The sequence below is a fragment of the Microbacterium mangrovi genome (assembly GCF_000802305.1).
GTDB classification, from domain to species: domain Bacteria; phylum Actinomycetota; class Actinomycetes; order Actinomycetales; family Microbacteriaceae; genus Microbacterium; species Microbacterium mangrovi.
Genome location: NZ_JTDK01000016.1, coordinates 57,229 through 112,980, shown reverse-complemented (window position 1 = coordinate 112,980; position 55,752 = coordinate 57,229). Strand labels below are relative to the sequence as shown.

The following is a 55,752-nucleotide window of genomic DNA, read 5'->3' as shown; positions in this document are numbered from 1 at the left end:
AGCCCATCGTGCGACGTGTCGGCCATGGCATCCCCCTCCGGATTCGTTGGAATCTTCGAACTGATACCTCCACACTATCGAACACGCATCAAGAATGCAAGCGGGTTGCAGGACATCTTGATGCCGAACCCGGGGCGAGCGTTTCGTCTCGCTACGTTCGCTCAACGACCGGGGGTGTGTGCGGGTCGCGGGGACGGGAGGCGGTGATCCGAACGACTGGCGGCATCCCGGCGGCGTGTCGTCCCGCCATCCGGACGTATCACCGCCATGCGTACCCGCCCAACCCGGAGGTGTGATCCGACCCCCCACGAGCGGGACCCATCTGGGCCAGGATGTGGGGCATGGGACGCTTCCTGCTCACGGCGATGCCGTTCGTCGGGCACGTCGGCCCGCTGACCGCGGTCGCGCGCGCCCTCGTCGAGCGCGGCCATGACGTGCGGTTCTATACCGGCCCGCGGTTCCGTGAACGCGTCGAGGCATCCGGCGCGCGGCTCGTGCCCTGGAACGCCGCACCCGACTTCGACGAGAACGACATGGCCGCCACCTTCCCTCGGCTCGTCGGCAAGAAGGGGATGCGGCAAATGCTCATCAACGTGGCGGACTGCTTCATCGCCACCGCGCCCGCGCAGGTGGTCGACCTGACGGCGGAGTGGGAGCGCGAACCGTGGGATGTGCTTGCCGCGGACGAGGTCTCGATCGGGGCCGTGCTCTTCTGCGAGAAGCGCGGGATGCCGCGGGCGACCGTGTGCATTCTGCCGCTGAACCTGCCCGGACCGGCCGGTCCGCCGAGCGGGATGGGCATCCGTCCCGGCACCAATGCGCTCACGCGCGCGCGGGATGCCGCGCTTCGCGGGCTGGTCCCGGTCATCTCGAAGCCTCTCGCGAAGCCGATCGCCGATGCCGAACGCGGTGCGGGTCTGACGCCGACGGGGCGCACGATGGACCGGATCGTGTTCTCCGACACCCTGATCGCCGCGAGCGGCTCCCCTCTGCTCGACTACGGCCGCGCCGATCGTCCCGCCCACCTGCGCTTCGTGGGGGAGCTCGCCGCTGCACCCCGGACCTCCGCCCTGCCTGCCTGGTGGAGCGACCTCGACGACCGCCGCGTGGTGCTCGTCACGCAGGGGACCCAGAACATCGATCCGCACGACCTCGTCCGCCCGGCGCTTGAGGCGATGGCCGGGCGCGACCTGATCGTGGTGGCGACGACGGGGGTGCCGGGCCAGGACGCCTTTCCGTTCCCGGTTCCGGCCAATGCGCGCGTGGCGGGCTACGTCCCGTTCAGCGAACTGCTCCCACGCGTGGACCTCGCGATCACGAACGGCGGGTGGGGCGGCACCATCGCCGCGCTCGCGCACGGCATCCCGCTCGTGGTCGCCGGCGGCGACCTGGACAAGCCCGAGGTCGCCGCGCGGGTGGCCTGGTCGGGCGCCGGCGTGAACCTGCGCACCGGCACGCCGAAGGCCGCGGACGTGGGCGGTGCGGTCGACCGCGTGCTGCGCGACCCGTCGTTCCGGCGGGCGGCGGCTGCCGTCGGGGCGCAGCTGCGCGGGCTCGGCGGAGCCGCCCGCACCGCCGACCTCCTGGCCGGGATGCTCTGAGCCCGCGTCCCGTGCCGTTCACCGCCGGGCCACCTCGCGGTGGCAGGCTGGGCACATGATCGACGACGAAGAGTTCGACCGGCTGATCGCGGATGCCGGCATCACCGGGAACCGGGCCCTCATCCGCCGGATCCTCCGCGCCGGCATCGAACTCGGCACCGACCGCACCACCCGCCTCGACCTGAAGATAACGGCCGCCGCGATCGAGGAGATGCGGGATGCCTTCCGCCTGTACGCCCCCTACGCCGACGTGTCGAAGGTCACGGTCTTCGGGTCGGCACGGACGCGCCCGGGCACCCCGCTGTACGCGCAGGCGCGGGATGTCGCGGCATCCCTCGCCGCCCAGGGATGGATGGTCGTGACCGGCGCCGGACCGGGCATCATGCAGGCGGCGACCGAGGGCGCAGGCCCCGGCCGCTCGGTGGGAGTGTCGATCCGCCTCCCGTTCGAGGAGAAGCCGAACGAGGCCGTCGCCGACGAACGCCACGTGTCGATGAAGTACTTCTTCACGCGCAAGCTCATGCTCATGAAGGAGTCCCGCGGCTTCGTGAGCCTGCCGGGCGGATTCGGCACGCTCGACGAGACGTTCGAGCTGCTGACCCTGCAGCAGACGGGTAAGGCCGAGCCGATGCCGATCGTGCTGCTGGACCGCCCGGACGGAACCTTCTGGACGGCCCTGGCCGACTACATCGAGGACGAGCTCGCGGCGTCCGGCACGATCGCCCCGGACGACATGGATCGCGTGCTCATCACCGATTCCGTCGAGGCGGCGTCCGCCCACATCGAGGGCTTCTGGCGCAACTACGACTCGCTGCGCTGGGTGGGGGACCTGCTCGTGCTGCGGCTCAAGCACGCGCCGACCGAGGCCGAGGTCGCCTCGCTCAACCGCGAGTTCGCCGGACTCCTCGCCACGGGCACGATCGCGGCATCCGACGCCCTGCCCATCGAGGTCGCCGACCACGACCGGGCCGACCTGCCCCGGCTCGTGCTGCACCTCAACCAGTACAAGGTCGGGGAGCTCTACCAGCTGATCCGGGCCGTCAACGCCCTCGGCTCCGCCGCCTGATCCGGCCTCGCTCAGAGCCTGGCGTAGCGGGCGCGGGCGAAGAGGAACAGGGAGTACGCGATGAGGCCCAGGCCGATCGCGCCGAGCAGCCAGGATCCGAACGGCAGCTGCCGCAGCGACGCGAGCGCCTTGTCGAGGCCGCCGGCCTGTGCCGGGTCGACCTTGACCGCGGCGACCAGAAGCAGCACGCCGAACGCCACGAGCGCGAGGCCCTTCGCGATGTACCCGACGACGCCGAGAGTCGTCACGGTCCGGTCCACGGCTCCGGCGGGCAGGGTGACCCGCTTGTCGAATCGCCGGGTGATCCCGCTGACGACGAACCCGACTCCGATGGCCGCGATCAGGAGGCCGACCAGCCCGAGAAGGAACGGACCCCCGGGCAGCCGCAGGATCGCGTCGCCGGCCCGCGACGACGACTTCTCGGAGTTCGGGTGCCCGCCCGATGCCACGGTGGCGGCGATGATCCCCACCGCGATGTAGGCCAGCGCCTTGCCCCAGGACTCCAGACGGTGCACCCACTCCTTGGTGTCGTCGGGCGCCTGGACGAGGAAGCCTTCCAGGATGTACCAGACGCCGAGTGCCCACAGGGTCACCGCGATCAGCCACAGCAGCACGAATCCGGCGGGCACCGCGGCGATGGCCCGGAGTGCCCCGCTCTGATCGGCTTGCCCGTGACCGCCCCGGGCGAGCACGATCGCCAGCAGGCCGATCCCCGCGTGCACCACGCCGCTGGCGGCGAAGCCGCCGCGGACGAGGAGGTGGATCGCCGGTGTGTTCGCCGCACCGCGTGCAGCGCTTCTCGTGGTCGATGTCATAGCGCGACGGTAGGCGGGACGCCCCGTGCGGCACACGGTGATGCGGCGGCGTGCGGCATCCGGTAATGTTGTCTGAATGCCGGGACGCCGGTGACATCTGAAGAGGGAGGACCCCACGTGGACATCGATCTGGGACTTTTGCGGACAGTCGAGCGTGAGCGGGAGATTCCCTTCGACGAGCTCGTGCACATCATCGAGCAGGCGATCCTGACCGCCTACGCCAAGCACACGTCGCCGACCGGCACCCTTCCCGAGGGGACCCGCGCGCACCTCGACCGCAAGACGGGCCACGTCTCGATCTACATTCCGCTCGTGGATGACGAGGGCGCCGTCATCGGCGAAGAGGAGAGCACGCCCGAGGGCTTCGGACGGATCGCCGCCTACGCCGCCAAGCAGGTCATCAGCCAGCGCCTGCGCGACATCGCCGACGACGCGGTGCTGGGCGAGTTCCGCGGCAAGGAGGGCGACATCGTCGCCGGCGTCATCCAGCAGGGCCCCAATCCGCGCATGGTGCACGTCGACCTCGGCACCGTCGAGGCGATCCTTCCCCCGGAGGAGCAGGTTCCGGGCGAGGAGTACACCCACGGCAGCCGCATCCGCGTCTACGTGACCTCCGTCGCGAAGGGCACCAAGGGGCCCGCGATCACCGTGTCGCGCACGCACCCGGGCCTCGTGCGCAAGCTCTTCGCGCTCGAGGTGCCGGAGATCGCGTCGGGGCTCGTGGAGATCGTGTCGCTGGCGCGTGAAGCGGGCCACCGCACCAAGATCGCGGTGAAGGCGAACGACCCCTCGATCAATGCCAAGGGCGCCTGCATCGGCGAGCTCGGCCGCCGTGTGCGCGCCGTCACCGAGGAGCTCGCCGGTGAAAAGGTCGACATCGTCGACTACGACCCGGAACTGCCGAAGTTCGTCGCGAACGCGCTGTCGCCGGCCAAGGTCACCTCGGCCTTCGTCCTCGACCCGGCCAGCAAGGCCGTGCGCGCGCTCGTCCCCGACTACCAGCTGTCGCTCGCGATCGGCAAGGAGGGGCAGAACGCGCGCCTCGCCGCCAAGCTCACCGGCGCGAAGATCGACATCCAGCCCGACTCGATCCTCGAGTCGTGAGCGCGAAGGCCGGCCACGGTCGGCTGGCTGACAGGTGGTCTGTGTAGAATGGATCCCGTACGGACGTGCGTCGGATGCCGCACGCGTGCTTCCCGTTCCACCCTCCTCCGAGTGGTGGCCGTCGATTCCACCCTCGTTCTCGATGAGGGTGCGTCGATGCCCGGGAGGGGCGCGTGGGTGCACGACACACGTGAGTGCATGACCGCCGCTCTGCGGCGCCGTGCCTTCGTCCGTGCACTGCGGGTGTCGGGTTCGCTCGACACGCAGACCATCGAAGAACACCTCCAGCGAAAAGGCTGAACGGCTATGGACAAGAAGTGAACGGCTCGAAATGAGACCCGTCCGCATCTAATGGTCTGCCCTGTCCGGGGTGGGCCCTGAGACAGGAGAACTGTGGCAAACGCAAAACCACGCGTGCACGAGATCGCTTCCGAGCTCGGCGTCGACAGTAAGGTCGCGCTCGCGAAGCTGAAGGAGCTCGGCGAGTTCGTCAAGAGCACCTCATCCACCATCGAGCCCCCGGTGGCGCGGAAGCTCCGCGCCGCGCTGGAGGCCGACGGTGCCGGCAAGGACGCTGCGGCGCCCAAGCCTGCGGCGTCATCCGGCGCCCCCAAGCCCGGCCCCAAGCCGGCGCCGGCCCCGCGCCCGGGTCGCACCCCCGCGCCCAAGCCCGAGGCCGCCCCCGCGGCTGCGGCAGCCGCGCCCGCACCGGCCGCCGAGACGGCGGCTCCCGCTGCTCCCGCCGCTCCCGCTGCCCCGGCCGCTGCCGAGGCTCCCGCCGCGTCCGGTCCGAAGCCCGGCGCGCCCGCGCCGAAGGCCCCGGCCCCGAAGGCACCGAGCCCCGCGCCGCGTCCCGGTGGCGCTCCGCGCCCCGGCAACAACCCGTTCGCCTCCTCGCAGGGCATGGGCCAGCGGCCCGCCGCCCCGCGTCCGGGAGGCGCTCCGCGTCCGGGCAACAACCCGTTCGCCTCCTCGCAGGGCATGGGCCAGCGCCCGAGCCCCGGCAACATCCCGCGTCCGCAGCCCCCGCGCCCCGGTTCGCCGCGCCCCGGCGCTCCGCGTCCCGGCGGTGCCGGTCGTCCCGGCGGTGCCGGTCGTCCCGGTCGTCCGGGCGGCGGCGCGCCGTTCCAGCAGCGTCCCGGCGGCCCCGGTCGTCCGGGCGGTGCCGGCGGCGGCTTCCAGCGCCCCGGCGGCGGTGCCGGCACGGGCGCTCCCGGCGGCTTCGCCGGTCGTCCCGGTGGCGGCGGCGGCCGTGGCCGTGGCCCCGGCGGTGGCACCGCGGGTGCGTTCGGCAAGGGCGGCGGCAAGTCGCGTCAGCGCAAGTCGCGTCGGGCCAAGCGGCAAGAGTTCGAGATGCGGTCGGCGCCGGTCGTCGGCGGCGTCAACGTCCAGAAGGGCAACGGCGAGATCATCCGGATGCGCCGCGGCGCGTCGATCTCGGACTTCGCCGACAAGCTCGAGGCGCTGAAGGGCTACACCGTTCAGCCCGGCACGCTGGTCACGATCCTCTTCAACCTGGGTGAGATGGCCACCGCCACCGAGTCGCTCGACGAGGCCACCTTCGAGGTCCTCGGCGCCGAGCTCGGCTACAAGATCCAGATGGTCTCGCCGGAAGACGAGGACAAAGAGCTCCTCGAAGGCTTCGGTCTCGACCTCGAGCAGGAGCTGCTCGACGAAGAGGACGAAGATCTCGAGATCCGTCCCCCGGTGGTCACCGTCATGGGCCACGTCGACCACGGTAAGACGCGACTGCTGGATGCCATCCGGCAGACCAACGTCGTGGCGGGCGAGGCCGGCGGCATCACGCAGCACATCGGTGCCTACCAGGTGTGGACCGAGCACGAGGACATCGAGCGCGCCATCACCTTCATCGACACCCCTGGTCACGAGGCGTTCACCGCCATGCGTGCCCGTGGTGCGCAGGTGACCGACATCGCGATCCTCGTGGTCGCGGCCGACGACGGCATCATGCCGCAGACGGTCGAGGCGCTGAACCACGCCCAGGCGGCGAACGTGCCGATCGTGGTCGCGGTCAACAAGATCGACAAGCCCGAGGCCAACCCGGCCAAGGTCCGTCAGCAGCTCACCGAGTACGGTCTCGTGGCCGAGGAGTACGGCGGCGACGTGATGTTCGTCGACGTCTCGGCTCGCAACAACATCGGCATCCAGGACCTCCTCGACGCCGTGCTGCTGACCGCCGACGCCGGTCTCGACCTGCGCGCGAACCCGAACAAGGACGCCCGCGGCGTCGCGATCGAAGCCAAGCTCGACAAGGGCCGCGGTTCGGTCGCCACCGTGCTGATCCAGTCCGGAACCCTGCGCGTCGGCGACGCGATCGTCGCGGGCACCGCGTACGGCCGCGTCCGCGCGATGATCGACGAGAACGGCGAGCAGGTCGAAGAGGCCGCTCCGTCGCGTCCGGTGCAGGTGCAGGGTCTGAACTCGGTGCCGCGCGCCGGTGACACCTTCATCGTCACCGAGGAGGACCGCACCGCCCGGCAGATCGCCGAGAAGCGCGAGGCCGCCGAGCGCAACGCCCAGCTGGCCAAGGCCCGCAAGCGCATCTCGCTCGAGGACTTCACCCGCGCTCTCGAAGAGGGCAAGGTCGAGTCGCTCAACCTCATCATCAAGGGTGACGTCTCCGGTGCCGTCGAGGCGCTCGAGGAGTCGCTGCTCAAGATCGAGGTCGACGAGTCGGTGCAGCTGCGCATCATTCACCGCGGTGTGGGTGCGATCACCGAGTCCGACGTGAACCTGGCGACGATCGACAACGCGATCGTCATCGGCTTCAACGTGCGTCCCGATGCCAAGGCCCGCGAGCGCGCCGCCCGCGAGGGTGTCGACATCCGGTTCTACTCGGTCATCTACAACGCGATCGACGATGTCGAGCAGTCCCTCACGGGCATGCTCAAGCCGGAATACGAAGAGGTCCAGTCGGGCGTCGCGGAGATCCGCGAGGTCTTCCGGTCCTCGAAGTTCGGCAACATCGCCGGTGTCATCGTCCGGTCGGGCACGATCACCCGCAACGCGAAGGCGCGCGTCATCCGTGACGGCGTCGTCATCGCCGATGGCCTGGCCATCGAGTCGCTGCGCCGGTTCAAGGACGACGTCACCGAGGTGCGGACGGACTTCGAGGCCGGTATCGGCCTCGGCAAGTACAACGACATCCAGATCGGCGACGAGATCGAGACGACCGAAATGGTGGAGAAGCCGCGCGGCTGATCCGCGAACGGTTGTGGTGCGGGATGCTTCTTGAGGAGGCATCCCGCACTTCGGCTCAGGGGGAGTAGGAGAAGAAGATGGGTTCCGAACGACAGGCTCGACTGGCGGACCGCATCCGCGTGCTCATCGCGGAGCGGCTCGAGAAGGGGCTGCGCGACCCGCGGCTCGGTTTCGTGACGATCACGGACGTCCGGGTGACCGGCGATCTGCAGCACGCGTCGGTGTTCTACACCGTGCTCGGCAGTGAGGAGGAGCGGCTCGCCTCGGGCGCCGCCCTGAAGTCGGCGACCGGCATGATCCGCAGCGAGATCGGACGCCAGCTCGGTGTTCGCCTCACTCCCACGCTCGAGTTCATCCCCGATGCGCTTCCCGACAACGCCGGGCACATCGAGGACCTGCTGCGCGAAGCGCACGAGCGCGACGCGCAGGTCGCGGGCCTGGCGGCCTCGGCATCCTTCGCCGGTGAGGCCGACCCGTACGTCAAGCCCCGCGAGCTGGAGCTCGAAGAGGACTGAGCGGCTTCCGCCGAGAGCCGCCGATTCAGTCGGATCCCTCGTGGATCCTGCTGAATCGGCGGCTTCTTGCCGAGGGCGTTCAGGCGGGGAGGCGCAGCATGCCGTCGTCGGCCTCGGCGAGTCCGTCGGCGATGAGCGAGTCGATCGCGCGGTCCCGCTGCGCCGGGTCGGGCCAATCGGCGATCACTTCGTCGAGCGGGACGGATGCCGCCGCCCGCAGTTCTCGCAGCACGGCTCCGCGCGCCTGCCGGTCGCTGCCCTCGTAGCGGGCCTGCCGGCGGGGTGCGTCCGCGTTGTCCGGGCTCCCCGCGAGCCGCCACGCGCACATATGCGCGAGTGGGCATACGTCGCAGTCCGGGGTGCGGGCCGTGCACACGAGAGCGCCGAGTTCCATCGCGGCCGCGTTCACCACCGCGGCATCCGGAACGCTCGCGGGCAGGATGCCGCTCATCCGGTCCAGGTCCCGGCGACCGGGGGCTCCCGGATGCGCCTGACCGAGCACGGCCCGCGCCAGCACTCTCCGGGTGTTGGTGTCCACGACCGGATGCCGGTCGCCGTACGCGAAGACCGCCACCGCGCGCGCGGTGTAGTCGCCGATGCCGGTGAGGGCGAGGAGCGCCCCGACATCGCGGGGGACGACGCCGTCGTGCCGGTCGCGGATCTCCACGGCCGCCTGGTGCAGCCACAGGGCGCGGCGGGGGTATCCGAGGGTCGACCACGCCCGCACCGCCTCGGCGGGGGCGTCGTCGGCGAGGGCGGTCGGAGTCGGCCAGCGCGTCAGCCAGGCATCCAGATGGGGGATGACGCGGTTCACCGGAGTCTGCTGAAGCATGAATTCGCTGACCAGCACGCCCCACCCGCCGTACCGCGCCCGGAACTCGGCGCGACGCCAGGGCAGATCGCGCGCGTTCTGCCGGTACCACCGGATCAGTGGCGGGGCGAGTTCGGGCATCCGTCCAGCCTAGGCTGGATGCATGCGCCTGCCATCCACCCCCGCCACCGAGCTGCAGCGCGCGCTGCGCGACGAGGCGCGGTCCCGTTTTCCCGGCGGCCGGGTCGTGATCGCCGTGCACGGACCCGACACCGCGGCCTTCGCCGCCGGCCTCGCCGACGTCTACCGCGAGGGCGACATCGCCGTGTTCCGGGCGCACATCGCCGACTTCCAGCGCCCCCGTGCCGACCGCGCCCGCGAGACGGGAGCGGGGCGCTACGACCTCGCGACGCTTCGTCGCGTGCTCATCGATCCGTTCCGGGATGCCGCCCACACCTCGGCGACCACGGGCTTCCAGCTCGCCGCGTTCGACGCCGTGCGCGACATGCCCGCCGCCGCCCGCTGGGTCACGGGGCCGGCCGATGCGACGCTGCTGGTCGACGGCTCCGACCTGCTCGACTTCCGTCTCGAGGGCTTCTGGGACTGGCGGATCGACCTCTCCGGCGATGCGGACAGCGTCGCCGAGGCGGTCGTCGACGTGACCGACCCCGCCGATCCGAAGCGGGTGCGCTGATGGGGCCGTCCGGCATCCTGCTCGTCGACAAGGCGGGCGGGATGACCAGCCACGATGTCGTCGCACGGGCGCGACGGGCTCTGAAGACCAAGAAGATCGGCCACGCCGGAACACTCGACCCGATGGCGACGGGGCTGCTCATCCTGGGAGTCGGCCCGGCCACGCGCCTGCTCACCTTCATCGTCGGCCTCGACAAGACGTACGAGGCGACGATCAGGCTGGGGGTCTCCACCGACTCCGACGACGCGGACGGCGAGGTCACGCGGACGACCGATGCCGCCCACGTCGCCGACGCGCAGATCGAAGCCGGCATCGCCCGCTTGCGCGGTCCCCTCAGCCAGGTCCCGAGCACGGTCTCCGCGATCAAGGTCGGCGGCCGTCGGGCCTACGACCTCGCGCGGCAGGGCGAGGAAGTGCAGCTGAAGGCGCGCGACGTCGTGATCTCGCGCTTCGAGGTGCTCGGCATTCGTCGCACAGACCACGCGGGCGAGACCGCGATCGACGTGGACGTCGTGGTGGACTGCTCCAGCGGCACCTACATCCGCGCCCTCGCCCGCGACCTCGGCGCCGACCTCGGTGCGGGCGGGCACCTGACAGCGCTGCGCCGCACGCACGTCGGGCCCTTCGCCGTCGCCGACGCGCAGCCCGTGCCCGATCGCGACCGACTCGAAGACAGCGACCTGGGCGACCACCTGCGTCCGCCCGCCGAGGTGGCGGCATCCGTCCTGGGCGGCGTGCAGGTCACGGCCGAGCAGGCCCGGGACCTCCGCCACGGAAAACGGATCGCGCTGCCGGATGCCCCGGCCCGCGCCGCCGCGATCGCGCCCGACGGCTCGCTCATCGGCGTCGTGGAACGGCGGGGCCCGGCGGTGAAGAGCGTCATGAACATGCCCGAACCCGAAAGCCCGGAGCAGCCCGCATGATCACCTGGTTCACCTACGTCGAGGTCGCCGTCGCCGCGCTCGGCGGTCTGCTGTGCGTCATCCTCGGACTCGCGGGGCGCCGCCCGAGCGACCTCACCGTCGGCATCCTGGCCTTGATCGAACTGCTGCTGATCGTGCAGGTCGTCATCGGGATCGTCGCGCCCCTCACCGGCAACCCGCCCACGGGGAGCCTGCTCGAGTTCTGGGTGTACGCGGTCTCGGCGGTGCTGATCCCGCCCGCCGCGGTGGTGTGGGCGCTGCTCGAGCGCAGCCGCTGGAGCACGGTGATCATGGGCGTCGCGGCGCTCGCGATCGCGGTGATGGTGTGGCGCATGCACGTCATCTGGACGGTGCAGGGCGCCTGAGGAGACGCGCGGCGCACGCCGGTAGAATTGGCGGAATCATGCCTTCCCCATCTCACGGTGCGGCCGAGACCGCGCCGCCCCGTCGCCGCCGGATGACCGGCATCGGTCGTGTCCTGGTCGTCGTCTACGCGATCCTCGCGCTGGGCGCGACCGGTCGCTCCTTCGTGCAGATCGCCGAGCGCTTCGATCAGGCGCCGCTGGCCTTCTCGCTGTCCGGCGTGTCCGCCGTGGTGTACATCGTCGCGACGCTGGCGCTCGTCCTCGGCGCCGGATCCCGCATCTGGTACCGGATCGCCTGGGTGACGATCAGCTTCGAACTGATCGGCGTGCTCGTCATCGGCACCCTCAGCCTGGTGCAGCCGACGCTGTTCCCCGAGGCGACCGTGTGGTCCTACTACGGGATCGGCTACCTCTTCGTCCCGCTGGTGCTGCCCTTCTTCGGAGTCTGGTGGCTGATCACGCACCCTCCGGTCGAGACGCCGAAGGATGCCGCGGCCGAACAGGTCGTGTCCGGCTGATGATCGTCTTCGACGCTCCGGAAGCCGTTCCGGCGGACTTCGGCCCGTCGGTGGTCGCGGTCGGCAAGTTCGACGGCGTGCACGCCGGGCACCGGGCTCTGCTGCAGCGGGCCCGGCAGGATGCCGAGCGGCTCGGCGCGAAGGTGGTCGCGGTCACGTTCGACCGCAATCCGCTGCGCACCGTGCGCCCTGAGATCTGCCCCGACGACGTCATCGGACCGAGCCAGAAGCTCGACCTGCTGGCCGAGGCCGGCGCCGATGCGACGCTGCTGCTGCGGTTCGACCAGCAGCGCGCCGCACAGGAGGCGTCCGAGTTCATCTCCGAGGTGCTCGTCGACGCCCTGCACGCGAAGGTGGTGCTGGTCGGCCGCGACTTCCGGTTCGGCCACCGTGGTGCCGGCGACGTCGCGCTGCTCGAGTCGGCCGGTGCCCAGGCGGGCTTCACCGTCGACGTCGTCGGCGACATCCGTCCGGACTCCGCCGAGCGCCGTGTCTCGTCCACCTGGGTGCGCGAACTCGTCGCCGCCGGCGACGTCGCCGGTGCGACGACGCTCCTCGGGCGCGCTCCGTCGGTGCGCGGCGACGTCGTCCACGGCCTCAAGCGCGGCCGCGAACTCGGCTACCCGACGGCGAACATCGGTGGCGAGGTGGAGGGACTGATCCCCGCCGACGGCGTGTACGCCGGGTGGCTCGTCGACGGTGCGGCGCGGTATCCCGCGGCGATCAGCGTCGGCACGAACCCGACGTTCGACGACGTCCACCACCGCCAGGTGGAGGCCTACGTCCTCGACCGGGACGACCTCGACCTGTACGACCACCGCGTCGACGTCGAGTTCACCGAGCGCATCCGCGGGATGGTGGCCTTCGACGGCATCGGCCCGCTGCTGGCGCAGATGGCCGACGACGTGCAGCGGGCCCGCGGCATCCTGGCCTGACCCGGCGCGGCTGAGCTGTTGACAGCCGGCATCCTGCCGGTCTACGCTGAACTGTAATCGATTACACTTCAGCGGGGCGGGAATGGCGACGATTCAGGACGTGGCGACGGCGGCGGGCGTGTCCACCGCGAGCGTCTCGCGGTACCTCGCCGGCCAGACGGTGCGCGCCGCCACCGACATCGCGCGCGCGGTCGACGAGCTCGGCTATCAGCCCAACGTCTCGGCGCGCAACCTCCGCACCGGCCGCCACGCCGCGATCGGCGTCATCGTGCCCGACGTCACCAACCCGTTCTTCGCCGCGCTCATCAAGGGAATCGAGCAGGAGGCGCGGACCGCAGGGCTGCAGATCCTCCTCGGCAACAGCGACGAAGACCTCGAGCAGGAGAACGCGCTGATCGGCGAGCTCTCGCAGCGCACCGACGGCATCATCATCGCCCCGCTCGTCGAAGACGGCCGCTCCGCCGAAGACGTGGCGAGGCTGCGGCTTCCGGTGGTGTTCGTCGACCGCGAGTCGCGCGAGCGTCGCGACGTCGACCGGGTGATGGTCGACAACCTCGAGGGCACCCGGCTCGCGGTGGCGCATCTGGCCGCCCTCGGGCACGAGCGCATCGCGTTCATCGGCGGCCCGCTGTCGTCCACGCCCGGGCGCGAGCGCCACGCCGGGTTCCGGGCGAGCATGGCGGCCCGCGGGATGCCCGTCGACGAGGCGCTTGTGGTGGTTGCGGATTTCCGCGAGTCGGGCGGCCACGATGCCATGCGCGCACTGTGGCGGTCGCGTCCGACGGCGGTGTTCGTCGCGAACAACCTCATGACCATCGGTGCTCTGCGCGCCCTCGACGAACTCCAGGTCCGCGTGCCCGCCGACATCTCCGTCGTCGGATTCGACGACCTGTCGTTCGCCCCGCTGCTGCGCCCGCCCCTGACGGTCGTGCGCCGGCCGGAGGTCGAGCAGGGCGCGACGGCGGCGCGGCTGCTCCTGGACCGCATCGGCGCAGAACCGGGTGCCGATCCGGTCATCCTGACCCTGCCCGTCGAGCTCGTCGTGCGCGGCTCGACGGCCGGCCCACCGCGAGAGAGGGCGGCCCACCATGGCTGAACGGGCCATGGCCGAACATGGGCGATTGAGACATCATGAGTCTGACGAGCTCGGACTCGACGAAGAGGAAAGAGGAACGATGACCTCCACCGACCTCGCGGTCACATCCGACCGCGCTCGGGAACTGATCGGCGGCGAGTCGGACGACGCGACGCTGCGGCGGTTCCTGCACGGCCTGCCCGGAGTGGATGCCGTGGGGCTGACGCAGCGGGCAGATGGCCTCGGCACCCGGTCGATCAAGACGACGTCCAAGGCGTGGGCGCTCGACAAGATCATCTCGCTGATCGACCTGACCACCCTCGAGGGTGCCGACACCCCCGGCAAGGTGCGCTCCCTGGTGTCCAAGGCCGTGCATCCCGATGCCTCCGACCCGTCCACCCCGCAGGTCGCCGCGGTCTGCGTGTACGGCGACATGGTGCCCGCCGCGGTCGAGGCGCTCGGCGCCCGCCACGGCGACCCCGACGACGGACTCGTGTCGGTGGCCGCGGTGGCCACGGCATTCCCGTCGGGGCGGGCCTCTCTCGCGGTGAAGCTCGCCGACACCGCCGACGCGGTCGCCGCCGGCGCGGACGAGATCGACATGGTCATCGACCGCGGCGCGTTCCTCGCGGGCAACTACGGCAAGGTGTTCGACGAGATCGTGCAGGTCAAGCAGGCCTGCGTCAGGCCCGACGGCACGGCGGCATCCCTGAAGGTCATCCTCGAGACCGGTGAGCTGAACACGTACGACAACGTGAAGCGCGCGTCGTGGCTGGCGATCCTCGCCGGCGGCGACTTCATCAAGACCTCCACCGGAAAGGTGGCGCCGGCCGCGACGCTGCCGGTGACACTGCTGATGCTCGAGGTGGTGCGCGACTGGCACCGCCTCACCGGCGAGAAGATCGGCGTCAAGCCCGCGGGCGGCATCCGCACCGCGAAGGATGCCGTCAAGTACCTCGTCACCGTCGCCGAGACGACGGGGGAGGAGTGGCTGCAGCCGCACCTGTTCCGCTACGGCGCGTCGAGCCTGCTCAACGACGTGCTGCGTCAGCGGCAGAAGCTGGCCTCCGGCCACTACACCGGCACCGACTACGTGACGATCGACTGAGGACCCGAACAATGAGTTTCCTGGAATACGCCCCCGCCCCCGAGTCGCGGTCGATCCTGAGCCTGCGCGACGAGTACGGACTGTTCATCGACGGCGAGTTCCGCCCCGGCACCGGCGGCACGTTCACCACCATCTCACCGGCCGACGAGTCCCACCTCGCCACGATCGCGCAGGCGAGCGAGGATGACGTGGATGCCGCCGTGCGGGCCGCCCGGCGCGCCTACGACAAGGTCTGGTCGAAGATGTCCGGGCGCGACCGCGGCAAGTACCTCTTCCGCATCGCGCGCCTCGTGCAGGAGCGGGCCCGCGAGCTCGCCGTCGCGGAGAGCCTCGACAACGGCAAGCCGATCAAGGAGTCCCGCGACGTCGACGTGCCGCTGGTCGCCGCGTGGTTCTTCTACTACGCCGGCTGGGCCGACAAGCTCGACTACGCCGGACTCGGCGCGAACCCGCGTGCGCTCGGGGTGGCCGGCCAGGTGATCCCGTGGAACTTCCCGCTGCTGATGCTGGCGTGGAAGCTCGCGCCGGCACTGGCCGCGGGCAACACGATCGTGCTGAAGCCGGCCGAGACGACGCCGCTCACGGCGCTCATCTTCGCGGAGATCCTGCAGCAGGCCGACCTTCCTGCCGGCGTCGTGAACATCGTCACCGGCGCAGGCGCCACGGGGGCCGCGGTCGTCGCGCACCCGGACGTCGACAAGGTGGCCTTCACCGGGTCCACGGCGGTCGGCCGCGCGATCGCACGCCAGGTCGCCGGCACCCCCAAGAAGGTCACGCTCGAGCTGGGCGGCAAGGCGGCGAACATCGTGTTCGACGACGCCCCGATCGATCAGGCTGTCGAGGGGATCGTCAACGGGATCTTCTTCAACCAGGGGCACGTGTGCTGCGCAGGCAGTCGCCTCCTCGTCCAGGAATCCGTCCACGACGAGGTCCTGGACCGCCTGAAGGATCGCCTGTCGACGCTGCGCCTGGGCGACCCGCTCGACAAGAACACCGATATCGGCGCGATCAATTCGGCCGAGCAGCTGGCGCGCATCCGCGAGCTGTCCGCGGTCGGCGAGGACGAGGGCGCCGATCGCTGGACGGCCGACTGCGTCATCCCCGACAAGGGATTCTGGTTCGCGCCGACCATCTTCGACAACGTGCAGACCTCGAGCCGCATCGCGCGCGAGGAGATCTTCGGCCCGGTGCTGTCGGTGCTGACCTTCCGCACCCCCGACGAGGCGATCGCGAAGGCGAACAACACGCCGTACGGCCTGTCGGCCGGCATCTGGAGCGACAAGGGCTCCCGCATCCTCGCCGTCGCCGACCGCCTGCGTGCCGGCGTCGTGTGGGCGAACACGTTCAACCGTTTCGATCCGTCGAGCCCGTTCGGCGGCTACAAGGAGTCCGGCTACGGCCGGGAGGGCGGCCGTCAGGGCCTGCTCGCGTACCTGAAGGGGGCAGGCGCATGAGCAAGCGGCTGACGATTCCGAAGACCTACAAGCTGTTCGTCGGCGGCGCCTTCCCGCGCTCCGAGTCCGGTCGGGTGTACGCGGTCGAGGGTCCCAAGGGCGCGTTCCTCGCGAATGCGGCCAAGGCGTCGCGCAAGGATGCCCGCGACGCCGTCGAGAAGGCGCGTGCCGCGGTCAAGGGCTGGTCGGGTGCCACCGCGTACAACCGCGGACAGGTGCTCTACCGCGTCGCAGAGGTGCTGGAGGGCCGTCGCGCCCAGTTCATCGACGAGATCGTCGCGCAGACCGGCGTGAGCGCCGCGGCCGCCGGCGCCGAGGTCGACGAGGCGATCGACCGCTGGGTCTGGTACGCCGGATGGTGCGACAAGTACGTCCAGGTCACCGGAGCGCTGAACCCGGTCGCCGGCCCCTACTTCGACATCTCGGTGCCCGAGCCCACCGGCGTCGTCGCTGTGATCGCTCCGCAGGAGAGCGCGCTGGTCGGCTTCGTCTCGGCGGTCGCCCCGGCGCTCGTCGCCGGGAACACCGTCGTGGTCGTGGCGTCCGAGCGGCATCCGCTCTCGGCCATCAGCCTCGCCGAGGTGCTCGCCACCAGCGATGTGCCGGGCGGAGTGGTGAACGTGCTGACCGGTTCCGCGGCCGAGATCGCGCCGTGGCTGGCATCCCACCCCGACGTGAACGCGCTCGACCTCGTCGGCGCCGGTCACATCGACTGGGTCGACCTGCAGATCCGGGCGGCCGAGACCCTCATGCGCGTGCTCCCGCCCGAGCCGGGAGCGGATGCCGCGACCCCGAGCCTGGAGCGCATCACCGCGTTCACCGAGGTCAAGACGGTGTGGCATCCGAAGAGTCTGATCTGATCACCGGGGAGTCCGTTCCGGACTGAGCACCGCCGCCCTCGCCAACCGCGGGGGCGGCTGTGCGCGGCGGGTTGCGGATGCCGAGCAGCGAGCAGACACCGCCCACCGCGAACATGGCCGCGGTCACGATGATCGAGCGGTGCAGGCCGATGACGGTGATCGCGCCGCCCGCGATGACGCCGAGCATCGCCACCGTGAGAAGACCGGCGATGCGGGCGACAGCGTTGTTGACGGCCGAGGCGATGCCCGACCGCGACGGGTCGATCGCCCCGAGCACGGCGGACGTGAGGGGCGCGACGGTCAGCGCCAGGCCGAGCCCGAAGACGATCATCGACGGCAGCACCTGCAGCCAGTAGTTCACGTCCGCGGTGACGGTCAGCTGCAGCAGCGTGCCGGCGGCCATGACGAGCGGCCCGAGCGTCATGAACAGGCGTGGGCCGAAGCGGCCGGCGAGCGTGCCGAAGCGTTCGCTCAGCGCGACCATGATGATCGTGGTCGGCAGGAACGCCAGGCCGGCGAGGGTGGCCGGCCACCCGGAGACCTGCTGCAAGAAGACGCCCAGCACCAGGCCGGCGATGCCGAGCGCGCCGTAGATGAACGCGGTCGCCACGTTGCCGGCCCAGAAGTTCCGCACGGTGAACAGGCTCAGGGGCATGAGGGGGAACCGGGCCGTGGCCTGCCGCACGAGGAAGCCGATGAGGGCCGCGCCGCCGATGACGGCGCTGCCCCAGATCAGGGGATTGCTCCATCCGAGGCGATCCTGCTCGATGAGGGCGAAGACGATGCCGCCGAGGCCGACGGTGCACAGCACGGCACCGGCCCAGTCGACCTTCGCGTCGGGGTTGCGCACGTCGGGGTGGTGCAGGATGGCCAGGAGCCACAGGGTGACGGCGATCGGCAGCACGTTGATGAGGAACGCGTACCGCCAGGAGAGCAGGTCGACGAACCCGCCGCCGAGCACCGGGCCGACCAGCAGCGCCGCCGTGGTGGATGCCGTCCAGATGCCGATCGCGCGCGCCTGCGCCGGGCCTCGGAACGTCGAGGTGATGAGAGCCAGGGAGCTCGGCACGAGGAGGGCTCCGGCGATGCCCTGGATCGCGCGGGCGATGATGAGGAACAGCGGGTCGGGCGCGGCGGCGATGGCGATCGAGGCGGCGCCGAAGCCGATCAGCCCCACGCGTAGGATCAGGGCGCGTCCGAAGAGGTCGCTGAGCGAGCCCGCGACGAGGATCAGCGCCCCGAGCGTCACGAGGTAGGCATCCACGATCCACTGCTGGGTCGTCAGCCCGCCGCCGAGTTCGCGCTGCATCGCGGGCAGCGCGACGTTCACCACGGTGCCGTCCAGGAATGCGACGAAGGACGCCAGGATCGCGATCCACAGGACGAGCCGTTCCGCACGATTCATCGCCACGTCGCCACCATAGACCCGGGCGGGCACATCGGGGGCGGACCGGGTGGCGAGGAATACCCCTGGGGGGTATCATGTTGGGGACGGTGGAAAGGAGCGACATGACCACCGCATCCACGACCGCCTCCCGCGAGGCGCACGAGAACCGCGAGGCCGTCCTCGACATCGAGGGCATGACCTGCGCGAGCTGCGTCGCGCGCGTCGAGAAGCGCCTCCAGACGGTGCCCGGCGTCACCGCGGCCGTGAACCTGGCCACGGAGTCCGCGAAGGTGAGCTTCCCCGTCGACGTCGACGCCGACCGGCTCGTCCAGGCGGTGCGCGAAGCCGGGTACGACGCCCGGGTGCGTCCGGCACCGGGGCAGGATGCCGCCTCCCGCGAAACGTCGGACGCCTCCGTCGAGGCATCCGACGCGCACGCGCACGGCGGGCCGCTGCGCACGCGTCTGATCGTCAGCGCCCTGCTCGCCGTCCCGGTCGTGGCCCTGGGCATGATCCCCGCGCTGCAGTTCCCCGGGTGGCAGTGGGTGTCGTTCGCACTGGCCACCCCGATCGTCCTGTGGGGCGGATGGCCGTTCCATCGCGCCACCTTCGCGAACGCGCGGCACGGCGCGATGACCATGGACACGCTGATCACCCTCGGCACCGGGGCCGCGTACCTCTGGAGCGTGTGGGCGCTCCTGTTCGGCACCGCCGGCGAGGTCGGCATGGTGCACGAGGCCACCCTCTTCGCGCCAGACGCCGATCCGACGTCGATGGTGTACTTCGAGGTTGCGGCGGCCGTCACCGTGTTCCTGCTGCTCGGCCGGGTCATCGAGCAGCGTTCGAAGCGGCGTGCCGGCAGCGCCCTGCGCGCGCTCATGGACCTCGGTGCCAAGGACGTCGAGCTCGCCGACGGCCGCCGCGTGCCGATCGACGAGTTGCTCATCGGCGACGAATTCGTGGTGCGCCCCGGCGAGAAGGTCGCCGCCGACGGCGTCGTCGTCGCGGGGGAGGCGGCGGTCGACCAGAGCATGCTCACCGGCGAGTCGGTGCCGGTCGACGTCGCACCCGGTGCGGAGGTGACCGGGGGCACGATCGCCGCCGACGGCCGACTCCGGGTTCGCGCGACCGGCGTCGGCGCCGACACGCGCCTGGCCCGGATGGCCCGCCTCGTCGAAGACGCGCAGGCCGGCAAGAGCCGGGTGCAGCGTCTCGCCGACCGCATCTCGGCCGTCTTCGTCCCCATCGTGATCGCACTCGCCGTGCTCACGTTCGCGGGGTGGATGCTCGCGGGGCAGCCGGTCGCCGCCGGCTTCACCGCCGCGGTCGCCGTGCTCATCGTCGCCTGCCCGTGCGCCCTGGGCCTTGCCACGCCCATCGCGATCCTCGTCGGAACCGGGCGCGGCGCGCAGCTGGGCATCCTCATCACCGGTCCCGAAGCCCTCGAGCAGGCCGATCGCATCGACACCGTCGTGCTCGACAAGACGGGGACCGTGACCACCGGCGAGATGACGCTCGGCGACGTGACCACCGTTCCCGGTGTCTCGCGTGACGAAGCGCTCGCCGTGATCGGCGCGCTGGAAGCCGTCTCCGAGCACCCCGTCGCCCGCGCCATCGCCGATGCCCGGCGGGGGGAGGAATCCGTCGACGGCTTCCGCTCGCACGCCGGACGCGGCGTCACCGGCACCGTGGGCGATCTGGCGGCCTTCGCCGGAAAGCCCGCCTTCGCGGCCGAGAGGGGCGCGACGATCCCCGCCGACCTGGTCCCGGCCGTGGCCTCGGCGGAGACGGTCGGCACCGCGGTCGTGGCCGGGTGGGCGGATGCCGACGGTGTGCCGCGGGTGCGCGCCGTGTTCGCCGTCGCGGACGGCATCCGACCCGACAGCGCCGACGCGATCGCACGCCTGCGCGACCTCGGTGCCGACGTCGTCCTGCTCACCGGCGACAACGAGACCGTCGCGCGGGCCGTTGCCGCCGAGGCCGGCATCCCGACCGTCGTCGCCGGCGTGCTGCCGGAGCAGAAGGTCGCCGAGATCGAGAGACTGCGCGCCGAGGGGCGACGCGTCGCGATGGTGGGCGACGGCGTGAACGACGCCGCGGCCCTGGCGACCGCCGACCTCGGCATCGCGATGGGCGGGGGAGCGGATGCCGCACTCCACGCGAGCGACATCACCCTGGTGCGCTCGGGGCTCCCGGCCGCGGCCGACGCCCTCCAGCTCAGCCGCCGCACGATGCGGATCATCCGCGGGAACCTGTTCTGGGCGTTCGCGTACAACGCGGCGGCGATCCCGCTGGCCGCGCTCGGCCTGCTCAACCCGATGATCGCCGGGGCGGCGATGGCGTTCTCCAGCGTCTTCGTCGTTCTCAACAGCCTGCGCCTGCGCCGGGCGGTCTGACTCCTGCGGGCGATTTGCACAGGAAGTCGCGTCGTAACCTGAAGGCCGGCGCCGGCGGGGTACACTAGGCGGCGGGGATTGTCGCACATCCGTGCGTGCGCCGGGCATCGAAGATGCCGAGACAGCGCATCGGCTGCATCTTGCGGCACCCCGCCCTCTGCGCATGACAGCCGCGGAGGATGCCCACCGGGACTTCCCCATGTTCCGGTCTTTCCGCTCAGGAGGAGCATGTCGACCACGGTCGAAGCGGCTTCGAAGAAGCAGGCCGCCCCCAAGTCCGCGCCGCGCCGGCGCTCGTCGTCGCGCCGTGACGACGAAGCCCCGCTGATCCCGATCCTGGCGCGCAAGGTGCGCGAGGTCGAGGCGAAGGCCCAGCGCGGCAAACTCGGACCCACCAACCGCGTGAAGTTCCAGGTGATCGCCTTCCTCGTCCGCGAGGAGCGCGCCCGCGTCAAGGCCGACCAGCAGCTGACGGATGCCTCCCGCGCCGAGCAGCTCAAGCGCCTCGACGGCGTCGCGACGATCCTCGCCAAGACGGCGGCGCGCGACACGTCGCTCATCCAGCTGCTCGAGGTCGACCAGGCGACCTCGCCGGTCGCGAAGCGCATGCGCCGCGACTGGCTGATCGAGTCGGGCGCCGAGCTCGCGCCCGATGAGCTGATCATCACCGACACCGCTCCCGCGACGCCCACCGTGGTGCCGGCGGCGCTGGCCGACCGCCAGGTGACGCCGCCGCAGATCGAGGCGCGCAAGGAGTCCAACCCGTTCCTCGCCCCCGACCTCACGACGCGCTCCACCGCCCCGACCCCGCGTCGGCGTCTGGACGGCTGGGAGCTCATGGGACCCCTGTACAAGGCGTTCGAGACCGGCGCCGGCGGCGGTGCGGCGACCATGGACCTCCCCGAGGTGCCGGAGTTCGATCGGCTTTCGCCCAAGGGACTCGAGGTCATGGCGCACCAGTCGCGCTTCCTCGAGGCCGTGCGTGACGGGCATCGCTCGTTCCTGCTGGCCGACGAGCCCGGTCTCGGGAAGACCGCGCAGTCGGTGCTGGCGGCATCCGTCGCCGGGGCGTACCCGCTGCTCGCGGTCGTGCCGAACGTCGTCAAGATGAACTGGGCGCGCGAGGTGCAGCGCTGGACGCCGCACCGCCGCGCGACCGTGATCTCCGGCGACGGCGATGACATCGACGCGTTCGCCGACGTGTTCATCGTCAACTACGAGGTCCTCGACCGGCACCTGTCGTGGCTGGGCGACCTCGGGCTCAAGGGAATGGTCGTCGACGAGGCGCACTTCATCAAGAACCTGACGTCGCAGCGCTCGCAGAACGTGCTGGCGCTCGCCACGCGCCTGCGCGAGCAGAACCGCAATCCGCTGCTGCTCGCCCTGACCGGAACCCCGCTCATCAACGACGTCGAGGACTTCGACGCGATCTGGCGCTTCCTCGGGTGGACCAACGGCGAGAAGCCGGGTCCGGCGCTGATGGAGCGGCTGGATGCCACCGGGCTCACCCCCGCCGACAAGTCCTTCTACCCCGAGGCGCGCGCCGCCGTCATCTCGATGGGGATCGTGCGCCGCAAGAAGAAGGATGTCGCCGCAGACCTTCCCGACAAGCTCATCGCCGACCTCCCCGTCGAGCTCGACGACGAGTACGGCCGGTCGATCCGGCAGGCGGAGCGCGAACTCGGTCAGCGGCTCGCCGACCGGTATCGCCGGATCATCGCCTCGCGAAGCCACGTCGACCTCGGCCCCGGAGAGATCGACGACGACATCGTTCGCCTGGTCGCCCACAACGAGCTCGAAGAGTCCAAGGCCGCCGGCACCGGCAGCGAGAACGTCTTCACCATGGTGCGACGCATCGGCCAGGCCAAGGCGCAGCTGTCGGCCGACTACGCCGCCCAGCTGCAGCGCTCGGTCGGCAAGGTGGTGTTCTTCGCGAAGCACATCGACGTGATGGATGCCGCCGAGGCGCACTTCGCGGCCTCCGGCATCCGCACCATCTCGATCCGCGGCGACCAGTCCACGCCGGCACGCCAGCAGGCGATCGACGCGTTCAACAACGATCCCGAGGTGGGGATCGCGGTGTGCTCGCTGACCGCCGCCGGCGTCGGCCTGAACATGCAGGCGGCATCCAACGTCGTGCTCGCGGAGCTCTCCTGGACGGCCGCCGAGCAGACGCAGGCGATCGATCGCGTGCACCGCATCGGGCAGGACGAGCCGGTCACCGCGTGGCGCATCATCGCCGCGCACACGATCGACACGAAGATCGCCGAGCTGATCGACTCGAAGCAGGGTCTGGCCGCGCGGGCGCTGGACGGCGACGCCGTCGACCCGCAGTCCAGCGACTCCGTGCAGCTGTCGGCGCTCATGCATCTGTGCCGTCAGGCGCTCGGCGCCGCGTAGGCGCCGGGCCCCGGCGGCGGGGGGAGTCCGCGAAGGCGATAAGGTCTACTCAGGCAGCGTCGCCGACCACTCGTTTCTCTGCTCTCTGAACCGGCAAAGGACACTCTCCCCCATGAAGATCGGCATTCTCACGTCCGGCGGCGATTGCCCCGGGCTCAACGCGGTGATCCGCGGCGTGGTGCTCAAAGGCACGACCGCGTACGACCTGGAGTTCGTCGGCATCCGCGACGGCTGGCGCGGTCTCGTCGACGCGGACTTCTTCCCGCTCACGCGCCACGAGATCAAGGGCCTGTCCAAGGTCGGCGGCACGATCCTCGGCACCAGCCGCACGAACCCGTACGAGGGTCCGCGTGGGGGTGCCGAGAACATCAGCAAGACGCTCTACGGCCACCGCATCGACGGCGTCATCGCGATCGGCGGCGAGGGCACCCTGGCCGCGGCGAACCGTCTCGCGAAGGACGGCATCAACGTGCTCGGTGTGCCGAAGACGATCGACAACGATCTGCGGGCGACCGACTACTCGTTCGGTTTCGACACGGCCGTGAACATCGCGACCGACGCGATGGACCGCCTGCGCACCACCGGCGACTCGCACCAGCGGTGCATGGTCGCGGAGGTCATGGGCCGCCACGTCGGCTGGATCGCGCTGCACGCCGGCATCGCGGCCGGGGCCCACGTCATCTGCATCCCCGAGGTGCCGATGTCGATCGACGAGATCTGCGAGCAGGTCACGAAGGCCCACGACCGCGGGCGCGCGCCCCTGGTCGTGGTGTCGGAGGGCTTCACCCTCACCGGCATGGAGGAGGCGTACAGCGACAAGGGCCTGGACGCCTTCAACCGGCCGCGCCTGGGCGGCATCAGCGAGGTGCTCGCCCCCGAGATCCAGCGCATCACCGGCATCGAGACCCGCGCCACCGTGCTCGGGCACATCCAGCGCGGCGGTTCACCGTCGGCGTTCGACCGCGTGCTGGCGACCCGTCTGGGCCTTGCCGCCGCCGACGCGATCGTCGACGGCGCCTGGGGGCAGATGGTCTCGCTGCGTGGCACCGACATCGTGCGCGTGAGCTTCGAGGACGCCCTCGGCGAGCTGTCCACGGTTCCCCGCTACCGCTACGACGAGGCCGCCGCCCTCTTCGGCTGATCGCCGCCCCAGAACAGCAGGATGCCCGAGAACAAGCTGATCCGGATGGATCCGGCCTGTTTTCGGCCATCCGCCTGTTCCAGGCCGGCGGATGCCTGGTCGGCGGCATCCCGCCCCAGAACAGCAGGATGGCCGGGAACTGGCTGATTCGCCGGCATCCTGCCTGCTTTTGGCCATCTGCCTGTTTTCGGCCGGCAGGTGCCGGACGGTGGCATCCGAGTGTGGCTGGCAGGGTTTTCGGCAGGCGGCGCCTCGCCTCAGAACATCAGGATGGCCGGGAACAGGCTGAATCGCCGGCATCCTGCCTGCTTTCGGCCATCTGCCTGTTTTCGGCCGGCAGGTGCCGGACGGCGGCATCCGAGTGTGGCTGGCAGGGTTTTCGGCAGGCGGCGCCTCGCCTTAGAACAGCAGGATGGCCGGGAACAGGCTGATTCCCCGGCATCCGGACTGTTCTCGGCCATCTGCCTGTTTTCGGCCGCGGGTCCGGCGAAGCGGATGCCTCGGCCACCCGGAACACCCGCGCCCCAGAACAGCAGGATGTCTGAGGACAGGCTGATCCGGATGGATCCGGCCTGTTCTCGGCCATCCGCCTGTGGGCGGGTGCTCAGCGGCTGATGCGGTGCAACCCCTGCGCGATGGCCGTCAGCACGGACTCGAGGACATAGTCGGACTCGAAGAAGATCTGTTCGTAGTCGAAGCGCAGGGTCGTGTATCCGCGCAGGGCCAGACGTGCGTCGGCGCGGAGGTCGCGGCGCCGATCGGCCGCTCGATGGAACTCGAACCCGTCGAGCTGGACGACGAGCCGCTCGCCGATGAGACCGTCGACGGGATGCCCGTCGATGGAGACCTGCTGGCGCACCGAGACGCCGACGGAACGCATGAGCAGCGTGAAGCGCGTCTCCAGACCCGAGTCGGACAGGTCACCCGCGATCGACGCGAGATCGCGCGCCGCCGTGCTCGTCCAGGTGACTCTGCGGACCACCTCCGGTTCGACCCAGCCGCGGCGGAAGGCCGACTCCCAGACTGCGAGCGCATCCGCGCGTGGCAGGCAGCGGGCGATGTGGAACAGGACGTTCAGCGGCGCGTCCACGATGGCGAGGCGTGAAGTCGGGACGGGGCCGCGCGCCCAGTGCAGTGTGCGCTCACCCTCGGGCAAGCGCGACGAGCCTGGTGTGATCGCGACGTGGACGCCGCCGGAGTGCTGCGGTGTCCAGAGCCCGTGCAGTGCACCCGCGCTGACGCAGGTCAACCGGCCGGACACCTCTGCCGCGGCGGTGAGCTTCGGGTCGCAGGCCGGCAGGGCGATCCACGACCGCCGGATGCGGTGAACGGTGCCGGACGCCACGGCGGCGGCGACGACATGTTTGTCGAACCCGGCTTCGCGGGCATGGCGGGTGTGCGAGATGCCGCGGTGAGACGCGAGCCATCCGACGAGCGGGGGGACATCCTGACGAACCACTTCGCCATCGTCCGTGGATGCGGACGGCCTCGGCAACTGCTCTCGTGCGACCTGTGGATAACTCCGCTGCCCGGAAACAGCAGGATGGCCGAGAACCGGCCGCATCCCCCCGGATCAGCCTGTTCTCGGCCATCTGCCTGTTCTCGGCCGCGGACTCCCGCCTGAGGTGTCAGTCGGCGACGCCGAGGCGGTCCAGCAGCCAGGCGAGTTCGAAGGCCCGCTCGCGCCAGGCGTTGTACCGGCCGCTGACGCCGCCGTGCCCGGCGGACATCTCGCACTTGAGGATCGCGTCGACCTCGACCTCGCGCAGGCGCGCGACCCACTTGGCGGGTTCCACGTACAGCACCCGGGTGTCGTTGAGCGACGTGACCGCGAGGATCGGCGGATAGGCGGCATCCTGCACGTTCTCGTACGGCGTGTACGACTTCATGTAGGCGTAGACCTCGGGGTCGTGCAGCGGGTCGCCCCACTCGTCCCATTCGATGACGGTCAACGGCAGCGACGGGTCGAGGATGCTGGTGAGCGCATCCACGAACGGCACCACGGCGAGGATGCCGCCGAACAGGTGCGGGGCGAGGTTCGCAACCGCCCCCATCAGCAGGCCTCCGGCGGATCCGCCCTCGGCGACCATCCGATCGGGAGTGGTGATGCCGATGTCGACGAGGTGCCGCGCGCACGCCACGAAGTCGGTGAACGTGTTCTTCTTCGTGAGGGTCTTGCCGTTCTCGTACCAGGCGCGGCCCATCTCACCGCCGCCGCGGACGTGCGCGACCGCGAACACGACGCCGCGGTCGAGCGCACTCAGCCGGGCGATCGAGAACGCCGGGTCGATGGAGTGCTCGTACGATCCGTAGCCGTAGAGGTGTACGGGCCGGGGTGCGTCGCCCACCCCGCCGAACGACGTCTTGTACACGAGCGAGATCGGCACCTTCGTGCCGTCGTCGGCCGTGGCCCACACCCGCTCCTGGGCATAGTCGGCCGGGTCGTATCCGCCGAGCACCGGCTGCTGCTTGCGCAGCAGCCGCTCGCCCGAGGCCAGCTCGTAGTCGTAGACCGTGCCGGGGGTCACGAAGGACCCGTAGCCGATGCGCAGCAGCGGGGGAGCCCACTCCGGGTTGCCCGCCGTGCCGACGTCGTACAGGGGCTCGTCGAAAGTGAGCTCGTCGACCGCTCCCGTCGCATAGCCGAGCAGGCCGAGCCGGGTGAGCCCGTCGCGACGATAGCCGACCACGCCCCAGTCACGGAACGTCGACACCCCCAGCAGACGCCGGCCGCTCTCGTGCGGGATGACGACGGTGCGCTCGCCCGTGGGGTCGGATGCCGACACGCGCACCAGCTCGAAGTCGAGAGCCTGCTCGCCGGTGGCGGCGGGGCCGTTGTGCAGGACGAACAGGACGTCCTCGCCGTCGATGACGGCGTGCTCGCTGCCGTACTCGACCCCTTCGACGCGCGGCCACACCAGGCGGGGCTCCCCGCGCAGGTAGTCGGCGTCCAGGAGCCACTCCTCGCTCGTGATCGACGACCCGGCCCCGATGGTCAGGTAGCGGTCGCTGCGGGTGAAGTCCGCGCCGACCCAGAAATGGTCGTCGGGCTCGTGGAAGAGCTTCACATCGTGGTCGGTGGGGGTGCCGATCTCGTGCAGCCAGACGGTGTCGGGCCGCCAGGCGTCGTCGACGGTCGTGTAGACGACGTTGCGGCCGTCGGGGGAGAGCGACGCTCCCGCGAAGGTCCCCTCGATCACGTCGTCCAGTTCGCGGCCGGAAGCGATCTCGCGCAGTCGCAGCGTGTACCGCTCGTCGCCGGCGACGTCGACGCCGTAGAGCAGCAGCGTGCCGTCCTTGGACACCTCGAAGGTCCCCAGGGAGAAGAACTCGTGCCCCTCGGCCTCGACGTTGCCGTCGAGCAGCACCTGCTCGCCCGGTACGGGCACGTCGGCCGTCAGCTCGGGCGGCGTCCAGTCGTCCTCGGACGCGAGCGGGGCCCGGCAGTGGATGCCGTACTGCTTGCCCTCGACGGTGCGGCCGTAGTACCACCACGAGCCCATGCGCACCGGCACCGACAGGTCGGTCTCCTGGGTGCGGCCCTTGATCTCCTCGAAGATGCGGCCGCGCAGGCCCTCCAGGTGCGCGGTGCGCGCGGTGGTGTAGGCGTTCTCGGCCTCGAGGTGGGCGATCACGTCGGGGTCGTCCTTGTCGCGCAGCCACTCGTACGGGTCGTCGAAGGTGTCGCCGTGGTGGGTGCGCTGCACGATTCGCCGTGCCGCGACGGGAGGAGTGGGGGATGCCGGTGCCTCGTTGATCACGGACACCACGCTACGACGTGCCTGGGACATCCATCCACAGAAGCTCCAGGGTTACCGGATGCCCGAGTGGTGTGCGAGGATTTCCCAGGGCCCCGGTTGCCGGAGCATGTACCCCAGGTGAACTCTTCGTTCGCGACGCCGTTCCGCGGCATGTCCCGTCGTCCACATCTCCCTGAAAGCGAACGGTGGAATCCGTAGCCCTGCTCGTCATCCTGGTCATCGCGCTGTCGTTGTTCTTCGACTTCACGAACGGCTTCCATGACACAGCCAATGCGATGGCGACGCCCATCGCGACCGGCGCCCTCAAGCCCAAAGTCGCCGTCGGCATCGCCGCCGGTCTGAACCTCGTCGGCGCGTTCCTGTCGACCGAGGTCTCCAAGACCATCTCGCACGGCATCATCAACGAAGACGTGATCACGCCCACCGAGTTCCTGCCGGTGATCTTCGCGGGCCTCATCGGCGCGATCACCTGGAACATGCTGACCTGGCTGCTCGGGCTCCCGTCGAGCTCGTCCCACGCCCTGTTCGGCGGCCTCATCGGCGCGACGATCGTCGGCGTCGGCGTGATGGCGATCAACTTCGGCACGGTGATCAGCAAGATCATCCTCCCCGCCGTCATCTCACCACTCACGGCGGGCATCATCGCCTTCGCGGCGACCCGTCTCGCCTATGCGCTCACGCGCCGCGCCGACAGCAAGGCCGACGGCCGCGACGGCTTCCGGTTCGGTCAGATCTTCACGTCGTCGCTGGTCGCTCTCGCACACGGCACCAACGATGCGCAGAAGACGATGGGCGTCATCACCCTCACGCTGATCATGGCCGGATGGCAGAGCCCCGACCAGACCTCCCCGTACACCTGGGTGATCTTCGCGTGCGCCTTCACGATCGCGCTCGGCACGTACATGGGCGGCTGGCGCATCATCCGCACGCTCGGCAAGGGCCTCACCGACGTCAAGCCGGCCCAGGGCTTCTCGGCCGAGACGGCGACCGCGGCCACGATCCTCTCTTCGAGCGCGCTCGGGTTCGCCCTGTCGACCACGCAGGTCGCATCCGGCTCGGTCATCGGATCGGGTCTCGGGCGCCGCGGCGCCAAGGTGCGCTGGGGCATGGTCGGCCGAATCACCGTCGGCTGGGTGCTGACCCTTCCCGCCGCCGGCGCCGTGGGGGCCATCGCCGCGGTCATGGTCCACCTCTTCGGCGGCTGGGGCATCCTGATCGACGCCGTCGTCGCGGTCATCCTCATCGTCGCGATGTTCGTGCGCTCCAACCGGAACGCCGTCACGGCCGCGAACGCGATGAGCGAGGTCGCCGAGTCGGGCCGTGCCGTGAAGGTGAAGCGCAACCCGCCGCCCACCCGCCGTCAGCGCCGGCTCGAGGCCGCCGCCGAAGAGGCGAGGCGGGCCGAAGAGGCCGCGAAGGCCGCACGCGCGGAAGCCGCAGCGCCGGATGCCGGCAAGGATCCGGTCTCCTCGGTGTCGAACAACCGCGACGAGAAGGGCGGTGACCGCGCATGAGCATCGAGATCGACTGGATCGCATTCCTGCAGGTGTTCGCGGCGGCGATGGTCGCGACGGTGCTCGTCGTCGGCTTCTACTCCCTCGGGCTCCGGCTGCTGGTCGCCGCCGGACGCCCGCCGGTGGTCGCACCCGCGGAGTTCACCGACGCCATCACCGTGATCTCGCCGAAGGCCGCCAAGCGCGCCGCGAAGGCCGCGGCCAAGGCTGCGAAGAAGAACCCGCTCACCGAAGGGCAGAAGCGCGCCGCGCTCGTCGGCGCGTACGCCTCGTTCGTGCTGTGCGGGGCGGCGGTGCTCTTCGGTCTGGGCCTCCTCGTCTGGCAATCGCTGCACGGCTGACGAACGCCGGGTCCGGGCCTCCGGCAGGTCGCTGACGGCGCGGGGCTGTCCGCGTACTCTGTGCTCATGGCCTCCGTTCCCGGTCCGCAGTTCGGCGCTCACGCGCCGGCCGGTCACGTCATCGTCCACCTCAGCGACACCCATGTGATGGCCGGCGGTGTGCCGCTGAACGGCCGGTTCGACACGACGAAGAACCTGCAGCTCACGCTGGAGGCCGTCGAGCGGCTCGGGGTGCGCCCGGACGCGCTGGTGTTCACGGGCGACCTCACCGACCTCGGCGAGCCGGAGGCGTATCGGGCCCTGCGGGCGGCGGTCGAACCCGTCGCCGAGCGGCTGGGCGCACCGATCATCTGGGTCGCCGGCAACCACGACGAACGACCCGATCTGCACCGCGACCTGCTCGACGAGGAGCCTACGCAGCAGCCGGTCAACGGCGTCTGGGACCTCGCCGGCCTGCGGCTGATCGCCCTGGACTCGAGTGTTCCGGGCTGGCACCACGGCGACCTTGATCCCGGGCAGCTCGCGTGGCTGCGCGGCGTCCTGGAGACTCCCGCCCCGCACGGCACCCTGCTGGCGATGCACCACCCGCCGCTGCCGAGCCACATCCCGTTCTTCGACATCCTGGAGCTGCAGAACCAGCCCGCCTTCGCCGACGCGATCCGCGGCAGCGACGTGCGCGGCATCCTCGCCGGTCATCTGCACTACTCGACGAGCGGGATGTTCGCGGGCTTCCCGGTGAGCGTGGCGGCGGCGACCTGCTACACGATGAACCTGCAGCGACCGCCGCAGCTGGTCAACGGCATGGATGCCGGCCAGTCCTTCCATCTCGTGCACGTGTACGACGACACGATCACGCATGCCGTGGTGCCCGTCGTGGAGGCACCGACCGGCGATCACTTCGACGAGGCGTGGCTCGCGGCGATGATCGCCCGCACCCCGGAGGAGCGGCGCGAGGCTTTCTCGCGCAAGCCGCAGCTCTGACCCGCGACGGGCTCCCGAGTGGATGCCTGACACAATGGCCGGTTCCGGCATCCTTCCTGTACACGGTGTACATGCGGCTGTCCGTGTGCGCCGCGTAGGCTCGGGGGCATCCCCCTCAGAGCGTGAGACCCACGAGGAAGCACAGTAATGGCGACTGCAAAGATGCGTACCGAGACCGATTCGCTGGGATCCCTGGAGATCCCCGCCGATGCCTACTGGGGCATCCACACCGCCCGCGCGCTGGAGAACTTCCCGATCGCGAAGCGGCCGATCTCGGTCTACCCCGAGATGATCGTCGGTCTGGCGATGGTCAAGCAGGCGTCTGCTCGCGCGAACAAGGAGATCGGCGTGCTGCCGGCCCAGAAGGCCGACCTCATCGACCGCGCCGCCCAGCTCGTGATCGACGGGCAGTTCCACGACGAGTTCGTCTCGGGCGTGATTCAGGGCGGCGCGGGCACCTCCACCAACATGAACGCGAACGAGGTCATCACCAACATCGCGCTCGAGCTCGCGGGCCGCGAGAAGGGCGACTACGCCTACCTCTCGCCGATCGACGACACCAACCGCAGCCAGTCCACCAACGACGTCTACCCGACGGCGATCAAGGTCGGACTCTCGCTCTCGCTCCAGAGCCTCCTGGACGAGCTCGACCTGCTGCGCGGTTCGTTCCTCGGCAAGGCCCGCGAGTTCCACGATGTGCTGAAGGTCGGCCGCACACAGCTGCAGGATGCCGTGCCGATGACGCTCGGACAGGAGTTCCACGGGTTCGCCTCGACGCTCGGCTTCGACCACCAGCGCCTCACCGAGAACGCCTCCCTGCTGTTCGAGATCAACATGGGCGCCACCGCCATCGGCACCGGCATCACCACCCACCCGGCCTACGCGCCCGCCGTGCTCCGCCACCTGCGCGAGATCACCCGGATGCCGCTGAACACCGCCGCCGACCTCGTGGAGGCCACCAGCGACACCGGGTCCTTCATGTCGTTCTCCGCGTCGCTCAAGCGCAACGCGATGAAGCTCTCGAAGATCTGCAACGACCTGCGCCTGCTGTCGTCGGGTCCGCAGGCGGGCCTCGGCGAGATCAACCTGCCGGCCAAGCAGGCCGGGTCCTCGATCATGCCGGGCAAGGTCAACCCGGTCATCCCCGAGGTCGTCAACCAGGTCGCGTTCGCCGTGGCCGGTGCCGACCTCACCGTCACGATGGCCGCCGAGGCGGGACAGCTGCAGCTGAACGCCTTCGAGCCGGTCATCGCGCACTCCATCTTCCAGTCGATCACGTGGATGCGGCAGGCCATGTGGACGCTGCGCGTCAACTGCGTCGACGGCATCACCGCCAACCGCGAGCGCCTGGGCGCCATGGTCGGGCAGTCGGTGGGCGTCATCACGGCGCTGACCCCGTTCATCGGGTACGCGGCATCGGCGGCGCTGGCCAAGACCGCGCTGCTCACGCACCGCAACGTCGCCGACCTCGTGGTCGAGGCGGGGCTCATGTCGCGCGAAGAGGTCACCAAGCAGCTCGCCCCCGCGCGCTTGTCGGGCCTCGAGACGATCACCGCGGCGATCCCGGTCGTCAAGCAGGCCGCCGAGAACGTGGTCGTGGACGGCGTCGGCGCCTGAGGCCGCGCTCAGCACAATCAAACAAACCTGACCTGTCTCTGGGATAACGCTGGGCAGGGACCTTCGATATGCTTTGAAGGTCCCTGCCCATCGCACTAGAGGGGGAATCCATGAGCGATTCGCAGACCCCGGGCGCCACGCCCGACAACTCCATCCCGCCCCAGCAGCCTTCGGTCCCCGAGCCCGCCCCGGCCGCCGAGCCCGTCGCTCCGGCATCGTCCGAGCCCGCCGCTCCGGCACCCGCCGAGCCGGTCGCCCCGGCGCCGGCCGAGCCCGCTGCTCCGACGCCGGCCGAGCCGGCCGCACCGGCGTACGCCGCCGCTCCGCCCGCCGAGCCCGCTGCGCCCGCGTACGCCGCAGCTCCGCCCGCGCAGCCGGCCTACACGCAGGCTCCGGCGTATGCGCAGGCTCCTGCGGCCGCCGAGAATCCGGGCCGGACGCTCGGAATCGTCGCGTTCGTGGTGTCGATCTTCTTCAACGTCATCGGCCTCATCCTCGGCATCATCGCCCTGGTCCAGAGCCGCAAGGCGGGTCAGAAGAACGGCTTCGCGGTGGCGGCGATCATCATCGGCGCCGTACTGTTCGTGATCGGCATCATCGTGGCGATCGCCATCGTGGCGTCCCTCGCGGCCGCCTGCGGCGCGGGCTACTGCTCGAGCACGTACTGAACCGTCCAGAAAGGGGCGGCGCGATCGGATGATCGCGTCGCCCCTTTCTGCGTGCGGATGCCGGATCAGTCGATGATGCGGCAGTGCGTGGTCAGGGCACCGATGCCGTCGACGCCGACGGTCACGGTGGAGCGGTCGCGCAGCGGGATCTGCGGGTCGCGCGAGTAGCCCGCACCGCCGGGGGAGCCCGTGGAGATCAGGGTGCCCGGCAAGAGCGTAACGGAGGTCGACAGGTGCTGGATGAGCGTCGCGACGCTGCGCACCATCTGGCCGGTGGAGGCATCCTGGACCGTCTTGCCGTCGACGATCGCCCAGATGTGGAGGTCCTGCGGGTCGGGGATCTCGTCCGCCGTGACGACGAACGGCCCGGTGGGGGTGAACCCGTCGAACGACTTGCAGCGGGACCACTGCGCCTCGGAGTACTGGATGTCGCGTGCGGTGATGTCGTTGACGACGGTGTAGCCCCACACATGGTCGAGGGCGCGCTCGGCGGAGACATCCTTCGCGGGCTTGCCGATGATCACGCCGAGCTCGGCCTCGTAGTCGACGAACTGGGTGAGACCGCGCGGCCACGAGGTGGTGCGTTCGTGGCCGGACAGGGAGTTCGGCCACAGCACGAAGACGGTGGGCGTGCTGTCGGTCTTCAGTCCGAGCTCACCCGAGTGGGCGGCGTAGTTCAGGCCGACAGCCAGCACCGTCGGGGGAGTGAGGGATGCCGATGCGAAGCCCACGGACGCGAGCGGATGCCCGGTTCCGGCGGCGGCGCCGGATGCCGCCTGCCGCACCCGGTCGAGCAGATCGTCCCCGCCGGCGATCAGCCGCTCGAGGCGCGCCGGACCGCCCGGAAGCAGGTCCGGCACCGGGAAAGCCTCGTCGCCCTGGATGACCGCGAGAACCGGCTCTCCGGATGCGAGGCCGGGGCCTTCGGGCAGGGTCACGTGGGCGAAGCGCATTGTTCGGGGGCTACCTTTCGCGGCTTGGAGTCCGGCGTCGGCTGCGGCGCGGGGCTGGATCGGCGAGCCGATCGGCAGGTCAGAACGTGACTCAGCGCCCGGTGCCGTGGCGATGCCTACGTGACTCCCGAGCGCTGAGTTCTGGTCCTAGGGTAACAACAGATACGCGGTGAATGCCACCTTCTCCCAGGGACGTCCACGTAATAATCGCCCGGCCCGTCCTCCCTTTGACCGCGCCGCGCGACTCGGGTTGGATGGATGGCATGACTGACAACCGCACCAAGCCGGAGATCGACGCCCCCCAAGGACCGGCTCCCACCGAGCTCGTGATCCGCGACATCATCGTCGGCGACGGCGCAGAGGCCAAGCCCGGCGACACCGTGACCGTCCACTACGTGGGCGTCGAGTACGAATCGGGCGAGGAGTTCGACTCGTCGTGGGGCCGGGGCGAGAGCATCCAGTTCCCGTTGCGCGGCCTCATCCAGGGCTGGCAGGACGGCATCCCGTCGATGAAGGTCGGCGGTCGTCGTGAGCTCGTCATCCCGCCGCACCTGGCCTACGGCCCGGCGGGCGGCCACTTCCTCGGCGGCAAGACCCTCATCTTCATCATCGACCTGCTCGACGTCGCCTGACCCGAGTCGTCTTCCACGGCCGTTGAGCGGACCTCCGGGTCTCGCTCAACGGCCGTCGCCGTTCCTGCGACACGCCCGGGATACATGCACGGGAATGGATCTCGGCGGAGCTCGGTTTCATCATTCATCGCCGCACGACGCGGCTCCCACGAACGAAGGAATCCCATGAGCTCCAACGCACTCCCCGAGATCGCCGGATACAAGCCGGGCACGTACAACCTCGACCCCTCGCACAGCGAGGTGCAGTTCAGCGTCCGTCACATGATGATCTCGAAGGTGCGCGGCACGTTCGGCGTGAAGAGCGCGACGTTCGTCGTTCCGGAGAACCCGCTGGAGACCACGGTGGAGGCATCCGTCGACGTCACCTCGATCAACACGAGCGACGAGAACCGCGACGGCCACCTGCGCTCGGCCGACTTCTTCGACACCGAGAACCACCCCACGATGGACTTCCGCTCGACCGGCGTCCGCTACGAGGGCGGCGAGTTCCTCGTGGACGGCGACCTGACCATCCGCGGCATCACCAAGCCCGTCACGTTCGACTTCGACTTCGGCGGCTTCGGCACCGACCCGTACGGCAACTACAAGGCCGGCGCGACCGCCAAGACGGTCATCAACCGCGAGGACTTCGGCCTCACCTGGAACGCCGCGCTCGAGACCGGCGGCGTGCTCGTCGGCAAGGACGTCACCATCGAGCTCGACCTGCAGGGCTCGCGCGCCGCGGAGTGATCCGCCCCTGACCTGCCGGATGCCCCGGCCCTCCGCTTCTGCGAGGGCCGGGGCATCCGCCGTTTCAGGGCTCGGGGTTCTCGGCGTCGTAGGCGCGGAAGCGCGGGTTCAGGCGCACGAGCGTGCTGACGATCACCACGATGAGGATGCCGCCGAGCAGCGGCGGGAACCACAGCGACGTGATCGTGGCGAGGGTCCCGACGTAGAGCGCGCCGATGCGCGGCCCTCCCGCGACGACCACGATGAAGATGCCCTGGAGGCGTCCGCGGATCGCGTCGGGGACGGCGGCCTGCATCATCGTCGACCGGTAGATCGCGCTGACGTTGTCGCAGGCGCCGGCGATCGAGATGACGATGAACGACAGGACGATGAGCACGACGTTCGCCGAGTGCGGGCCGACGTCCGGCGGGGCGAACCACCCGAGCGCCGCGGCGCCGAGGATGAGCCCGAATGCGAGCATCGCGATGCCGTACGCCTGGATCGCCCGCTCGATGCCGAGTCCGTGGTGGCGCACCCGGCCGATCGGACCGGAGAAGAGGCTCGACGTGAAGGCGCCCACGGCATACGCGGCGGTGAGGATGCCCGTGGTCACGGGACCTCCGCCGAGCAGGAGCGCGCCGATCGCGGGGAACAGCGCGATCGGCTGTCCGAACGTCATCGCGGTGATGTCGAGGATGTACTGCAGGCGGATGTTGGATGCCCGCTTGAGGAAGGCCCAGCCGTCGGCGAGCGACTTCAGCCCGGGCCGGACGAGTTCGCCCTCCGGCTTGATGCTCGGCAGGGTCCACAGACCGAGGAACAGGGACGACATCAGGATGACGTCGATCGTGTACGTCCACGCGTAGCCGGACACCGCCACGAGGATGCCGGCCAGGGCCGGGCCGACCATCACCATGAGGCCGAACGAGATGCCCTGCAGGGCGGATGCCGCCGGCAGCAGCTCGCGGGAGATGAGGCGCGGCACGATCGCCGAGCGCGTCGCCATCACGATCGAGTTCGCCGAGGAGTTCACGACGCTCAGCACATACAGCCACCACACCGACTCGACGTGCGCCCACGTCAGCACGGCCAGGAGGGCCGTCGACGCGAACGTCACGGATGCCGCGCTCAGTGCCACGACGCGGCGGTCGAACGCGTCGGCGAGCATCCCGCCGTAGAGTCCCGCGACGATCATCGGGAGCAGCCCCGCGACGGCGACCATCGAGACGGCGAACGAGTCGTGCGTGATCTCGTACACCTGCAGCATGACGGCGACGACCGTCAGCTGGCCCCCGAGGCCCGACAGCGTCGAGCCCACCCACATGCGCGCGAACGCGGGGGAGGAGGTGAGGGGGCGGAGGTCGATGAGGTGGTCGCGGCGCAGGCGGGCCATCAGACGTCGTGCACCGTGACAAGCATGCTTCGAGCGTATCGCGCGGGCCGGTCGGCGGGCGCGGCGCAGAACCGGCCGATGTGACGGGAGAGCCGGCATCCTGTAGACTCTTCAGGTTGCCGTTGGATCGGCCGCGGATAAAGAGAGCCTACGGATCAGCCGTCGGGCACCGCGCAGCAAAGAGGAAGGGGATCACCTATGGCACTGGATGCAGACGTCAAGAAGGCGATCATCGAAGAGTACGCGACGCACCCCGGCGACACCGGATCCCCCGAGGTGCAGGTTGCGATGCTGACGCAGCGTATCAAGGACCTCACCGAGCACCTCAAGGAGCACAAGCACGACCACCACTCGCGTCGTGGTCTGTTCCTGCTCGTCGGTCAGCGCCGTCGTCTGCTCGGCTACCTCCAGGACATCGACATCAACCGCTACCGGTCGCTGATCGAGCGCCTGGGGCTCCGCCGATAAGGCAGCCCAGCGTACAGTCGCGCAGAACATTCTTGGGTCCTCACGAGGACCACGAAGGCCGCTCCCACGGTGTGGGGGCGGCCTTCGTCATTTCCGGCGACGGATGACGGCCGGTTTGTGACCGCTGCGGGGGAGCAGGTAAGGTTCTACTAACTTTGGTTCGCCTAACCTGATCAGGGTCGGGCGGACGCCGTTGAATCCCCGATCTTCCCGAGAGAGGCACACCTGTGCTCGCGACCTTCCTGATCGGCCTCCGTGAGGGCCTCGAAGCGGCGCTCGTCGTCGGCATCCTCGTCGCCTACGTCGTCCGGATCGGACGCAAGGACGTGCTGCCGCGCCTGTGGCTCGGTGTGATCCTGGCGATCGCGCTCGCGCTCGGGATCGGCGCGCTGCTGACGTTCGGCGAGTACGCGATGACCTTCCAGGGGCAGGAGATCCTCGGCGGCACGATGTCGCTGCTGACGGTCGCGATGGTCACCTGGATGATCTTCTGGATGCAGCGGTCTTCCCGGAACATGAAGAAGTCGCTCGAGGGCGGCATCGACCAGGCGCTCGCGCTCGGCGGCCTGTGGGCGCTCGTCCTGATCGGATTCGTCTCCGTGGCGCGCGAAGGCGTCGAGTCGGCGCTGCTGCTGTGGTCGATGACGCAGTCCTTCGGCAGCTCGCCGCTCGTGCTCGTCGGCGCCGTGCTCGGCTACGGGATCGCCGCGGTGGCCGGCTGGATGCTCGCCAAGGGCGCCGTGAAGCTGGACCTGCGCCGCTTCTTCGCCTGGACGGGTGGAGTCCTCGTCATCGTCGCGGCCGGCGTGCTCGCCTACGCGATCAAGGACCTGCAGGAGGCCGGCGTCCTCGTCGGCCCGTTCACCGCCGTCGCGCCGGTGACCGCCGCCGGCGGCGTCGCGACGGGACTCGCCGGGTTCCCGTTCGGCTGGGCGTTCGACGTCACCTCGGCGATCGCGCCCGGCTCGACCCTGGCCACCGTGCTGCAGGCGACGGTCGGATTCATGCCGCAGATGTCGTGGCTGCAGGTCATCGCCTGGGTCGCCTACGTCGGCATCGTCGGCTTCTTCTTCCTTCGGGGCCTGCGCGCCCCCGCCCGTGCGCCGAAGGTGTCGCCGGTCGCCGAGACCGTGGATGCCGCGGCATCCACCACCCCCTCAGCCAACCGCACCGCCCCGGCGTCCTCCGCACAGGTGGCGCCCATCGCCGTCACCGGAGGAGCCCGATGACCCGTTCCCGCACCGCCGCCGCCCTCGCCGGACTCGCCGTGGCAGCCGTCGCGCTCAGCGGCTGCGTCGCCAAGGCCGACGCCGCCGGCCGCTCGCAGAACCTGTCGGTCACGTCGACCGACCAGGAGTGCACGGTGTCGGGCGCGTCCGCCACGAGCGGCACGATCGACTTCGCCGTGAAGAACACCGGGTCGCAGACCACCGAGTTCTATCTGCTCGCGCACGACGGGCTGCGCATCGTGGGCGAGGTCGAGAACATCGCCCCCGGCGCGAGCCGCACCCTCACCGTGACCGCGCAGCCGGGCAGCTACTACACGGTGTGCAAGCCCGGCATGGTCGGCGACGGCGTCGGACGCACGGCGTTCGAGGTCACCGGCGGCAAGGTCGAGGCCGCCGGGTCGGATGCCGCCCGGCAGAAGGCCGCGGTCGACCAGTACGCGTCGTTCGTGAAGAACCAGGTCGAGCAGCTGGTGCCGGCCGTGGCCGCCTTCACCGCGGCGTACGCCGCCGGCGACGACGCGAAGGCCCGCGACCTGTTCGCGAAGACCCGCATCCCCTACGAGCGCATCGAGCCGATCGCCGAGTCGCTCGGCGACCTCGACCCGAAGATCGACTACCGCGAGGTGGATGCCGACGCCGAGGGCCTGCCGTGGACCGGATTCCACCGCATCGAGAAGGATCTCTGGGTGCCGGCGAAGTCCGCGCTGAACTCCGACGCCCAGACCCCCGCCTGGCAGGACTGGAAGCCCTCGACGACCGCCGAGCGACAGAAGTACGCCGCGGGCCTCGCCGCGAACGTCAAGACCCTCAACGACTACGTGCACAGTGCGAAGTTCACCGCCGCGCTCGAGGCGGCCGGCGTGGCGGGTCTGTCCAACGGGGCGATCAGCCTCCTCGACGAGGTCGCGAAGAACAAGATCACCGGCGAAGAGGACTGGTGGTCGCACACCGACCTGTGGGACTTCGCCGCGAACGTCGACGGATCCAAGATGGCGTTCTCGCTCGTCGAAGACCTCGCCGCGTCGAAGGGCAGCGAGGGCAAGGCGCTCGTGGCGCGCATCGACAAGGCGTATCGCGCGCTCGAGGCCAAGCTCGCGACGTACGGCAACGCCTCGTCCGGGTACGTCTCGTACACGAAGCTGACCACCGACGACAAGCGTCAGCTGACCGACCTGCTCAACGCGCTGGCCGAGCCGCTCTCGCAGCTGACCTCGACTGTGGCGGCGTGAGCGACACCGAACCCCAGGCGTCGACCGAAGCGGCTGCCGGTGCGGAGCCTTCCGACGACCAGGCGCGCGGCCTCTCCCGGCGCGGCCTGCTCGGGTTGCTCGGCGCGGGGGCGGGCGGCCTCCTGGTCGGCGGCGCCGCAGGCGCCGTGGTCGGGGCATCCGTCGCCTCCGCGAACACGTCCGCCTCGGGCGCGACGGTGCACCCGTTCTACGGCGAGCACCAGGCGGGCATCACGACGCCCGTGCAGGAGCATCTGCACTTCGCCGCGTTCGACATGGCCGACGGGGCGACCCGCGACGACCTCGTCTCGCTGCTGAAGGACTGGTCGTATGCGGCCTCCCGCATGACGCAGGGGCTCGACGTGAGCGCGTCCGGTGCGGTCGGAGGATCGCCGCAGGCGCCGCCGGACGACACCGGCGAGGCGCTCGGCCTGCCGGCATCCGCCCTGACTGTCACGTTCGGATTCGGACCAGGGCTCTTCGACGCGCGGTTCGGTCTCGCGTCGCGCAAGCCGGCGGAGCTCGCCGAGCTGCCTCGCTTCCTCGGCGACCAGCTCATCCCGATGAGCTCCTCCGGAGACCTCTGCATCCAGGCGTGTGCGGACGATCCGCAGGTCGCCGTCCACGCGATCCGCAACCTCAGCCGCATCGCCTTCGGCCGCGCGCAGATCCGCTGGTCCCAGCTCGGCTTCGGGCGCACCTCGAAGACCACGGTCGACCAGTCGACGCCGCGCAACCTCTTCGGCTTCAAGGACGGCACCGCCAACATCCTCGCCGACGACCAGGAGGCGCTGAAGAAGAACGTGTGGGTCGCGGCGTCGGATGCCCCGGCGTGGCTTGCGGGCGGTTCGTACCTCGTCGCACGCAAGATCCGCATGACGGTCGAGGTGTGGGATCGCCTGCGACTCGCCGAGCAGGAGCGCACGATCGGCCGGAACAAGGGCGAGGGCGCGCCGCTGTCCGGGGGCAGCGAGCACACCGAGCCCGACTTCACCAAGGCCGGCAAGACCGCCGATCCCGCGATCGACCCGCGTTCGCACGTGAAGCTCGCCCACCCGGACTTCAACAAGGGTGTGCGGATCCTGCGCCGCGGATACAACTTCGTCGACGGCAACGACGACCTCGGCCAGCTGTCGGCCGGGCTCTTCTTCCTGTCGTACCAGCGCGATCCGCAGCAGTTCATCGGCATCCAGCGCGCCCTGGCGAAAGACCTCATGAGCGAGTACCTCGTGCACACCGGCTCCGCGATCTTCGCCGTCCCGCCGGGCGCGAAGGAGGGCTCTTTCGTCGGGGCGGGACTCTTCGCCTGACCCGCCGATTCGAGCGCGCGGTTATGCTGACGGCACGCGGGCCCTGCGGGGGCCGGGGGACCATGCCGAGCCGCATCATCCCTCCCGCTCCGTGCCCGATCGCCACGAGCGCCGAACGGGTGCAGCCATGAGCGCAATTCCAGACCGATCGATCGGCGACTTCCTCCACGCGGCGCTCGCCGGAGCCGCCGCGGAGGTGGCCGAGACCTTGCCGCCGGCGCTCGCGAACGAACCCGACGGCGTGCACCAGCAGCGCACGCGCGTGCGCCGGCTGCGCAGTATTCTCGCCGGATATCGACACGTCGTCGACGTGCGTGCCGCCGACCGCGTGCGGGTGGCGTACGGGGAGTGGGGACGCGAGCTGGGGGTGGTGCGCGACATCGAAGTGCGGGCTGCCGTCGCCGTGGACCTGCTGACCCGGGCGGGTGTCGACGATCCCGGCATCGTGCATCGCCTCATCGGCGTGGAGCGCGCCGCGTACACGCGCGCGCACGCGCGCCTGGTCGCCCTCGCCGGGGAGCCGCGAGCCGTCGCCCGGCAGAAGATGCTGCGCGTGCTCGTCGAGGCTCCGGGTATCGCGGATCCGGATGCCGCGGCGGCCGGCGTCATCGCGTCGGTCCTGAGGCAGCAGGCGCGCCGGGTGCGCAAGGCGGCGCGTCGGCTCGACGGGACGAACGACGGCTACCACGAGCTGCGCAAGGCCGCCCGGCGCATGCGCTACGTGGCCGAGACGGTCGCGGAGGTCGACCCGGAGCTCGACCGCCCCGAGTTCGCCGACCTGGCAGCGGCCGGGGAGGGACTGCACGACGTGCTCGGGAACCACCGCGACGCCGTTCTCGTTGCGGATCAGGTCGCCCGCCAGGCGACGCTCGCCATCCGTGCGGGGGAGCGACCCGATCCCTTCGCCGTGGTCGAGGAGCTGGCGCGGGCGGATGCCGCCGCGCATCTCGCTGCGGTGCCGGAAGCAGTGCAGAACCTGCGATCCGCCGTCTCCGCGCTGCCGCGGAAGTGAGCGTGGAATACTTCCGACGTGCAGGTGTTACACCAGATGTATCCACTTGAATAGATCGGATGCTTCGACAGGCCCCTCCCGGGCCGGCACCCGAGAATCGGAAGGCGATCGTGAGCGAGAACACCACCTGGCCCGGCATGCAGTTCGGCATCTTCACGGTGAGCGACATCACGCAGGACCCGACCACGGGCCACACCCCCAGCGAGGCGGAGCGCATCAAGGCCACGCTCACCATCGCCAAGCACGCCGAAGAGGTGGGGCTGGACGTCTTCGCCGTCGGCGAGCACCACAACCCGCCGTTCTGGTCGTCGTCGCCTTCGACGACGCTCGCGGCCATCGCCGGTCAGACCGAGCGCATCATCCTGTCGACCTCGACGACCCTCATCACCACGAACGACCCGGTGAAGATCGCCGAGGACTTCGCGATGCTGCAGCACGTGTCGGGCGGCCGCGCCGACATCATGCTCGGCCGCGGCAACACCGGCCCGGTCTACCCGTGGTTCGGCAAGGACATCCGGCAGGGGCTGCCCCTCGCCGTGGAGAACTACGCGCTGCTGCACAAGCTCTGGCGCGAGGACGTCGTCGACTGGGACGGCAAGTTCCGCACGCCGCTGCAGGGATTCACCTCGACGCCGCGCCCGCTCGATGACGTGCCCCCGTTCGTGTGGCACGGCTCGATCCGCACCCCCGAGGTCGCCGAGCAGGCCGCGTACTACGGCGACGGCTTCTTCGCGAACAACATCTTCTGGCCGAAGGACCACTTCCAGCGGCTCATCCATCTGTACCGCCAGCGCTTCGCGCACTACGGTCACGGCACCGCCGAGCAGGCGATCGTCGGCCTCGGCGGCCAGGCCTTCATCCGGCCGAACTCGCAGGACGCCGTGAACGAGTTCCGTCCGTACTTCGACAACGCGCCCGTGTACGGGCATGGTCCGTCGCTCGAGGACTTCAGCGAGATGACCCCGCTCACCGTGGGATCGCCGCAGCAGGTCATCGATCGCTACGCCGCCATGCGCGACACGTTCGGCGACTACCAGCGTCAGCTGTTCCTCATGGACCACGCCGGGCTCCCGCTGAAGACCGTCCTCGAGCAGCTCGACCTGCTCGGCGGCGAGGTCGTCCCGGTGCTGCGCCGCGAGCTCGCCAAGGACCGTCCGGCGGACGTTCCGGATGCCCCGACCCACGCGAACCTGGTGCAGGCGAAGTACGGCGACGGTCCGGTGCGCCAGCCCACCCCGGGCGCCAACCGCGGCGACAACCTCACCGCGGGCGGCCCCTACCAGGACACCCCGGCGCCCGCCGGTGCGGCCTTCGGCCTCGGCGCAGCCGGTCGTTGAGCGAGCGAAGCGAGACGAAACGCATGAACACCTCTCCCCGTCGCATCGCGGTGATCTCCGCGGGGCTCTCCTCGCCGTCGTCCACCCGGATGCTCGCCGACCGGATGGCCGCCGCCACCGTCGCGGAGCTCACGGCCCGCGGCATCCCGGCGTCCGTCGACGCGTTCGAACTGCGCGACGTCGCCCACGACATCACCAACAACATGCTCACCGGCTTCGCGCCGCCGGCGCTTGAGTCGGTCATCAACGCGGTCGTCTCCGCCGACGCGGTGATCGTGGTGACGCCGATCTTCTCGACGAGCTACTCGGGCCTTTTCAAGTCGTTCATCGACGTGCTCGACAAGGACGCCCTCATCGGCAAGCCGGTGCTCATCGGTGCGAACGCGGGAACGGCGCGGCACTCGCTGGCGATCGACTACGCGATCCGCCCGCTGTTCGCGTACATGCACGCCAACGCCGTGTCGACGGGCGTCTTCGCGGCCTCGGAGGACTGGTCGGGTCGCGGCGACGAGGTCGCCACGCTCGCGGATCGCGTCGCGAAGGGCGCCCGCGAGCTCGCGGACGCGATCGCCGGGAGCATCCGGGCCCCCGCGGCCGACCCGTACGACCCGGACACGTACGCCCAGGAGGGCAAGTCGTTCCGGGATCTGCTCGGCGGCTGAGGCGCGCGATCGTCAAGCGGCATCCGGGGTGCGGCCCCGGATGCCGCGTCGGCGTCAGGCCGGCAGCTGCTGCGCGCCGCGGGCTGTACGCACCTGGGCGGCGAACGCCGAGAACGGCGCGGCGGCGAGCTGCGGGGGAGTGTCGAGCGCTTCGGGATGCCACTGCACCGCGATCACGGTGCGGTCCGGGCGCTCGAAGGCTTCGACTAGTCCGTCCTCGGCGACGGCCGTGGCGACGAGCCCGTCGCCCAGTGTGCCGATGCCCTGGTGGTGGCCGCTCGCGACCGGCATCCGGACGCTCCCGACGGCGTCCGCGAGTGCCGAGTCCGCCTGCAGGGCGACCGGATGCCACGCCCACGCGATGCCGTCGGAGCCGGCCGCCGGTCCCTCGCCGTGCTCCACGTCCGTCTCGGGCAGGTCTTCGACGAGCGTGCCGCCGTGGATGACGTTGAGCACCTGCAGCCCGCGGCAGATGCCGAGCACGGGGATGCCGGCATCCAGCGCCGCGCGGGCGATGCCGAAGTCCAGCTCGTCCTGCGCCGGGTTGACGTCGTACAGCGCGTCGGAGGCCTCGCCGCCGTACTGCGCCGGATCGATGTCGCCGCCGCCCGGGAGGATGAGCCCCGCGAACCGCGATGCGTCGGCGGCGGCATCCCACGAGTCGACGACCTCGACGTCGAGCCCTTCGGCCTCGGCGAGGCGGACCACATCCGCGAAGATGCGGTTCGCCTCGTCGATGCGCGGGTCCACGGCCCCGTCCGAGAGCCGGGCGGGGATCGCGATCGTCGCCATCAGCCCGCCTTGCGGCGGAAGGTGCGCTTGTTGCCGACGGCCCCGTGCGGGCCGGTGATGGCGGAGTTGGCGTCGAGGTGGGCCTCGCCGCCGTGCTTCTGCGAGTTCTTCTTGTCGAGCGCCTCTTTGAACTTGCGCTTCACGTCGTCGGTGGGCGCCGTGTCGGACGCTGCGGTGTCAGTGGCTTCCTCGTCGCTGGTCATCGCCCCAGCCTACGGCGTGCGAACGGCCGGCGCTCAGTACCAGTGCGGGTAGACGCTCATCTCGTGGTTCCAGGCGCCGCACGGCGTGCCGTAGCTCTGCGAGATGTAGGCGAGTCCCCAGTCGATCTGGGTGTCGCCGTTGGTGCGCCAGTCCGGCCCTGCGGCGGCCATCTTCCACCCCGGCAGGGACTGCGGGATGCCGTACGCGCCGCTCGAGGGATTGGTCGCGTTCGCGCGCCATCCGGACTCCATGTTCCAGAGGTCGATGAGGCACTGGAATTGCCCGGAGCCCCAGCCGTACGCCCCGATCGCCCGGCGGGCGTACGCCTGCGCGCCGGCGGGATCGACGACCACGCCGTACGACGACGGGGAGCCGCCTCCGCCTCCGCCGCCTCCGGAGGAGGAGGATCCGCCCCCGCTGTGGTGATGGCGCGCTGCCGCGGCGGCGCGTCGTGCCGCGGCGGCGGCGGCCGCCTGCTCCCGCGCTCGCCGCTCGGCGGCGGCCTGCGCGGCCACACGGACGCCGATCTCGTACTTGCGCTCCACGGCGGCGCTCGTGTTCTTCAGGGCGGCCAGCTGTGCGTACAGGGTGTCGGTGTGCGCCTGGGCCTGTGCCACGGCGGTCTGCGCGGCCTGGGCCGCGGCCGCGGCGGCCGCGGATGCCGCCTCCGCCGCGCGGGCGAGCTTCGTGCGGGCGGCCTCGGCGCGGTTCGCCTGGTTGCGCAGTGACGCGGCGGTGGCCATCGCCAGCACGGCGCCCTGGGCGGTGTCGTTCCAGTTCTGCGTGACGTTCTGCAGCACCCCGAGCCGGGCGAGCAGTTGGGACGGATGCGAGGAGGTCGCGATCTCCATGAGCTTGCCCGAACCGCTCGCCTCGTACAGCAGGGGAGCGAGGTCGCCCACGGCGCCCTTCGCCCGGTTCGCGCGCGTGGTCGCGGCATCCGCCTGCGTCCGGAGGGCGTCCGCGCGGGTCGTTGCCGTCGCCAGGGCCGCGTCGGCGGCCTGCGCGGCCTGCGCGGCCTGGTAGGCGGTGTTCGTCGCGGCGGCGGATGCCTGCTGCGCCCGATCGAGCGCGGCCTTGACCACCACCACCTCGGCGTTCGTCGCGGCGACGCTGCTTCGGGCCTTCTGCACGTCTGACCACGTCGGGTATCCGGGCGCCGAGGGGGCGGGGCCGCTCACGGCGACGGCGCTGGGCACGGCCCAGGTCGCCAGCACGACGACGACCAAGCCGATGCCGATGTGACGAAAGTTACGACTGTTGCGCATGGGGCGCATGGTCACAAGCGTAAGACGCCGGGACGCGGTTGTCGATGGGGCCATGCGGTCTCGCCGAGCCCGCGCAGGTGGCGCTGATAGGGTGGACGCGGCCGCAGTCCGTCTGTGTCGCGCAGGTGCGCGAAGAGAAGCGACGCCTGTGGCCATCGGAATGCTCGCCCGTCATACGGACGGTGCGAGCCTAAACAAAGAAGGAGGGACCTCTTGGAAGGTCCGGAAATCACCGCTGCTGAAGCCGTCCTCGACAACGGACGCTTCGGCACCCGCACCGTCCGGTTCGAAACCGGACGCCTCGCCCAGCAGGCGCAGGGCTCCGTCGCCGCCTACCTCGACGACGAAACCATGCTGCTGTCGGCCACCAGCGCCGGCAAGCACCCCCGTGAAGGGTTCGACTTCTTCCCGCTGACCGTCGACGTCGAAGAGCGCTCGTACGCAGCAGGCAAGATCCCCGGTTCGTTCTTCCGTCGCGAAGGCCGTCCGTCCACCGAGGCCATCCTGGTCTGCCGTCTCATCGACCGTCCGCTGCGTCCGTCCTTCGTCGACGGCCTGCGCAACGAGGTCCAGATCGTCGTCACGGTCCTCTCGATCGCTCCGGGCGAGTTCTACGACGCCCTCGCGATCAACGCCGCGTCGGCATCCACCCAGATCTCCGGCCTGCCGTTCTCGGGTCCGATCGCCGGTGTGCGCCTCGCGCTCATTCCCGGCCACGGCGAGCACGCCGACCAGTGGGTCGCGTTCCCCAACGTGAAGCAGCTCGAAGACGCCGTGTTCGACCTCATGGTCGCCGGGCGCGTGCTGCCCGACGGCGAGGTCGCGATCATGATGGTCGAGGCCGAGGCCACCGAGCACAGCTGGAACCTCATCAAGGCCGGCGCCACGAAGCCCTCCGAAGAGGTCGTCGCGCAGGGTCTCGAGGCCGCGAAGCCCTTCATCAAGGAGCTCGTCGCCGCGCAGACCGTGCTCGCCAACACCGCCGCGAAGCCGATCCAGCCGTACCCGGTCTTCCCGCCGTACGCGCAGGAGACCTACGACTTCGTCGCCGGTCGCGTCTACGACGAGCTCGTGGCCGTCTACCAGATCGCCGACAAGGTCGAGCGTCAGAACGCCGACGACACGCTGAAGGAGCGCGTCAAGGGCGAGGTCGCCGCCGCCGTCGAGGCGGGGCAGCTGCCGGCATCCGCGAACGCCGAGGTCTCGGCCGCGTACAAGTCGGTCACCAAGCTCATCGTCCGCGGACGCATCCTCACCGAGGGCGTGCGCATCGACGGTCGCGGCCTGGCCGACATCCGTCCGCTGGATGCCGAGGTCCAGGTGATCCCGCGCGCGCACGGCTCGGCGATCTTCCAGCGCGGCGAGACCCAGATCCTGGGTGTCACCACGCTGAACATGCTCAAGATGGAGCAGCAGATCGACTCGCTGTCGCCGGTCACGCACAAGCGGTACATGCACCACTACAACTTCCCGCCCTACTCGACCGGTGAGACCGGGCGTGTGGGGTCGCCCAAGCGTCGCGAGATCGGGCACGGCTTCCTGGCCGAGCGCGCGCTCGTGCCGGTGCTGCCGGCCCGCGAGGAGTTCCCGTACGCGATCCGTCAGGTGTCCGAGGCGCTCAGCTCCAACGGCTCCACGTCGATGGGCTCCGTGTGCGCGTCGACCCTGTCGCTGCTCAACGCCGGTGTGCCGCTGCGCGCCCCGGTCGCCGGCATCGCGATGGGCCTCGTCTCCGACGAGGTCGACGGCCAGACCCGCTACGCCGCCCTGACCGACATCCTGGGCGCCGAGGATGCCCTCGGCGACATGGACTTCAAGGTCGCCGGCACGAGCGAGTTCGTCACCGCGATCCAGCTCGACACCAAGCTCGACGGCATCCCGTCGTCGGTGCTGTCGGCTGCGCTCAAGCAGGCGCACGAGGCCCGCATCACGATCCTGAACGTGCTGACGAGCGCCATCGACTCGCCGGACGAGATGGCGCCGACCGCGCCGCGCGTCATCAGCGTGCAGATCCCGGTCGACAAGATCGGCGAGCTCATCGGCCCCAAGGGCAAGACGATCAACGCGATCCAGGACGAGACCGGCGCCGACATCTCCATCGAGGAGGACGGCACCGTCTACATCGGCGCCGTCGACGGCCCGTCGGCCGAGGCCGCCCGCGCACAGGTGAACGCGATCGCCAACCCGCACAACCCCGAGGTGGGCGAGCAGTTCCTCGGCACCGTCGTGAAGATCGCCGCGTTCGGCGCCTTCGTGTCGCTGATGCCGGGCAAGGACGGCCTGCTGCACATCTCCGAGGTGCGCAAGCTCACCGGCGGAAAGCGCGTCGAGAACGTCGACGACGTCCTGTCGGTCGGCCAGAAGATCCTGGTGCGCATCGGCAAGGTGGATGACCGCGGCAAGCTCTCGCTCGAGCCGGTGCTCGAAGAGACCGCGCCGGTCGCCGAGGTCGTGGAGGTCGTGGTCGAGTAAGGCCCCCGACTCCTCGCTGCCTGCAGCGTCCGCGGATGCCTGTCCCCGCCCGGGGGCGGGCATCCGTCGTCTCCGGCGTGTATCAGGGCGAATGAGAGCGCTCTCCCTGTCAATGTGACGGAAATGTTACGAGATTGTTCACCGGAACGCCGCGTTCTTGGCAAGTTCCGGGGGACGCGTCGAATAGCCTTTTCGAAAGCGCCGGGGGGCGCCGAAGGCGGCATCTCAGGCAAAGAGACCTAAGTGCGCGCAGGGGGTGATCATGTCGATCTTCAGCATCGATGAGCAGACGTCCCCCTCGGGCGTGCCCGCGACCCGGCGCAGTGCCCGCGAAGCGGCCGCGACGACGGCGCCGCCGGTGCATCCTTCGGCACCGATCCCGGTGCAGGGACCTGCCGTGGGCACCGGCATCCGCGTCCCGCTCGGCGAGACCGGCTTCGACGTGTTCCCCCTCATCCTCGGCGGTCGTGCCTTCGGCGCGTCGGTCGGGCAGCACCGCGCCGATGCCACGCTCGACGCCTACGTCGGCCGGGGCGGCAACGCCGTCTACACGGCCGACCGGTGGGGCGCCGGGCGCAGTGAGCAGATCATCGGCCAGTGGCTGAGCACCCGCGGGCTGCGCGACGACATCGTCCTCGCGGTGCGCGTGGGCGGGCATCCCGACAATCCCGGGCTCGGTCCGGTGAACCTGGTCCGCGCCGTGGAGGCGTCCCTGACCCGCCTCGGCACCGACCGCATCGACGTCCTCTACCTTGACGGCACCGGCGAGCCGGCGGCCCTCGACGACACTCTGGCGACCGCCGAGTGGCTGGTGGGCGCGGGCAAGGCGCGGGCACTCGCGGCGTACGGCTTCACCGCCGAGCAGCTGGTCGAGGCGCGCATCTTCGCTTCCGCCGGGTATCCCCGGTTCACGGTGCTCGACGCCCCGTACAGCGTGGTGCGCCGCGGTGACTTCGACGGCGACCTGCGGCTCGTCGCCGGTGCCCAGGGCATCGCCGTGACTCCGTCGCACGCGGTGGAGCGGTCCCTGCTGGCCGCAGACGCCCCGTCCGCGGCACGGATCATGGCCCGGGCGGTCCGACCCTCCCAGTGGGGACAGTCGCTGCAGAGGCGGGCGGCACGCCTGCGCAAGGCTCTCATCTCCGTCGGAGCTTCCCTCGGCGTCTCCGAAACCGCGGTGGCGGTCGCGTGGCTGCTCGCCCAGCGGCTGATCGTGGCCCCGATCGTCGATGCGACCGGGCCCCAGCAGATCGAAGACGTGGTGCAGGGCGTGGGCGTCCACCTGAGCCGTGCCCAGCTGACTGAGATCGCGCGCGCGGCGGAGTGACGTCATTCGTGACGTAAGGTGGTTGACCGTGTGCCCGCACCGGGCCGGCATCGACGCCTGAGAGGATTCAGCCATAACGCACTACATCTACCTCGTGCGTCACGGGGAGCACCAGGACGCCGAGCACGGCCTCACCGACGGGCATCTGTCCGCGCGCGGGCGACGCCAGGCCGAGCTCCTCGCGGATCGCCTGTCGGGAGTCCCGCTGGATGCCGTGTGGCACTCGCCCCTCGAACGCGCCGCCCAGACGGCGCATGCCGTCGCGGAGCGCCTGCCGGCGATCGAGCCGCAGCCGACCGCGTTGCTGTTCGACTGCGTCCCGAGCGGGATGACGCCCGAGACGCCGGCGGCGTTCGAGCCCTTCTTCGGATCGGTGACCGAGGCCGAGGTCGAGGCGGGCACCGCGCAGATGGCGGACGCGGTGAGCGAGTTCCTGGTGCGCAAGCCCGGTGACGTCCATGAGCTGCTCATCACCCACAACTTCGTGATCGGCTGGTTCGTGCGCGAGGTGCTCGGTGCTCCCGCCTGGCGCTGGATGACCCTGAACCAGGCGCACTGCGGCCTGTCGATCATCGCGCAGCGGCACGGCCGCCCGTGGACGCTGGTCTCGCACAACGACCTGGCCCACCTGCCCTTCGAGCTGCGCACCGGCCTCCCCGAGCTGCCCCCGGTCTGAGCCGTCCGGTCGCCGGCGGAGGAGATACGCCGGCCGGAGGAGGCTTCGGCATCCCGGCATCCTCCCCTCGCGCCATGTCCTCCGCTGCTCGCGCCGGGCGTGGGCGGTCGCGGTCGTGAGCGGAGGGGATGTGGTGGGCGGAGGAGGTTTCGGCGGCCCGGCATCCTCCCTTCGCGTCATGTCCTCCGCCGGTGGCGCCGCGGCGCCCGCGTCAGAGGGTCTTCGCGTACCAGCGGGTCGCGTTCGGGTTGTCGTTGTAGCGGGCGACGGGAGTGAAGCCGGTGGCGCGATACAGGCCGGCGGCCGCCTCCAGCGAATGGTGGGTGTCGAGCACCAGCTCGGCCGCACCCCACTCGCGCGCGTGGGCCTCGAGCGCCTCGAGCAGGAGGCGTCCCCACCCCTGGCCGCGGCCGGCCTCGCGCACGTACAGGTGCTTGACCTCGTAGCGGATGCCGGACGGGCCGTCCGCCAGGCGCCGGATGCCGCCGCATCCGCTCGGCACATCGCCGTCGTCGAGCACGAGGAACACACCGCCCGGGGGCACGAAGGCCGCGGGGTCCGGGAAGTGGATCGCGTAGTCGACGCCCTGATGCGCGAATCCGATCTCGCGCGTGTGGAAGTACTCCTCCAGCAGCTCGTGCGCGTCGGTCGCGTCGACGGGGGAGGGGCGGAGGGATGCCACCCGCCCACGGTACCCCGGCGGGCACCGGAGCCGCGATTAGGCTGGAAGCATGACGACGCGTGTGGCTGTGGTGGGGGCATCCGGAAAGCTCGGAGGGATCATCTGCGACATCGTGCGCGAGACCGCCGGCTTCGAGCTGACCGCCCGGCTCGGCTCGCGCGACGACATGTCGGCGCTCGCCGGCGCCGACCTGGTGGTCGATGCCACGACCCCGGCCGTCTCGGGCGACGTCGTGCGTCTCGCGATCGAGCACGGCGTCCCCGTGCTCGTGGGCACATCGGGCTGGTCCGCCGAGCGGATCGCCGCGATCCGGCCGCTCGCCGACGCCGCCGGCACCGGCGTCATGTTCGTGCCGAACTTCTCGCTCGGCTCCGTGCTCGGCTCCGCGCTCGCCGCCGCTGCGGCTCCCTTCTTCGACTCGGTCGAGATCATCGAGGCGCACCGCGACACCAAGATCGACTCGCCGAGCGGCACCGCGGTGCGCACCGCCGAGCTGATCGCCGCCGCGCGCACCGAGCAGGGCCCCGTCGACGCGCCTTTCGCCGACCAGCGTGCCCGGGGCCAGCAGGTCGCCAGCGTTCCCGTGCACTCGCTCCGCCGCCCCGGGGTGGTCGCCAAGCAGGAGGTCATCCTCTCCGGCGCGGGCGAGTCCCTGTCGATCGTGCACGACACCGTCGAGCCCGCGCAGGCCTACGCGCCCGGCATCCGGCTGGCGCTGCAGCACGCACCCACGGTGCAGGGCGTCGTGGTCGGACTCGACTCGGTGATCGACATCGGGATCGGGGCTTCCCGCTCATGAGCACCCGCATCGGCGTCGCGACCATGTCGGTCGCGCTGCTGCTCTACCTGGTCATCTCGCTGAACTGGGCGGTGGCCCTGCTGCGGACCGGAACCGCCGTCGCGATCGTGATGGGCGTGGCGCTGCTGATCCTGCCGCTCGTGGCCGGATGGGCGCTCGGGCGCGAACTGTGGTTCGGATTCCGGGCGGAGAGGATCGGGCGCCGGCTGGAGGCCGAGGGCGGGCTGCCCGACGACGAGGTGGCCGTGCGCGAGAGCGGCCGCGTCGTCCGCGAGGATGCCGATGCGGTCTTCCCCCGGTACCGGGACGACGTGCAGGCGCACCCCGACGACTGGCGCGCCTGGTACCGCCTCGGTCTCGCCTACGACGCATCGGGCGATCGCCGCCGCGCGCGGGACGCCGTGCGCACGGCGATCCGGCTCGAGCACGCGGCCTCGGCATCCTGAGTCGGAACGACGAAGGCCGCCCCCGAAGGGACGGCCTCCTCGATGGCGTGCGCCTCAGGCGAGGGTCGCCTCGATGGTGATCTCGATGCCCGCGAGGGCGGCCGAGACCGGGCATCCGGCCTTGGCCTCCTGCGCGAGGCGCGCGAAGTCCTCCTGCGAGAGGCCGGCGACTTCGGCGTTCACGTTGAGGTGGCTGCCGGTGATGCCGGTGCCCGGGATGAAGGTGACCGACGCGGTCGTCTCGAGCTTCTGCGGCGGGGTGCCGTTCTCGGCGAGGGCGAGCGAGAACGCCATGTTGAAGCAGGACGAGTGCGCGGCGGCGATGAGCTCCTCGGGCGTGGTGACCGAGGTCGAGCCCTCGCTGCGGGCCTTCCAGTTGACGGCGAACGGGCCCTGGTTGGAGCTCTCCAGGGCGACCTCGCCGGAGCCCTCGAACAGGCTTCCGCTCCAGGTGGCGCTGGCTTCGCTGGTGACGCTCATTGTTCCTCCGTGGGGTGCGACGCCCGTCGATCCGGGCGTGCGGGTCTGGTGCGACGCGGATGCGCCGACGCCAGCCTAACGGCAGGACGTCCGAGCAGTCACTCGGCGTGCGCCTGGGCCGTGAGGCGGGCGAGCTCGAGTTCGACGACGCTGCGGCCGGGGGTGCCGCCGAAGCGCGTCTGGACCATGCCGTGGCGGTCCAGGACGAGAGTCGTGGGCGTCTGCATGACGCGGAAGTGCCGGGCGATGTCGGGGCGGTGCGTCACGTCGACGTCGAGATGCAGCACGCCCGACCGGTCGCGGGCGACGTCCGCGAGAACGCGGTGGACGCCCGGGCACCGGGTGCACGAGCGCGTGCTGAACTGGAGCAGGGTGGCACTCTCCCCGAGAGCCTCGGCTCCGAGCCGGTGGGGCTCCACGACCTCGTCCATGGCGGGGGAGGTGAGGACCCGGCCGCGCCGCCAGGCGAGCACGATGCCGCCGATCACGGCCCCGAGCACGAGCGCGGCCAGAACCATGCACGCGACGAACAGACCCATGACAGAACAGGGTAACGCGATACCGCTGACATATTCACCAGATTGTTGTTTTGAATTCCCAGTGACGTGCGGGTTCCGCTGATCCCGACCCGGGGTCGGACCCCCTCGGTATCGTGGTGTCCGTGAGCATCGCGACCCCGTACGAAGACCTCCTCCGCGACGTCCTCGCCCACGGCACCCACAAGAGCGACCGCACCGGCACGGGCACCACCAGCGTGTTCGGCCGGCAGATCCGCTTCGACCTCGCCGAGGGGTTCCCCCTCATCACCACCAAGCGCGTGCACTTCAAGTCGATCGCGTACGAGCTGCTCTGGTTCCTGCGCGGCGAGTCCAACGTGGCGTGGCTGCGCGAGAACGGCGTCACCATCTGGGACGAATGGGCGGATGCCGCCGGCGAACTCGGCCCGGTCTACGGCGTGCAGTGGCGGTCGTGGCCGACGCCCGACGGCGGCCAGATCGACCAGATCAGCGACGTGATCGCGCAGATCCGGCAGAACCCCGATTCGCGGCGGCTGATCGTGTCGGCGTGGAACCCGGCCGACATCCCCGACATGGCCCTCGCGCCGTGCCACGCCCTCTTCCAGTTCTACGTCGCCGACGGCAAACTGTCGTGCCAGCTGTACCAGCGAAGCGCCGACCTCTTCCTGGGCGTCCCGTTCAACATCGCCTCCTACGCGCTGCTGACGATGATGATCGCCCAGCAGACCGGCCTCGAACCGGGCGACTTCGTCTGGACCGGCGGTGACTGCCACATCTACGACAACCACCGCGACCAGGTCGCCGAGCAGCTCACCCGCGACCCCTACCCGGCGCCCCGGCTGCGGTTCACCCGCACGCCCGCCTCGATCTTCGACTACGCCTACGAGGATTTCGCGATCGAGGACTACCAGCACCACCCCACGATCCGCGCGGCCGTCGCCGTATGAGCCGGATCGGCCTCATCTGGGCGCAGACCCCCGCGGGTGTCATCGGCGCGCAGGGCGGGATGCCGTGGCACGTCCCCGAAGACCTGGCGCACTTCAAAGAGACCACCCTCGGCTCGCCGGTCGTGATGGGCCGGCGCACGTGGGAGTCCTTCCCCGACCGGTTCCGCCCGCTGCCCGGGCGCCGCAACATCGTCGTCACCTCGCACGATGACGTGGGCGAGGGCGCCGAGACGGTGCGCTCCCTGGGGGCGGCGCTCGACCTCGCGGGGCAGGACGACCCGGAGTGGGTGTGGGTGATCGGCGGTGGGCAGATCTTCGCCGCGGCGATCGACGGCGCCGACCGTCTGGAGGTCACCGAACTCGACATCGAGGTGCAGGGCGACACTGTCGCGCCCGAGGTGATCGGCTGGCACGTCACCGCGCACCGGCCCGCCGAAGGCTGGCTGACCTCGCGCACCGGCATCCGCTATCGCTTCCTCCGGCTGGAACGCTGATGGCCACGGCCCTCATCACCGGGGCGAGCTCCGGACTCGGCGCCGAATTCGCGCGGCAGCTCGCCGCGCGCGGTGCCGACCTCGTGCTCGTCGCCCGCGACCAGGACGCCCTCGACGCGCTCGCCGTGCGGCTGCGCGCGCACGGGGTCGCCGTCGAGGTGCTCGTGGCCGATCTGACGGATGCCGAGCAGCTCACCCGTGTCGAGGCCCGAGCGGGCGACGCCGCGAATCCGATCGACGTTCTCGTGAACAACGCCGGGGTCGGGCTGTCGCTCGCCTTCGAGCAGAACGACATCGCCGACGAGGTCCGTCACCTGCGCCTGCACGACGAGGTGCCCATGCGCCTCATGCACGCCGTCCTCGGGCCGATGCTCGCGCGGGGGAGCGGACGCATCATCAACGTGGCCTCCATCGCGGCGTTCATGCCCCGCTCGACCTACGG

The 55,752-nt window shown here is 70.5% G+C and carries 55 protein-coding genes (2 of these 55 cut by a window edge); 40 read left to right on the top strand and 15 right to left on the bottom strand.

What is annotated here, in order from left to right:
• On the bottom strand, window positions 1–26 hold the start of the coding sequence (locus LK09_RS20920) for an HNH endonuclease signature motif containing protein (protein ID WP_052226908.1). Its footprint begins 1,465 nt before the window's first position; only the first 26 of its 1,491 coding nucleotides appear in the window; it begins with the start codon at window positions 24–26; the stop codon falls past the left edge of the window.
• A 315-nt stretch (window positions 27–341) separates the two neighbouring features.
• Here LK09_RS20920 and LK09_RS16425 point away from each other — a divergent pair, with 315 nt between their 5' ends.
• Together LK09_RS16425 and LK09_RS16420 are read left to right on the top strand one after the other, a co-directional pair.
• Entirely contained in the window at window positions 342–1,601 is a 1,260-nt protein-coding gene (locus LK09_RS16425) for a glycosyltransferase (RefSeq protein ID WP_039401939.1), read from the top strand.
• 55 nt (window positions 1,602–1,656) lie between these two features.
• On the top strand, window positions 1,657–2,667 hold the full coding sequence (locus LK09_RS16420) for an LOG family protein (RefSeq protein WP_039401936.1): 1,011 nt from the start codon (window positions 1,657–1,659) through the stop codon (window positions 2,665–2,667).
• Window positions 2,668–2,678: 11 nt separating this feature from the next.
• Here LK09_RS16420 and LK09_RS16415 read toward each other — a convergent pair whose 3' ends face one another.
• Window positions 2,679–3,482 carry a DUF1206 domain-containing protein gene (locus LK09_RS16415; protein ID WP_039401934.1) on the bottom strand — a complete coding sequence of 268 codons (804 nt, stop codon included), beginning with the start codon at window positions 3,480–3,482 and terminating at the stop codon, window positions 2,679–2,681.
• A 117-nt stretch (window positions 3,483–3,599) separates the two neighbouring features.
• Between LK09_RS16415 and nusA the strand changes: the two genes are divergently transcribed.
• From nusA to rbfA, 4 genes are all read left to right on the top strand, one after another.
• Window positions 3,600–4,586, top strand: coding sequence for a transcription termination factor NusA (nusA, locus tag LK09_RS16410; RefSeq protein WP_039401931.1), 987 nt, complete (start codon window positions 3,600–3,602; stop codon window positions 4,584–4,586).
• 48 nt (window positions 4,587–4,634) lie between these two features.
• Window positions 4,635–4,886 (top strand): YlxR family protein, encoded by a 252-nt coding sequence (locus LK09_RS16405; protein ID WP_052226907.1) that lies wholly within the window; start codon window positions 4,635–4,637, stop codon window positions 4,884–4,886.
• A 114-nt stretch (window positions 4,887–5,000) separates the two neighbouring features.
• On the top strand, window positions 5,001–7,808 hold the full coding sequence (gene infB, locus LK09_RS16400; RefSeq protein ID WP_039401925.1) for a translation initiation factor IF-2: 2,808 nt from the start codon (window positions 5,001–5,003) through the stop codon (window positions 7,806–7,808).
• Between the two features lie 77 nt (window positions 7,809–7,885).
• On the top strand, window positions 7,886–8,323 hold the full coding sequence (gene rbfA / locus LK09_RS16395; protein ID WP_039401923.1) for a 30S ribosome-binding factor RbfA: 438 nt from the start codon (window positions 7,886–7,888) through the stop codon (window positions 8,321–8,323).
• A gap of 79 nt (window positions 8,324–8,402) precedes the next feature.
• Here rbfA and LK09_RS16390 read toward each other — a convergent pair whose 3' ends face one another.
• Entirely contained in the window at window positions 8,403–9,275 is an 873-nt protein-coding gene (locus LK09_RS16390; RefSeq protein WP_039401921.1) for an HhH-GPD family protein, read from the bottom strand.
• 22 nt (window positions 9,276–9,297) lie between these two features.
• On the opposite strand from LK09_RS16390, the gene LK09_RS20915 reads away from it, so the two are divergent.
• The 9 genes from LK09_RS20915 (at window position 9,298) to LK09_RS16345 (ending at window position 17,066) form a co-directional block, all read left to right on the top strand.
• Window positions 9,298–9,828, top strand: coding sequence for a nucleoside/nucleotide kinase family protein (locus LK09_RS20915; protein WP_052226906.1), 531 nt, complete (start codon window positions 9,298–9,300; stop codon window positions 9,826–9,828).
• Entirely contained in the window at window positions 9,828–10,751 is a 924-nt protein-coding gene (truB, locus tag LK09_RS16380) for a tRNA pseudouridine(55) synthase TruB (RefSeq protein WP_039401918.1), read from the top strand. Before LK09_RS20915 ends, truB begins: the two co-directional genes overlap by 1 nt.
• Entirely contained in the window at window positions 10,748–11,116 is a 369-nt protein-coding gene (locus LK09_RS16375) for a hypothetical protein (RefSeq protein WP_039401916.1), read from the top strand. Before truB ends, LK09_RS16375 begins: the two co-directional genes overlap by 4 nt.
• Window positions 11,117–11,154: 38 nt before the next feature.
• Window positions 11,155–11,634 (top strand): hypothetical protein, encoded by a 480-nt coding sequence (locus LK09_RS16370; protein ID WP_039401914.1) that lies wholly within the window; start codon window positions 11,155–11,157, stop codon window positions 11,632–11,634.
• The gene (locus LK09_RS16365; RefSeq protein ID WP_039401911.1) at window positions 11,634–12,569 is read left to right on the top strand and encodes a bifunctional riboflavin kinase/FAD synthetase; all 936 of its coding nucleotides are present in this window, start codon (window positions 11,634–11,636) and stop codon (window positions 12,567–12,569) included. Before LK09_RS16370 ends, LK09_RS16365 begins: the two co-directional genes overlap by 1 nt.
• An 82-nt stretch (window positions 12,570–12,651) precedes the next feature.
• A complete protein-coding gene (locus tag LK09_RS16360; RefSeq protein ID WP_039401908.1) occupies window positions 12,652–13,665 on the top strand; it encodes a LacI family DNA-binding transcriptional regulator in 1,014 nt (337 codons plus the stop codon).
• 79 nt (window positions 13,666–13,744) lie between these two features.
• On the top strand, window positions 13,745–14,752 hold the full coding sequence (gene deoC, locus LK09_RS16355; protein WP_039401905.1) for a deoxyribose-phosphate aldolase: 1,008 nt from the start codon (window positions 13,745–13,747) through the stop codon (window positions 14,750–14,752).
• A gap of 11 nt (window positions 14,753–14,763) precedes the next feature.
• Entirely contained in the window at window positions 14,764–16,206 is a 1,443-nt protein-coding gene (locus tag LK09_RS16350; RefSeq protein ID WP_039401902.1) for an aldehyde dehydrogenase family protein, read from the top strand.
• Window positions 16,203–17,066 carry an aldehyde dehydrogenase family protein gene (locus tag LK09_RS16345; RefSeq protein WP_039401899.1) on the top strand — a complete coding sequence of 288 codons (864 nt, stop codon included), beginning with the start codon at window positions 16,203–16,205 and terminating at the stop codon, window positions 17,064–17,066. Before LK09_RS16350 ends, LK09_RS16345 begins: the two co-directional genes overlap by 4 nt.
• On the opposite strand, the gene LK09_RS16340 is transcribed toward LK09_RS16345, so the two are convergent.
• Complete coding sequence (locus LK09_RS16340) at window positions 17,032–18,471, bottom strand: MFS transporter (RefSeq protein ID WP_082008335.1); 1,440 nt, start codon at window positions 18,469–18,471, stop codon at window positions 17,032–17,034. The two genes, LK09_RS16345 and LK09_RS16340, sit on opposite strands and share 35 nt — an antisense overlap.
• A 104-nt stretch (window positions 18,472–18,575) precedes the next feature.
• Here LK09_RS16340 and LK09_RS16335 point away from each other — a divergent pair, with 104 nt between their 5' ends.
• From LK09_RS16335 to LK09_RS16325, 3 genes are all read left to right on the top strand, one after another.
• On the top strand, window positions 18,576–20,849 hold the full coding sequence (locus LK09_RS16335; protein WP_039401896.1) for a heavy metal translocating P-type ATPase: 2,274 nt from the start codon (window positions 18,576–18,578) through the stop codon (window positions 20,847–20,849).
• 228 nt (window positions 20,850–21,077) lie between these two features.
• Complete coding sequence (locus LK09_RS16330; protein ID WP_039401892.1) at window positions 21,078–23,249, top strand: DEAD/DEAH box helicase; 2,172 nt, start codon at window positions 21,078–21,080, stop codon at window positions 23,247–23,249.
• Between the two features lie 112 nt (window positions 23,250–23,361).
• On the top strand, window positions 23,362–24,390 hold the full coding sequence (locus LK09_RS16325) for a 6-phosphofructokinase (RefSeq protein ID WP_039401889.1): 1,029 nt from the start codon (window positions 23,362–23,364) through the stop codon (window positions 24,388–24,390).
• Here LK09_RS16325 and LK09_RS21595 read toward each other — a convergent pair.
• From LK09_RS21595 to LK09_RS16315, 3 genes are all read right to left on the bottom strand, one after another.
• Window positions 24,360–24,548 (bottom strand): hypothetical protein, encoded by a 189-nt coding sequence (locus LK09_RS21595; RefSeq protein ID WP_156138863.1) that lies wholly within the window; start codon window positions 24,546–24,548, stop codon window positions 24,360–24,362. The two genes, LK09_RS16325 and LK09_RS21595, sit on opposite strands and share 31 nt — an antisense overlap.
• 446 nt (window positions 24,549–24,994) lie before the next feature.
• Complete coding sequence (locus tag LK09_RS16320; RefSeq protein ID WP_039401886.1) at window positions 24,995–25,849, bottom strand: DUF559 domain-containing protein; 855 nt, start codon at window positions 25,847–25,849, stop codon at window positions 24,995–24,997.
• 169 nt (window positions 25,850–26,018) lie between these two features.
• Complete coding sequence (locus tag LK09_RS16315) at window positions 26,019–28,151, bottom strand: S9 family peptidase (RefSeq protein ID WP_231563106.1); 2,133 nt, start codon at window positions 28,149–28,151, stop codon at window positions 26,019–26,021.
• Between the two features lie 185 nt (window positions 28,152–28,336).
• Between LK09_RS16315 and LK09_RS16310 the strand changes: the two genes are divergently transcribed.
• The 5 genes from LK09_RS16310 (at window position 28,337) to LK09_RS21820 (ending at window position 33,272) form a co-directional block, all read left to right on the top strand.
• Window positions 28,337–29,665, top strand: a complete 1,329-nt coding sequence (locus tag LK09_RS16310) for an inorganic phosphate transporter (RefSeq protein WP_039401882.1) — start codon at window positions 28,337–28,339, stop codon at window positions 29,663–29,665.
• Window positions 29,662–30,006, top strand: a complete 345-nt coding sequence (locus LK09_RS16305; RefSeq protein ID WP_039401880.1) for a hypothetical protein — start codon at window positions 29,662–29,664, stop codon at window positions 30,004–30,006. The genes LK09_RS16310 and LK09_RS16305 overlap by 4 nt, the downstream gene beginning before the upstream one ends.
• A gap of 66 nt (window positions 30,007–30,072) precedes the next feature.
• Window positions 30,073–30,987, top strand: coding sequence for a phosphodiesterase (locus LK09_RS16300; protein WP_039401878.1), 915 nt, complete (start codon window positions 30,073–30,075; stop codon window positions 30,985–30,987).
• Window positions 30,988–31,149: 162 nt separating this feature from the next.
• On the top strand, window positions 31,150–32,604 hold the full coding sequence (locus LK09_RS16295; RefSeq protein ID WP_231563104.1) for an aspartate ammonia-lyase: 1,455 nt from the start codon (window positions 31,150–31,152) through the stop codon (window positions 32,602–32,604).
• 110 nt (window positions 32,605–32,714) lie between these two features.
• The gene (locus LK09_RS21820) at window positions 32,715–33,272 is read left to right on the top strand and encodes a DUF4190 domain-containing protein (RefSeq protein WP_052226905.1); all 558 of its coding nucleotides are present in this window, start codon (window positions 32,715–32,717) and stop codon (window positions 33,270–33,272) included.
• A 65-nt stretch (window positions 33,273–33,337) separates the two neighbouring features.
• On the opposite strand, the gene LK09_RS16285 is transcribed toward LK09_RS21820, so the two are convergent.
• Window positions 33,338–34,225: a fumarylacetoacetate hydrolase family protein gene (locus LK09_RS16285; RefSeq protein ID WP_039401872.1), complete on the bottom strand. Its 888-nt coding sequence runs from the start codon at window positions 34,223–34,225 to the stop codon at window positions 33,338–33,340.
• 263 nt (window positions 34,226–34,488) lie between these two features.
• Between LK09_RS16285 and LK09_RS16280 the strand changes: the two genes are divergently transcribed.
• Together LK09_RS16280 and LK09_RS16275 are read left to right on the top strand one after the other, a co-directional pair.
• On the top strand, window positions 34,489–34,857 hold the full coding sequence (locus tag LK09_RS16280; protein ID WP_039401869.1) for an FKBP-type peptidyl-prolyl cis-trans isomerase: 369 nt from the start codon (window positions 34,489–34,491) through the stop codon (window positions 34,855–34,857).
• A 165-nt stretch (window positions 34,858–35,022) separates the two neighbouring features.
• Window positions 35,023–35,586 carry a YceI family protein gene (locus LK09_RS16275; protein WP_039401866.1) on the top strand — a complete coding sequence of 188 codons (564 nt, stop codon included), beginning with the start codon at window positions 35,023–35,025 and terminating at the stop codon, window positions 35,584–35,586.
• A 64-nt stretch (window positions 35,587–35,650) separates the two neighbouring features.
• Here the strand turns inward: LK09_RS16275 and LK09_RS16270 are convergent, their stop codons facing one another.
• Complete coding sequence (locus LK09_RS16270) at window positions 35,651–36,958, bottom strand: MFS transporter (RefSeq protein WP_082008333.1); 1,308 nt, start codon at window positions 36,956–36,958, stop codon at window positions 35,651–35,653.
• Between the two features lie 198 nt (window positions 36,959–37,156).
• Here LK09_RS16270 and rpsO point away from each other — a divergent pair, with 198 nt between their 5' ends.
• From rpsO to LK09_RS16235, 7 genes are all read left to right on the top strand, one after another.
• Window positions 37,157–37,426: a 30S ribosomal protein S15 gene (gene rpsO, locus LK09_RS16265; RefSeq protein ID WP_039401864.1), complete on the top strand. Its 270-nt coding sequence runs from the start codon at window positions 37,157–37,159 to the stop codon at window positions 37,424–37,426.
• 227 nt (window positions 37,427–37,653) lie between these two features.
• Window positions 37,654–38,655, top strand: coding sequence for an iron uptake transporter permease EfeU (gene efeU, locus LK09_RS16260; RefSeq protein WP_052226904.1), 1,002 nt, complete (start codon window positions 37,654–37,656; stop codon window positions 38,653–38,655).
• Window positions 38,652–39,884 carry an iron uptake system protein EfeO gene (efeO, locus tag LK09_RS16255; RefSeq protein ID WP_039401862.1) on the top strand — a complete coding sequence of 411 codons (1,233 nt, stop codon included), beginning with the start codon at window positions 38,652–38,654 and terminating at the stop codon, window positions 39,882–39,884. Before efeU ends, efeO begins: the two co-directional genes overlap by 4 nt.
• Entirely contained in the window at window positions 39,881–41,194 is a 1,314-nt protein-coding gene (efeB, locus tag LK09_RS16250) for an iron uptake transporter deferrochelatase/peroxidase subunit (protein ID WP_039401858.1), read from the top strand. The genes efeO and efeB overlap by 4 nt, the downstream gene beginning before the upstream one ends.
• Before the next feature lie 127 nt (window positions 41,195–41,321).
• A complete protein-coding gene (locus LK09_RS16245) occupies window positions 41,322–42,206 on the top strand; it encodes a CHAD domain-containing protein (RefSeq protein ID WP_039401853.1) in 885 nt (294 codons plus the stop codon).
• Between the two features lie 137 nt (window positions 42,207–42,343).
• Window positions 42,344–43,543: an LLM class flavin-dependent oxidoreductase gene (locus LK09_RS16240; RefSeq protein WP_039402043.1), complete on the top strand. Its 1,200-nt coding sequence runs from the start codon at window positions 42,344–42,346 to the stop codon at window positions 43,541–43,543.
• Between the two features lie 23 nt (window positions 43,544–43,566).
• Window positions 43,567–44,205 carry an FMN reductase gene (locus LK09_RS16235; RefSeq protein WP_039401850.1) on the top strand — a complete coding sequence of 213 codons (639 nt, stop codon included), beginning with the start codon at window positions 43,567–43,569 and terminating at the stop codon, window positions 44,203–44,205.
• 54 nt (window positions 44,206–44,259) lie between these two features.
• Here the strand turns inward: LK09_RS16235 and LK09_RS16230 are convergent, their stop codons facing one another.
• From LK09_RS16230 to LK09_RS16220, 3 genes are read right to left on the bottom strand one after another with little or no spacing between them, the layout of a single operon-like run.
• The gene (locus tag LK09_RS16230) at window positions 44,260–44,997 is read right to left on the bottom strand and encodes a gamma-glutamyl-gamma-aminobutyrate hydrolase family protein (RefSeq protein WP_052226903.1); all 738 of its coding nucleotides are present in this window, start codon (window positions 44,995–44,997) and stop codon (window positions 44,260–44,262) included.
• Window positions 44,997–45,200, bottom strand: a complete 204-nt coding sequence (locus LK09_RS16225; protein WP_039401848.1) for a DUF5302 domain-containing protein — start codon at window positions 45,198–45,200, stop codon at window positions 44,997–44,999. The genes LK09_RS16230 and LK09_RS16225 overlap by 1 nt, the downstream gene beginning before the upstream one ends.
• Window positions 45,201–45,233: 33 nt before the next feature.
• Complete coding sequence (locus tag LK09_RS16220) at window positions 45,234–46,469, bottom strand: aggregation-promoting factor C-terminal-like domain-containing protein (RefSeq protein WP_156138862.1); 1,236 nt, start codon at window positions 46,467–46,469, stop codon at window positions 45,234–45,236.
• Between the two features lie 213 nt (window positions 46,470–46,682).
• Between LK09_RS16220 and LK09_RS16215 the strand changes: the two genes are divergently transcribed.
• The 3 genes from LK09_RS16215 to LK09_RS16205 all read left to right on the top strand — a co-directional run bounded on the left by LK09_RS16215 (window position 46,683) and on the right by LK09_RS16205 (window position 50,944).
• Window positions 46,683–48,941 (top strand): polyribonucleotide nucleotidyltransferase, encoded by a 2,259-nt coding sequence (locus LK09_RS16215; protein WP_039401845.1) that lies wholly within the window; start codon window positions 46,683–46,685, stop codon window positions 48,939–48,941.
• A gap of 262 nt (window positions 48,942–49,203) precedes the next feature.
• Window positions 49,204–50,268, top strand: a complete 1,065-nt coding sequence (locus LK09_RS16210) for an aldo/keto reductase (RefSeq protein ID WP_052226918.1) — start codon at window positions 49,204–49,206, stop codon at window positions 50,266–50,268.
• Window positions 50,269–50,341: 73 nt separating this feature from the next.
• Entirely contained in the window at window positions 50,342–50,944 is a 603-nt protein-coding gene (locus tag LK09_RS16205) for a histidine phosphatase family protein (protein WP_039401843.1), read from the top strand.
• 211 nt (window positions 50,945–51,155) lie between these two features.
• Here LK09_RS16205 and LK09_RS16200 read toward each other — a convergent pair whose 3' ends face one another.
• On the bottom strand, window positions 51,156–51,626 hold the full coding sequence (locus LK09_RS16200) for a GNAT family N-acetyltransferase (RefSeq protein WP_039401841.1): 471 nt from the start codon (window positions 51,624–51,626) through the stop codon (window positions 51,156–51,158).
• 49 nt (window positions 51,627–51,675) lie between these two features.
• Here LK09_RS16200 and dapB point away from each other — a divergent pair, with 49 nt between their 5' ends.
• A complete protein-coding gene (gene dapB, locus LK09_RS16195; protein WP_039401838.1) occupies window positions 51,676–52,425 on the top strand; it encodes a 4-hydroxy-tetrahydrodipicolinate reductase in 750 nt (249 codons plus the stop codon).
• A complete protein-coding gene (locus LK09_RS16190; protein ID WP_039401835.1) occupies window positions 52,422–52,871 on the top strand; it encodes a hypothetical protein in 450 nt (149 codons plus the stop codon). The genes dapB and LK09_RS16190 overlap by 4 nt, the downstream gene beginning before the upstream one ends.
• Window positions 52,872–52,925: 54 nt before the next feature.
• On the opposite strand, the gene LK09_RS16185 is transcribed toward LK09_RS16190, so the two are convergent.
• Both LK09_RS16185 and LK09_RS16180 read right to left on the bottom strand, forming a co-directional pair.
• On the bottom strand, window positions 52,926–53,351 hold the full coding sequence (locus tag LK09_RS16185) for an OsmC family peroxiredoxin (protein ID WP_039401832.1): 426 nt from the start codon (window positions 53,349–53,351) through the stop codon (window positions 52,926–52,928).
• Window positions 53,352–53,449: 98 nt separating this feature from the next.
• Entirely contained in the window at window positions 53,450–53,890 is a 441-nt protein-coding gene (locus tag LK09_RS16180) for a TlpA family protein disulfide reductase (protein ID WP_039401830.1), read from the bottom strand.
• Between the two features lie 116 nt (window positions 53,891–54,006).
• On the opposite strand from LK09_RS16180, the gene LK09_RS16175 reads away from it, so the two are divergent.
• The 3 genes in view from LK09_RS16175 to LK09_RS16165 are tightly spaced (each overlapping or abutting the next) and all read left to right on the top strand, a layout consistent with a single transcriptional unit that may run on beyond the window.
• Complete coding sequence (locus LK09_RS16175) at window positions 54,007–54,816, top strand: thymidylate synthase (RefSeq protein ID WP_156138865.1); 810 nt, start codon at window positions 54,007–54,009, stop codon at window positions 54,814–54,816.
• On the top strand, window positions 54,813–55,310 hold the full coding sequence (locus LK09_RS16170) for a dihydrofolate reductase (protein ID WP_039401825.1): 498 nt from the start codon (window positions 54,813–54,815) through the stop codon (window positions 55,308–55,310). The genes LK09_RS16175 and LK09_RS16170 overlap by 4 nt, the downstream gene beginning before the upstream one ends.
• A protein-coding gene (locus LK09_RS16165; RefSeq protein ID WP_039401823.1) for an SDR family NAD(P)-dependent oxidoreductase crosses the window boundary here: on the top strand, window positions 55,310–55,752 show its 5' portion. 319 nt of this gene lie beyond the right edge of the window; the window shows 443 of its 762 coding nt (coding positions 1–443); its start codon is at window positions 55,310–55,312; its stop codon lies beyond the right edge, outside the window. Before LK09_RS16170 ends, LK09_RS16165 begins: the two co-directional genes overlap by 1 nt.

Excerpts from the sequence above, each read along its gene's own strand:
- LK09_RS16420 (WP_039401936.1), top strand. The coding sequence starts at position 1,657 with ATGATCGACGACGAAGAGTTCGACCGGCTGATCGCGGATGCCGGCATC.
- LK09_RS16330 (WP_039401892.1), top strand. The coding sequence starts at position 21,078 with ATGTCGACCACGGTCGAAGCGGCTTCGAAGAAGCAGGCCGCCCCCAAG.
- LK09_RS16415 (WP_039401934.1), bottom strand. The coding sequence starts at position 3,482 with ATGACATCGACCACGAGAAGCGCTGCACGCGGTGCGGCGAACACACCG.
- LK09_RS16425 (WP_039401939.1), top strand. The coding sequence starts at position 342 with ATGGGACGCTTCCTGCTCACGGCGATGCCGTTCGTCGGGCACGTCGGC.
- LK09_RS16210 (WP_052226918.1), top strand. The coding sequence starts at position 49,204 with ATGTCGATCTTCAGCATCGATGAGCAGACGTCCCCCTCGGGCGTGCCC.
- LK09_RS16240 (WP_039402043.1), top strand. The coding sequence starts at position 42,344 with ATGCAGTTCGGCATCTTCACGGTGAGCGACATCACGCAGGACCCGACC.
- LK09_RS16190 (WP_039401835.1), top strand. The coding sequence starts at position 52,422 with ATGAGCACCCGCATCGGCGTCGCGACCATGTCGGTCGCGCTGCTGCTC.
- LK09_RS16365 (WP_039401911.1), top strand. The coding sequence starts at position 11,634 with ATGATCGTCTTCGACGCTCCGGAAGCCGTTCCGGCGGACTTCGGCCCG.
- LK09_RS16245 (WP_039401853.1), top strand. The coding sequence starts at position 41,322 with ATGAGCGCAATTCCAGACCGATCGATCGGCGACTTCCTCCACGCGGCG.
- LK09_RS16280 (WP_039401869.1), top strand. The coding sequence starts at position 34,489 with ATGACTGACAACCGCACCAAGCCGGAGATCGACGCCCCCCAAGGACCG.
- LK09_RS21820 (WP_052226905.1), top strand. The coding sequence starts at position 32,715 with ATGAGCGATTCGCAGACCCCGGGCGCCACGCCCGACAACTCCATCCCG.
- LK09_RS16325 (WP_039401889.1), top strand. The coding sequence starts at position 23,362 with ATGAAGATCGGCATTCTCACGTCCGGCGGCGATTGCCCCGGGCTCAAC.
- LK09_RS16390 (WP_039401921.1), bottom strand. The coding sequence starts at position 9,275 with ATGCCCGAACTCGCCCCGCCACTGATCCGGTGGTACCGGCAGAACGCG.
- truB (WP_039401918.1), top strand. The coding sequence starts at position 9,828 with ATGGGGCCGTCCGGCATCCTGCTCGTCGACAAGGCGGGCGGGATGACC.
- LK09_RS16340 (WP_082008335.1), bottom strand. The coding sequence starts at position 18,471 with ATGAATCGTGCGGAACGGCTCGTCCTGTGGATCGCGATCCTGGCGTCC.
- LK09_RS16235 (WP_039401850.1), top strand. The coding sequence starts at position 43,567 with ATGAACACCTCTCCCCGTCGCATCGCGGTGATCTCCGCGGGGCTCTCC.
- LK09_RS16350 (WP_039401902.1), top strand. The coding sequence starts at position 14,764 with ATGAGTTTCCTGGAATACGCCCCCGCCCCCGAGTCGCGGTCGATCCTG.
- rbfA (WP_039401923.1), top strand. The coding sequence starts at position 7,886 with ATGGGTTCCGAACGACAGGCTCGACTGGCGGACCGCATCCGCGTGCTC.
- LK09_RS16370 (WP_039401914.1), top strand. The coding sequence starts at position 11,155 with ATGCCTTCCCCATCTCACGGTGCGGCCGAGACCGCGCCGCCCCGTCGC.
- deoC (WP_039401905.1), top strand. The coding sequence starts at position 13,745 with ATGACCTCCACCGACCTCGCGGTCACATCCGACCGCGCTCGGGAACTG.
- efeO (WP_039401862.1), top strand. The coding sequence starts at position 38,652 with ATGACCCGTTCCCGCACCGCCGCCGCCCTCGCCGGACTCGCCGTGGCA.
- LK09_RS16185 (WP_039401832.1), bottom strand. The coding sequence starts at position 53,351 with ATGAGCGTCACCAGCGAAGCCAGCGCCACCTGGAGCGGAAGCCTGTTC.
- LK09_RS16285 (WP_039401872.1), bottom strand. The coding sequence starts at position 34,225 with ATGCGCTTCGCCCACGTGACCCTGCCCGAAGGCCCCGGCCTCGCATCC.
- LK09_RS16335 (WP_039401896.1), top strand. The coding sequence starts at position 18,576 with ATGACCACCGCATCCACGACCGCCTCCCGCGAGGCGCACGAGAACCGC.
- LK09_RS16225 (WP_039401848.1), bottom strand. The coding sequence starts at position 45,200 with ATGACCAGCGACGAGGAAGCCACTGACACCGCAGCGTCCGACACGGCG.
- dapB (WP_039401838.1), top strand. The coding sequence starts at position 51,676 with ATGACGACGCGTGTGGCTGTGGTGGGGGCATCCGGAAAGCTCGGAGGG.
- LK09_RS16375 (WP_039401916.1), top strand. The coding sequence starts at position 10,748 with ATGATCACCTGGTTCACCTACGTCGAGGTCGCCGTCGCCGCGCTCGGC.
- LK09_RS16170 (WP_039401825.1), top strand. The coding sequence starts at position 54,813 with ATGAGCCGGATCGGCCTCATCTGGGCGCAGACCCCCGCGGGTGTCATC.
- LK09_RS16295 (WP_231563104.1), top strand. The coding sequence starts at position 31,150 with ATGCGTACCGAGACCGATTCGCTGGGATCCCTGGAGATCCCCGCCGAT.
- LK09_RS21595 (WP_156138863.1), bottom strand. The coding sequence starts at position 24,548 with ATGCCGGCGAATCAGCCAGTTCCCGGCCATCCTGCTGTTCTGGGGCGG.
- LK09_RS16180 (WP_039401830.1), bottom strand. The coding sequence starts at position 53,890 with ATGGGTCTGTTCGTCGCGTGCATGGTTCTGGCCGCGCTCGTGCTCGGG.
- rpsO (WP_039401864.1), top strand. The coding sequence starts at position 37,157 with ATGGCACTGGATGCAGACGTCAAGAAGGCGATCATCGAAGAGTACGCG.
- LK09_RS16305 (WP_039401880.1), top strand. The coding sequence starts at position 29,662 with ATGAGCATCGAGATCGACTGGATCGCATTCCTGCAGGTGTTCGCGGCG.
- LK09_RS16230 (WP_052226903.1), bottom strand. The coding sequence starts at position 44,997 with ATGGCGACGATCGCGATCCCCGCCCGGCTCTCGGACGGGGCCGTGGAC.
- LK09_RS16300 (WP_039401878.1), top strand. The coding sequence starts at position 30,073 with ATGGCCTCCGTTCCCGGTCCGCAGTTCGGCGCTCACGCGCCGGCCGGT.
- LK09_RS16345 (WP_039401899.1), top strand. The coding sequence starts at position 16,203 with ATGAGCAAGCGGCTGACGATTCCGAAGACCTACAAGCTGTTCGTCGGC.
- LK09_RS16220 (WP_156138862.1), bottom strand. The coding sequence starts at position 46,469 with ATGCGCAACAGTCGTAACTTTCGTCACATCGGCATCGGCTTGGTCGTC.
- LK09_RS20915 (WP_052226906.1), top strand. The coding sequence starts at position 9,298 with ATGCGCCTGCCATCCACCCCCGCCACCGAGCTGCAGCGCGCGCTGCGC.
- LK09_RS16360 (WP_039401908.1), top strand. The coding sequence starts at position 12,652 with ATGGCGACGATTCAGGACGTGGCGACGGCGGCGGGCGTGTCCACCGCG.
- LK09_RS16405 (WP_052226907.1), top strand. The coding sequence starts at position 4,635 with ATGGATCCCGTACGGACGTGCGTCGGATGCCGCACGCGTGCTTCCCGT.
- LK09_RS16275 (WP_039401866.1), top strand. The coding sequence starts at position 35,023 with ATGAGCTCCAACGCACTCCCCGAGATCGCCGGATACAAGCCGGGCACG.
- LK09_RS16270 (WP_082008333.1), bottom strand. The coding sequence starts at position 36,958 with ATGGCCCGCCTGCGCCGCGACCACCTCATCGACCTCCGCCCCCTCACC.